Source organism: Microcoleus sp. S13_C5, assembly GCF_036700845.1.
GTDB lineage: Bacteria > Cyanobacteriota > Cyanobacteriia > Cyanobacteriales > Microcoleaceae > Microcoleus.
This window is the reverse complement of sequence record NZ_JAUBPR010000008.1, coordinates 40,186-97,856: the sequence shown is the minus strand read 5'-3', so window position 1 is coordinate 97,856 and position 57,671 is coordinate 40,186. Positions and strand designations below refer to the sequence as shown.

Annotated in this window: 46 protein-coding genes (1 of these 46 running past the window's edge); 26 read left to right on the top strand and 20 right to left on the bottom strand. The window is 45.5% G+C overall.

Translation table 11 applies throughout. The features are described from left to right. Positions 1 to 1,822: the 5' portion of a PAS domain S-box protein gene (locus QUA04_RS04295; protein ID WP_333254085.1), read on the bottom strand. Its footprint begins 2,135 nt before the window's first position; 1,822 of the gene's 3,957 nt are visible here — the first part of the coding sequence; it begins with the start codon at positions 1,820 to 1,822; the stop codon falls past the left edge of the window. 296 nt (positions 1,823 to 2,118) lie between these two features. On the opposite strand from QUA04_RS04295, the gene QUA04_RS04290 reads away from it, so the two are divergent. Continuing rightward, positions 2,119 to 3,309: an anion transporter gene (locus QUA04_RS04290; protein WP_333254083.1), complete on the top strand. Its 1,191-nt coding sequence runs from the start codon at positions 2,119 to 2,121 to the stop codon at positions 3,307 to 3,309. 180 nt (positions 3,310 to 3,489) lie between these two features. On the opposite strand, the gene QUA04_RS04285 is transcribed toward QUA04_RS04290, so the two are convergent. Further along, positions 3,490 to 7,182: an alpha-mannosidase gene (locus QUA04_RS04285; protein WP_333254081.1), complete on the bottom strand. Its 3,693-nt coding sequence runs from the start codon at positions 7,180 to 7,182 to the stop codon at positions 3,490 to 3,492. 182 nt (positions 7,183 to 7,364) lie between these two features. On the opposite strand from QUA04_RS04285, the gene QUA04_RS04280 reads away from it, so the two are divergent. The 4 genes from QUA04_RS04280 to QUA04_RS04265 all read left to right on the top strand — a co-directional run bounded on the left by QUA04_RS04280 (position 7,365) and on the right by QUA04_RS04265 (position 13,149). Beyond that, positions 7,365 to 9,350 carry a hypothetical protein gene (locus tag QUA04_RS04280; RefSeq protein ID WP_333254079.1) on the top strand — a complete coding sequence of 662 codons (1,986 nt, stop codon included), beginning with the start codon at positions 7,365 to 7,367 and terminating at the stop codon, positions 9,348 to 9,350. A 78-nt stretch (positions 9,351 to 9,428) separates the two neighbouring features. Further along, positions 9,429 to 9,545, top strand: a complete 117-nt coding sequence (locus tag QUA04_RS04275; protein ID WP_039887172.1) for a photosystem II reaction center protein I — start codon at positions 9,429 to 9,431, stop codon at positions 9,543 to 9,545. A gap of 300 nt (positions 9,546 to 9,845) precedes the next feature. Further along, positions 9,846 to 12,374 (top strand): DUF3769 domain-containing protein, encoded by a 2,529-nt coding sequence (locus tag QUA04_RS04270; RefSeq protein WP_333254077.1) that lies wholly within the window; start codon positions 9,846 to 9,848, stop codon positions 12,372 to 12,374. A 103-nt stretch (positions 12,375 to 12,477) separates the two neighbouring features. Further along, positions 12,478 to 13,149 carry a hypothetical protein gene (locus QUA04_RS04265; RefSeq protein ID WP_333254074.1) on the top strand — a complete coding sequence of 224 codons (672 nt, stop codon included), beginning with the start codon at positions 12,478 to 12,480 and terminating at the stop codon, positions 13,147 to 13,149. 128 nt (positions 13,150 to 13,277) lie between these two features. On the opposite strand, the gene QUA04_RS04260 is transcribed toward QUA04_RS04265, so the two are convergent. Then, positions 13,278 to 13,787, bottom strand: coding sequence for a phycobiliprotein lyase (locus QUA04_RS04260; RefSeq protein WP_333254097.1), 510 nt, complete (start codon positions 13,785 to 13,787; stop codon positions 13,278 to 13,280). 690 nt (positions 13,788 to 14,477) lie between these two features. Between QUA04_RS04260 and QUA04_RS04255 the strand changes: the two genes are divergently transcribed. Beyond that, complete coding sequence (locus QUA04_RS04255) at positions 14,478 to 16,721, top strand: WD40 domain-containing protein (RefSeq protein ID WP_333254095.1); 2,244 nt, start codon at positions 14,478 to 14,480, stop codon at positions 16,719 to 16,721. A 77-nt stretch (positions 16,722 to 16,798) separates the two neighbouring features. Here the strand turns inward: QUA04_RS04255 and QUA04_RS04250 are convergent, their stop codons facing one another. The 3 genes from QUA04_RS04250 to QUA04_RS04240 all read right to left on the bottom strand — a co-directional run bounded on the left by QUA04_RS04250 (position 16,799) and on the right by QUA04_RS04240 (position 20,066). Next, positions 16,799 to 17,017, bottom strand: a complete 219-nt coding sequence (locus QUA04_RS04250; RefSeq protein WP_333254072.1) for a hypothetical protein — start codon at positions 17,015 to 17,017, stop codon at positions 16,799 to 16,801. 65 nt (positions 17,018 to 17,082) lie between these two features. Next, the gene (locus QUA04_RS04245) at positions 17,083 to 18,492 is read right to left on the bottom strand and encodes a heterodisulfide reductase-related iron-sulfur binding cluster (protein WP_333254070.1); all 1,410 of its coding nucleotides are present in this window, start codon (positions 18,490 to 18,492) and stop codon (positions 17,083 to 17,085) included. Positions 18,493 to 18,650: 158 nt separating this feature from the next. Then, entirely contained in the window at positions 18,651 to 20,066 is a 1,416-nt protein-coding gene (locus QUA04_RS04240) for an FAD-binding oxidoreductase (RefSeq protein WP_333254068.1), read from the bottom strand. 97 nt (positions 20,067 to 20,163) lie between these two features. Here QUA04_RS04240 and QUA04_RS04235 point away from each other — a divergent pair, with 97 nt between their 5' ends. The 4 genes from QUA04_RS04235 to QUA04_RS04220 all read left to right on the top strand — a co-directional run bounded on the left by QUA04_RS04235 (position 20,164) and on the right by QUA04_RS04220 (position 23,869). Further along, positions 20,164 to 21,627: an ATPase domain-containing protein gene (locus QUA04_RS04235; RefSeq protein WP_333254066.1), complete on the top strand. Its 1,464-nt coding sequence runs from the start codon at positions 20,164 to 20,166 to the stop codon at positions 21,625 to 21,627. A 448-nt stretch (positions 21,628 to 22,075) separates the two neighbouring features. Next, on the top strand, positions 22,076 to 22,447 hold the full coding sequence (locus QUA04_RS04230) for a response regulator (protein ID WP_333254064.1): 372 nt from the start codon (positions 22,076 to 22,078) through the stop codon (positions 22,445 to 22,447). Then, on the top strand, positions 22,444 to 23,601 hold the full coding sequence (locus QUA04_RS04225; protein WP_333254062.1) for an ATP-binding protein: 1,158 nt from the start codon (positions 22,444 to 22,446) through the stop codon (positions 23,599 to 23,601). Before QUA04_RS04230 ends, QUA04_RS04225 begins: the two co-directional genes overlap by 4 nt. Positions 23,602 to 23,614: 13 nt before the next feature. Continuing rightward, a complete protein-coding gene (locus tag QUA04_RS04220) occupies positions 23,615 to 23,869 on the top strand; it encodes a DUF4079 domain-containing protein (protein ID WP_333254060.1) in 255 nt (84 codons plus the stop codon). A 107-nt stretch (positions 23,870 to 23,976) separates the two neighbouring features. Here the strand turns inward: QUA04_RS04220 and QUA04_RS04215 are convergent, their stop codons facing one another. After that, positions 23,977 to 24,828: a DALR anticodon-binding domain-containing protein gene (locus tag QUA04_RS04215; RefSeq protein ID WP_333254058.1), complete on the bottom strand. Its 852-nt coding sequence runs from the start codon at positions 24,826 to 24,828 to the stop codon at positions 23,977 to 23,979. A gap of 356 nt (positions 24,829 to 25,184) precedes the next feature. On the opposite strand from QUA04_RS04215, the gene QUA04_RS04210 reads away from it, so the two are divergent. The 5 genes from QUA04_RS04210 (at position 25,185) to QUA04_RS04190 (ending at position 29,792) form a co-directional block, all read left to right on the top strand. Beyond that, entirely contained in the window at positions 25,185 to 26,024 is an 840-nt protein-coding gene (locus QUA04_RS04210) for a Crp/Fnr family transcriptional regulator (RefSeq protein WP_445242285.1), read from the top strand. Further along, positions 25,993 to 26,817: an HAD-IB family phosphatase gene (locus tag QUA04_RS04205; protein ID WP_333254056.1), complete on the top strand. Its 825-nt coding sequence runs from the start codon at positions 25,993 to 25,995 to the stop codon at positions 26,815 to 26,817. Before QUA04_RS04210 ends, QUA04_RS04205 begins: the two co-directional genes overlap by 32 nt. A 188-nt stretch (positions 26,818 to 27,005) precedes the next feature. Next, positions 27,006 to 27,635 carry a methylthioribulose 1-phosphate dehydratase gene (gene mtnB / locus QUA04_RS04200; protein ID WP_333254054.1) on the top strand — a complete coding sequence of 210 codons (630 nt, stop codon included), beginning with the start codon at positions 27,006 to 27,008 and terminating at the stop codon, positions 27,633 to 27,635. Between the two features lie 84 nt (positions 27,636 to 27,719). Then, a complete protein-coding gene (locus QUA04_RS04195; protein WP_333254052.1) occupies positions 27,720 to 28,754 on the top strand; it encodes a patatin-like phospholipase family protein in 1,035 nt (344 codons plus the stop codon). Positions 28,755 to 28,979: 225 nt separating this feature from the next. Next, positions 28,980 to 29,792 carry an MlaE family lipid ABC transporter permease subunit gene (locus QUA04_RS04190; RefSeq protein ID WP_333254050.1) on the top strand — a complete coding sequence of 271 codons (813 nt, stop codon included), beginning with the start codon at positions 28,980 to 28,982 and terminating at the stop codon, positions 29,790 to 29,792. A gap of 167 nt (positions 29,793 to 29,959) precedes the next feature. Here QUA04_RS04190 and QUA04_RS04185 read toward each other — a convergent pair whose 3' ends face one another. Next, a complete protein-coding gene (locus tag QUA04_RS04185) occupies positions 29,960 to 31,468 on the bottom strand; it encodes an SGNH/GDSL hydrolase family protein (protein ID WP_333254048.1) in 1,509 nt (502 codons plus the stop codon). Between the two features lie 207 nt (positions 31,469 to 31,675). On the opposite strand from QUA04_RS04185, the gene QUA04_RS04180 reads away from it, so the two are divergent. Then, the gene (locus tag QUA04_RS04180; RefSeq protein WP_333170930.1) at positions 31,676 to 32,020 is read left to right on the top strand and encodes a Dethiobiotin synthetase; all 345 of its coding nucleotides are present in this window, start codon (positions 31,676 to 31,678) and stop codon (positions 32,018 to 32,020) included. Further along, positions 32,020 to 32,328 carry a hypothetical protein gene (locus QUA04_RS04175; RefSeq protein ID WP_333254046.1) on the top strand — a complete coding sequence of 103 codons (309 nt, stop codon included), beginning with the start codon at positions 32,020 to 32,022 and terminating at the stop codon, positions 32,326 to 32,328. The genes QUA04_RS04180 and QUA04_RS04175 overlap by 1 nt, the downstream gene beginning before the upstream one ends. Before the next feature lie 8 nt (positions 32,329 to 32,336). On the opposite strand, the gene QUA04_RS04170 is transcribed toward QUA04_RS04175, so the two are convergent. The 3 genes from QUA04_RS04170 to QUA04_RS04160 all read right to left on the bottom strand — a co-directional run bounded on the left by QUA04_RS04170 (position 32,337) and on the right by QUA04_RS04160 (position 35,671). Continuing rightward, positions 32,337 to 33,025 (bottom strand): IS1 family transposase gene (locus QUA04_RS04170; protein WP_333254043.1). Its coding sequence is split into 2 segments (ribosomal slippage): positions 32,337 to 32,710 and positions 32,710 to 33,025, totalling 690 coding nucleotides; the frame shifts between segments, so codons are not numbered across the junction. A gap of 302 nt (positions 33,026 to 33,327) precedes the next feature. After that, positions 33,328 to 35,193 (bottom strand): ABC transporter ATP-binding protein, encoded by a 1,866-nt coding sequence (locus QUA04_RS04165; RefSeq protein ID WP_333254041.1) that lies wholly within the window; start codon positions 35,191 to 35,193, stop codon positions 33,328 to 33,330. A gap of 55 nt (positions 35,194 to 35,248) precedes the next feature. Then, the gene (locus QUA04_RS04160; protein ID WP_333254039.1) at positions 35,249 to 35,671 is read right to left on the bottom strand and encodes a hypothetical protein; all 423 of its coding nucleotides are present in this window, start codon (positions 35,669 to 35,671) and stop codon (positions 35,249 to 35,251) included. Between the two features lie 561 nt (positions 35,672 to 36,232). Here QUA04_RS04160 and QUA04_RS04155 point away from each other — a divergent pair. Next, complete coding sequence (locus QUA04_RS04155) at positions 36,233 to 36,667, top strand: hypothetical protein (RefSeq protein ID WP_445242284.1); 435 nt, start codon at positions 36,233 to 36,235, stop codon at positions 36,665 to 36,667. A 99-nt stretch (positions 36,668 to 36,766) separates the two neighbouring features. Here QUA04_RS04155 and QUA04_RS04150 read toward each other — a convergent pair whose 3' ends face one another. Next, complete coding sequence (locus tag QUA04_RS04150) at positions 36,767 to 37,807, bottom strand: nucleotidyltransferase domain-containing protein (protein ID WP_333254037.1); 1,041 nt, start codon at positions 37,805 to 37,807, stop codon at positions 36,767 to 36,769. Positions 37,808 to 37,920: 113 nt separating this feature from the next. Then, complete coding sequence (locus tag QUA04_RS04145) at positions 37,921 to 38,130, bottom strand: colicin immunity domain-containing protein (RefSeq protein WP_333254091.1); 210 nt, start codon at positions 38,128 to 38,130, stop codon at positions 37,921 to 37,923. 390 nt (positions 38,131 to 38,520) lie between these two features. Here QUA04_RS04145 and QUA04_RS04140 point away from each other — a divergent pair, with 390 nt between their 5' ends. From QUA04_RS04140 to galT, 4 genes are all read left to right on the top strand, one after another. Continuing rightward, the gene (locus QUA04_RS04140) at positions 38,521 to 38,907 is read left to right on the top strand and encodes a hypothetical protein (protein ID WP_333254035.1); all 387 of its coding nucleotides are present in this window, start codon (positions 38,521 to 38,523) and stop codon (positions 38,905 to 38,907) included. Positions 38,908 to 39,254: 347 nt separating this feature from the next. Continuing rightward, positions 39,255 to 40,574 (top strand): AAA-like domain-containing protein, encoded by a 1,320-nt coding sequence (locus QUA04_RS04135; protein ID WP_333254033.1) that lies wholly within the window; start codon positions 39,255 to 39,257, stop codon positions 40,572 to 40,574. Between the two features lie 21 nt (positions 40,575 to 40,595). Then, positions 40,596 to 43,931 (top strand): WD40 domain-containing protein, encoded by a 3,336-nt coding sequence (locus QUA04_RS04130; RefSeq protein WP_333254031.1) that lies wholly within the window; start codon positions 40,596 to 40,598, stop codon positions 43,929 to 43,931. A gap of 246 nt (positions 43,932 to 44,177) precedes the next feature. Continuing rightward, entirely contained in the window at positions 44,178 to 45,200 is a 1,023-nt protein-coding gene (galT, locus tag QUA04_RS04125; RefSeq protein WP_333254028.1) for a galactose-1-phosphate uridylyltransferase, read from the top strand. 254 nt (positions 45,201 to 45,454) lie between these two features. On the opposite strand, the gene QUA04_RS04120 is transcribed toward galT, so the two are convergent. Then, on the bottom strand, positions 45,455 to 45,739 hold the full coding sequence (locus QUA04_RS04120) for a hypothetical protein (protein ID WP_333254026.1): 285 nt from the start codon (positions 45,737 to 45,739) through the stop codon (positions 45,455 to 45,457). A 156-nt stretch (positions 45,740 to 45,895) separates the two neighbouring features. Further along, positions 45,896 to 46,873 carry an acetamidase/formamidase family protein gene (locus tag QUA04_RS04115; protein ID WP_333254024.1) on the bottom strand — a complete coding sequence of 326 codons (978 nt, stop codon included), beginning with the start codon at positions 46,871 to 46,873 and terminating at the stop codon, positions 45,896 to 45,898. 1,134 nt (positions 46,874 to 48,007) lie between these two features. On the opposite strand from QUA04_RS04115, the gene QUA04_RS29890 reads away from it, so the two are divergent. Continuing rightward, the gene (locus tag QUA04_RS29890) at positions 48,008 to 48,211 is read left to right on the top strand and encodes a transposase (RefSeq protein WP_445242287.1); all 204 of its coding nucleotides are present in this window, start codon (positions 48,008 to 48,010) and stop codon (positions 48,209 to 48,211) included. Between the two features lie 555 nt (positions 48,212 to 48,766). Here QUA04_RS29890 and QUA04_RS04110 read toward each other — a convergent pair. The 3 genes from QUA04_RS04110 to QUA04_RS04100 all read right to left on the bottom strand — a co-directional run bounded on the left by QUA04_RS04110 (position 48,767) and on the right by QUA04_RS04100 (position 51,654). Continuing rightward, positions 48,767 to 49,051, bottom strand: a complete 285-nt coding sequence (locus QUA04_RS04110; RefSeq protein ID WP_333238358.1) for a hypothetical protein — start codon at positions 49,049 to 49,051, stop codon at positions 48,767 to 48,769. 288 nt (positions 49,052 to 49,339) lie between these two features. After that, positions 49,340 to 51,082: a sulfatase-like hydrolase/transferase gene (locus QUA04_RS04105; protein WP_333254022.1), complete on the bottom strand. Its 1,743-nt coding sequence runs from the start codon at positions 51,080 to 51,082 to the stop codon at positions 49,340 to 49,342. A gap of 95 nt (positions 51,083 to 51,177) precedes the next feature. After that, the gene (locus tag QUA04_RS04100) at positions 51,178 to 51,654 is read right to left on the bottom strand and encodes a peptidoglycan-binding protein (protein ID WP_333254020.1); all 477 of its coding nucleotides are present in this window, start codon (positions 51,652 to 51,654) and stop codon (positions 51,178 to 51,180) included. A gap of 230 nt (positions 51,655 to 51,884) precedes the next feature. Here QUA04_RS04100 and QUA04_RS04095 point away from each other — a divergent pair, with 230 nt between their 5' ends. Both QUA04_RS04095 and QUA04_RS04090 read left to right on the top strand, forming a co-directional pair. After that, complete coding sequence (locus tag QUA04_RS04095) at positions 51,885 to 52,553, top strand: response regulator transcription factor (protein ID WP_333254018.1); 669 nt, start codon at positions 51,885 to 51,887, stop codon at positions 52,551 to 52,553. A 7-nt stretch (positions 52,554 to 52,560) separates the two neighbouring features. After that, complete coding sequence (locus QUA04_RS04090; RefSeq protein WP_333254016.1) at positions 52,561 to 53,877, top strand: hypothetical protein; 1,317 nt, start codon at positions 52,561 to 52,563, stop codon at positions 53,875 to 53,877. Between the two features lie 84 nt (positions 53,878 to 53,961). Here the strand turns inward: QUA04_RS04090 and QUA04_RS04085 are convergent, their stop codons facing one another. Beyond that, a complete protein-coding gene (locus QUA04_RS04085; RefSeq protein WP_333254013.1) occupies positions 53,962 to 55,167 on the bottom strand; it encodes a DUF4336 domain-containing protein in 1,206 nt (401 codons plus the stop codon). Positions 55,168 to 55,293: 126 nt separating this feature from the next. Beyond that, complete coding sequence (locus QUA04_RS04080) at positions 55,294 to 56,136, bottom strand: Uma2 family endonuclease (RefSeq protein WP_333254011.1); 843 nt, start codon at positions 56,134 to 56,136, stop codon at positions 55,294 to 55,296. A 119-nt stretch (positions 56,137 to 56,255) separates the two neighbouring features. Here QUA04_RS04080 and leuB point away from each other — a divergent pair, with 119 nt between their 5' ends. After that, positions 56,256 to 57,341 carry a 3-isopropylmalate dehydrogenase gene (leuB, locus tag QUA04_RS04075; RefSeq protein WP_333043089.1) on the top strand — a complete coding sequence of 362 codons (1,086 nt, stop codon included), beginning with the start codon at positions 56,256 to 56,258 and terminating at the stop codon, positions 57,339 to 57,341. Positions 57,342 to 57,671 lie beyond the last annotated feature (330 nt).

Here is a 57,671-nt window from a genome sequence, read left to right as displayed (position 1 = left end):
TCAAAATTGTGTCCCGGTCAGCCACGGCCACTGCTTCAAAATAAGCTTCGCATTCGAGCAAGCGCGCTGCTGAGTGGCTGCTGCCATTTTCGCCCGCAGAATAGCTGTTGTTAATTAACTGTTGCAATTGCGTATTTGCGGAGTACAAAGCGGTCATGGCTTGCCTGTACATAGCAGTACGTTTCTCGACTTTTTCTGCGAGGCGATCGCGATATTCTCGCAGTTCTTTTTCGACTTTAATTAAATCAGTTATATCTACTGCAAACACGATTACGCCAGCGACTTTACCTGTTTCATCGCGGTAAGGTATTTTATCTGTCCGCACCCAGCATTTTTGACCCGAAACTGTTGGTAGCAGTTCTACTTGCCCCTGTTTGGGGACGCCGGAATTGATTACTTCCAAATCTTCTAAATAATATTGCTCTGCTTCGTCTGGATAGATTTCATAAAAAGATTTACCTTCTAATTGAGCGGCAGGCAAACCTCTTGATGCAGCGGCGGCTTGATTAATTCGCAGCAGGCGACTTTCGGTATCTTTGAGCCAAATCATCGCCGGCACGGAATCAAAAATAATTTGCTGTTCTTGTTGCTGCAGGCGTAGTTCGGCTTCTGCTTGTTTTCTTTTAATTATTTCTTTTTGCAGTTTATGGTTAGCTTTTTTGAGCTCAGCCGTGCGTCTTTCTACTCTTTCTTCTAGTTGATCGTAGTATTGGGTCAGCAAGTTTTGCTGCTGTTCGTGCCGCATTGCTTCTAATTTTAACTTTTCGCTAGCTGACAAACTTGAGGATACAAAATCAGCTAATATTTGGGTAAATTCGTGTTCTTCTTCCGTCCAATCACCGTCGGAACCCTGGCGTTCGGCGCTGACTATTCCCGCCATTTGACCTGCTGCTAGCACAATCGGTACGTTTAACAAGGAAGTCGTGCCCTGATCGAGCAAATAAAGGCCCACAAGTTCTCGCGTTCTGGGGTCATTTTCTGCTGCCACAGTAGCGATCACACTTGCAGATTTTAAAGCTTGAAAATATGCCGGACAGTCGGCGGCTGTGATGATTATTTGTACGGAATGGAGTTTAGTATTTTGTTCGTAAAGGTCGATGCAGTGAAGCTGCGTTTTGTCTTCGCCGTATAGCCAAATACTCGCTCGATCGCAGTTGACAATACTGACAGCGGTTTCTGTTACTTCGCGGATGAAGTCTTCTATATTGTTGCGTTCTTTAAGTTGACTTTTGGCTAATTTGGCGATCGCTAAAGTTGGACTGCGCCAATTTCCTCTCTGCTTGGGCGAGGTGGGTGACTGCGAAGCAGCCTTAATTTCTTCACACACTAACAGTACAGCCGGCCGTTGGAAATTCGCAATTGAGCTACCATTAGTATTTTCCTCTATTTTCCAATCAACCGCCGGCATTGGACGGGCGGTTGCTTTTACCCTAATAATCCTGCCGTCTTTGCAAGTCAAGCAGCCTTCCCAACAGGCAATTTTTGGAGTTGGCGTACCGTTTTCCGGCTGGGCCAATCCGGCAAATTCTGCCTGCATTTTGCCTTGCTCTTGGCAGTAAAATATGTTAAAAATTGAATGACAAATTAATTCCTGCGATTTGTAAGCCAGGCGAGACGCGCCGAACTGATTGAGCGAAAAAACTCTTCCCAAAGCGTCTAGAACGAAGTAAATGCCCGGAAAATTCTCGTAGAGAGTTCCATACCAATCTTGTTCGACTTGTTGGCTGCACGAAAGTTTTGCTGCCGCGAACTCGCCGTTGGTGTCGATCAACTGAGAATAGTTGGTTTCTGGGTTGCTTGAATGACTTTTTTTAGCAAACACTTTTAGCTTAACTCGACTGTAATTAATTTTACTTTCTGGAATTTAACTTTTTTGTGAAACTAAATTAAACCTGTTGTTTGAAAAAAGTTACAAGTTGTAACAAAAATACGACTTGTCCAGCGTGCTGGTTTTCGCTTCCCCATGCAACCACTGTGTTTGTTTGTAGTTGGTACACGCTCTGTCGGCGATATTTCCCGCTAGTTACAATGCCAGCAGGTTTAGCTGCAATTACCCAGTCTGTAGTTTTAGCATCCTAGACAATAAAAAAAACCGACAATCAATAGTTTTAAGTATATATGATAACACTCAAATACCTAGTATTGGGCCTAACCTACTTCGGATTCGGTTTGGGATATTTGCCGGGGCTGCGGATGAACCGGGCGGCGGTTGCAATTATCGGGTCAGCTTTTGCGGTGGCTTTGGGGATACTCGACCTGAAAACTGCTTGGGAGGCGATCGACCCCAATACGATCGTTTTTTTGCTCGGAATGATGATCGTTAATTCCGCTTTGGGAGCATCGGGGTTTTTTCAACTCGCTTTGGAGTTTTTAACTCGCTTTACTCGTTCTCCTTTCGGCATTATGGTAGCCATTACTTTTGGCAGCGGCATTCTATCGGCATTTTTTCTCAACGACACTACTGCTATTTTGCTCGCCCCTTTAACACTGAGTCTGACTCGCTCTTTGTCTCTCAATCCTATCCCTTATCTCTTGGCTTTAGCTGGAGGTACTAATTTAGGTTCAGTGGCGACGGTGAGTGGGAATCCGCAAAATATTCTCGTCGGTTCTTTTTCGGGAATTAGTTATTTGGAATTTGCCGGCTCTCTCGCCCCAGTAGCTTTAATTTGTTTGCTGGTTCAAGTAGCTTGGCTGTGGTTGCTTTATCCAGAAGTGCGTTCTTGCAAATCTTTGCCGGAGGTTCCCCAAGCCCGCTATCGATTGTTCAAACCTTTACTAGCAAAAAGTTTGTGGGTGACAGCAGGACTTTTAGTAGCTTTTTTGGCGGGAGCACCTTTAGCAGAATCTGCATGGATAGCTGCCAGTATATTATTAATTAGTAGGCGCGTCAAGTCCGATCGCATTTTGCAAGGCGTTGACTGGAATTTGCTAGTAATGTTTGCGGGATTGTTTGTGGTGACTAAAGCCACTCAACAACTGGGTTTGTTGGACAATTTAACTAATTTGACTAATACACCGCTGAGTTTGTTGGGAGTAACGGTAATTCTTTCTAACTTAATTTCTAACGTACCAGCGGTGTTAGTTCTGCAATCGGTTATTGTCAAAACAGATACGTCTGCTTGGCTGTTGTTGGCGGCGGGTTCTACTCTGGCGGGTAATTTAACTTTGTTGGGTTCTGTGGCTAATTTGATTGTAGCTGAAATTGCTGCACGGAAATCAGGCGATCGGCTGACTTTTAAAGAACATTTGCGGTTCGGGCTGCCCCTGACTTTCGTTACTTTGGGAATAGCTTATTTTTGGCTGTACTAAAAGGCTATAATCATTGCCCTATCATGCTCGTACAATTAAATTTTAGCTTTGGGCTTTTACCTGTGCGAACTGGATTTGTTTTCCAGGAACCGCAGAGGGCGCAGAGGGGAGATGAGAAGAGAATAGATGAGGGGGAAAGAGGTAGGTTTACAGCCGATCGCAGATTGCGGTATAAAGTCTTTAGGTCTCTGTTTTGGGGACAATTGTAAAAGTCGCGATTTTCCAAGGCTTTATCTTAAATCCTCCTTCTTCGGGCAGCTTTTCAGACAAATTCGGAGGTCGTTCTAACAAATCTACTGGCTCTACAATTTTTAATCCCAAATCACTATTGAGTTCTAGCACAGCTTCTTTACCTTCGGATTCGCAACAGCGCAAAATCCACACGTTAGAATCTTCTTCCGATTGTTTAAACGCCATCAACACTAAATTTTCGGCGGACAAATCCAAGAACTTGCCAACTGCCGGCAGAGTCTTGTGGTCATTTTTCTCTAACTTGGGTAACACCTTTACTAGCAGCGGCAAATTCAACTCGTAGCCGCGCCGAACTGTGCTGGCCTCTTGCCAATTTCCAGCATGGGGATAGACTGCACAAGTAAATTCCGAAACTCCTACATCTGCTTGTTCATCCGGCCAAGTCGAACCCCGAAGCAAAGTCAGCCGAATTCGATTCGGTTGAAGGTCGCAACCGTATTTGCAATCGTTGAGCAAACTCACTCCAAAACCGTCATTGCTGATATCAGTCCAGCGCAAAATCGGGACTTCCCATTTGGCTTTTTCGGCGGGTGTTTGCGGCTTGGTTGTGCGATCGATCGCACCGCCGGGAATTTCGCAAGTTGCAAAATCTGCTTCTACATTTAACCCAAAGGCTGCTTTTACTAAAACGTGACTTTCTTGCCAATCTGCCACTGTCTTGATTTTCAGCAGCGGCGAACCTATTTCTACTATATAATCTTGGCAAAACTCCGATTTGCCAATTTGTCGGACTACACGCAAACTCTGCCGTATTTCTCCCTGCTCTACCCAAGCAATCTCTTTGAGTGTCGGCGCGGGTAATGGATGTTTTTGATAACTTGGATCGATGTTCCAAGCATCCCAATATTGACCGCTGTCTTGAAATGCTTGCAGTTGATTGCCGCCTGCTGCATTCAAGACTTCTCGGTTATTTACTTTATCCCAAATGCTGGATAAATCCCCGGTTTGTCCGTCTATTGTTGCCCGAATAAATTCATTTTCTAAAACCATTTGTGCGACGGCAAAAGGCGTTTCTTGACTAACTGTGTTTTTTTGTGCTATACCGTATGTAAGTTTTGATAACTCTGTCTTTTTTTCGGTTTCTCGACTCTCGGACGCATTATCCACAGTTTGAGCGTCTTCGCGACACAGCCAAAACACCTGGTAGCCAACGGCGGGGATATTATTTGCCCAAAATAACAGTGTAGAGTGCGATTGCGGTCGATCGCCCGTTTCCATCTGCGACACCAATCGCTGTCCTGAAACATCGTAAATTTGCCAAGCTGAATCAGCGGAATCGGGAAGCGGTACGGCGACAACCTCAGACCGCGACCAATTGAGAGTATTGAAAATCAAAATCGGTTGAGCGTCGGGCTGCGGAGGCGAAGGGAGAGAAATTTGAGCCGAGATTGCATCCAAAGATTTTGACAGGATTTCGCGACAAGTGCGATCGACCTCGGCAAAGGCTAGATTAGCATCTGCATAAACTTGGGCGATCGCAGAACCGGGCAAAATATCGTGAAACTGGTTAAACAAAATTTGTTTCCAAGCTGATTCTAATTCTGATTTGGGATAAACCGCACCAGTACAAATCGTGGCCAGCGAAGACAGCAACTCCGCTTGGTAGAGCAATTCTTCGCAGCGGCGGTTTTGGCGTTTTTGATCCGCGCGAGTCGTGTAGCAACCCCGGTGGAATTCTAAATAAAGTTCGTCTTTCCAAACGGGAAGAGTTTTGAGTTGTGAGATGGGAGGATTTGCATCCTTCATTGCCGACAAGTTTGAAAATTCTAGCGCCCCCAAATTCTCCTGATTGTCCGATTCGGGAACATCGCTTTCTGGCCTAGTTGTCGCAACTTCAGGCAAAAACTGACTCTCAATCAAAGACAAAAAATCAACGGCTTTCGCAAACTCCAATTTCGGGAAAAAAGGCGACATTTTCCAGCGTTTCGCCACCTCCAACATATCACGAGTCGGGCCACCGCCGTGGTCGCCCACCCCAGGCAACCAAAGAGCATCTTGCAAACCAGTTTTAACTTGCCAGTCAAAAGCATAACTTGCCATTTTCACAGATTCTATGCCTTCACCAATGGGAGGAGACATCATGCTAAATATTTTAGTACCGTCCAACCCTTCCCACCAAAACGCACCGTGGGGAAATTCCGTTGTATCGTTCCAACGCAACTTTTGCGTCACAAAATAATCAACTCCACCTTGCCGCAAAATCTGAGGTAATTGCCAACCAAAACCGAAAGTATCCGGTAGCCAAGCCACCCGCATCAATTCTCCAAATTTTTCTTTTGCGTAACGCTGTCCGTAAAAAACTTGCCGCACCATTGATTCAGCGGAAATCAAGTTTAAATCCGGTTCTACCCACATCCCCCCGACAACTTCCCAGCAACCCGCCGCCACCTGTTTTTTAATCGCAGCAAATAAATCGGGCCGATGTTCTTCCATCCAAGCATAAAGGGCCGGAGTTGAATGACAGAAAATCAAATCGGGAAACTCCGATTGCAATTTCAATACCGACTCAAAAGTTCGCTGTGCCGCTTGCCAAGTTTCCGGGACAGGCCACAGCCAAGCTAAGTCTAAATGAGCGTGACCCACCAAATAGATTTTACCTGTATATATAGATGTCTGTTCACCACTTTCTCCTATATATATAGATGTAGCATTGCTATTTTCTCCCACCTCAACAACCTCATCCCTTCTTCCTCCATCTGCGCCCTCTGTGTCCTCTGCGGTTCCCTCATCTAAATCCCCCGAAAAAGATGTCAGATCACCACTTTCTCCTATATATATAGATGTAGCGTTGCCACTTTCTCCAACCTCAACAACCTCATCTTTTCTTTCTCCCTCTGCGGTCTCTGCGTTTCCCTCATCTAAATCCCCAGAAAAAGCCCACAGATATCCCAGTAAATTGTGCCGCAAAACAGACAACAAACGATCGAACTTTTCGCGATCGGACACCGCCGACCAATCAATCAAACCCATCGCCAAATCAATCTCAGATTTCAGCGTTTCCCCCTTGACAAACATGGGGCGATTTGGTATTGTTTCAGTGGAGAGGTATTGGGAATTTACATTTTCTAAATTTTGAGTTAGCGAATTTTGCAAAATCTCTAATTCGGCAGCCACAAAACCCGGATCGAAACAAGAAGAGTCAGCAGCTTCATACAAACAAATCGATCGCACTAAAGCACCGTTATCGTGACCCGGACTTACCAACCGCAAAATTACTAAAAATTCATCTCCGGGATTTGCCGACGAACTCAACAAAACTCGATCGGCAAAATCAAATAAATCTCCCTGTCCGACTAACTCGCCGTTGACAAAAATTTGAGCATCTTCAGCCCACCAAGTCAAACCCAGCAGCAACCGCAAACCAACCACCGGATAGCCGTGCAAATTGTCAGGAATTACAAATTGCTGGCCCAAATACAAAACTTGCTTCCCCGACGGCCAAGCAATATGTCCTTTGCCGTTAAGTTCAGCAACAGGACTGTTACAAATATTTACTGAAGAGACAGCAGAGTCAGAATCGCAGTACCTCCAGCCAGACTGAACCTCCACTTGGCTGAGGCGGCGCAACTTCTCGACAGTGGCAGAAATATTGTTGCTAGCAGGTGACACAGAAGCGCTCATATTTCGCTAAAATAGGAATTGTGTATTAATCAAAAATCGGATTGAACCGCCCCGACGCAAAGGACGCGAAGAAATAAAGGTTTCAGAGGGTTTGAAGCTGCGATTAAGATCTCGCTTTGATTTTACAGCAATATTCAGCAATTCCGGCGCGAATCAAAAATCTGAATTCAATAATTAAACTTATGTCCAACGGTTACTACGGCCCATACCAAAGCCGACTATTAAATTTTATATCGAAACAGTCCCGCCAAGTCGCTGACAATTGCGATCGAACTTGGCGTCAAATTAAAGAAGCAACTCTCACCGCTACCCAAATTCTGCTTTATCCAGCTTATTTGCTGGTGCAAAGTTCCCGACTGCTAGGCCGACAGTTGCGGGAATCAAGTCAAAAAGTAGATTTACCTGAACTGCAAGAATTTGTCGGGGACGAAAATCCCGATGGGCAACAAAATTGGTATCAGGGGAAAACTTCCGACGAAACTTCGATCGCCGAAATTTTGCACCTCGCCGAAAATTTACTAAACTCGTCGCAAACCGCGAAAACTTTAGCCAGCTTCCCGCTGTTAATAAATCAGGGAAATGCTGCTAACAATTTACATCCGACAATCAATTTTAGCGGACAAACCGCAACGAATCAAACAATTGCCGTCTTAGAAAACCCGCTTGCTAAAACTCAATTAAAACCGCAAGCGAAAGTTGAGGGAATTGCCAGTTTTATCCCAGCCCGCACTTTAGTATTGGTCGGAAAAGAAAATCAGATATTAGATATTTTGACACCCGAACAGCAGGAACTGCTCGAAGGTCGCATAACTTGGGAAGTAGCAAACTGCGGGCCCGAACGACGGGAAATTACCCAAAAAGAATTAAAATTTAATCTCGGTTTGGAGTCAGCAGCCAAAAAAGCGCAGTTGCCGCCGGTACGTCGTTTTTGGGAATTGATGGCATGGCTTCAGACGAGCTCGGTTGCTCTGAAAAGAAATCAGTTTGGAGAATCAATCCTCGCAGTTAAAAAATCGATCGACCGCAATGCCATCCTAGTCCAAACAGCCCGCGCGCAGATTGAAGCAAAAACCGCACAGCAGTCGATTGCGGCATCAAATTCGATCGACCACAATACCCCAAAACTAGAAACTAATTTTAACAGCAAGTTTGATCGACCCCCTACTCCTCTCTCCTTTGTTACATTACTCGATCGCGCCGCCGTCAACATCGAGGAATTAACCCTACCGCCAGCGGCAAAAACAATCGCCGCACCCACCGCAGCCCCGGGAGTAAAAATTAATACATCCGGCACAGACGCCAATGTAGATTTGTCCGCCCGCGACATCCTGGAAAAATACGCGCGAAACATCGAAGGAATTATTTGGTCGTCAGTAGACCACCTCCTCGGCAAAGAAACAGCAGCAAGTGATAATACGGAAAAAGCAGTTGCTATTCAGTATTCTTTGAAACAACGACAAGAACAAGAAAACACGCAAAAAAGCCCAGAGGTCGATCGACCGTGGCTGAACTGGCAAGACTTATTCGGAGAAGCAGCACCGCAGCATTTAATCGACGGCAGTTCCGAACCAGAGGCAGCAGATTCCAGAGCGGTATCACAAACTAGCCCCCAAGTCAAGCAGGAAATTGCAGAATTAGGAGAATTGGCAGAAGGTCGATCGACCGCAGTCTCCATATCCCCTTACCCCGAAGCACTTCACCGCCTGCTCGGGCAGCTAAAACAGAGCTTGCTGACAAAAAGCACAAAAAGTCAACCCCAAACAGCATCTGATTTAGCAGTTACTCAAAAAAATAGCTCTGCACTCGCAGCAGAATCAACCCCAGGGCGCGCGCCGGAAACCCAAGTGCCAAAAAACACAAACCCGAACACCCGACCAAACAACCAATCCCCAGCAGCAATCACCGCGCAAACCCGCAGATACACCCCTGCAACCCCCGCAACCTCCACCGCAGCCGAACCAAAAAATCAGCACGCAGGCGTCCAACCCGAGGCCGAATACTTAGAAACAAAAGCAGAATCGATGGGATACATTAAGCACCCCCTAGAACAAGTGCTCGAATGGCTCGATCGAGTTATGCTGCGGCTAGAAAACATCGCCGAGCAACTCTGGAATTGGGCAAAAATCAACTTGCCAAAAATCCTCAAAAGCAAAGATAAATTTGACTAATCTTTAGCTTATGATAAAAAAGTTGCCGCAACAGCAGCAAATCAGCTCAGTATTATGCCATCTTTGGAGACTCCCACAGTGCTAACCCTCAAAATCGTAGTTAATGTAGTTGTTTTATTTTTTGTTTCCCTGTTCATATTTGGATTTTTGTCCAATGACCCAGCCCGGAACCCCAACCGCAGAGACATGGAATAAACAAGTTATCTCGCCTGCAGAGTAGGGGCGCGCCACCGCAGCCCCTGCAACAGCCGACAAACCCGCAAAAATTAGTCGAACAAAACTTGACCTCGCACTAGCAGCGAGGTTATCTTGTGGCGAAAGCAACTTCTGAAAGCAGCCCTATTCCGGCGCGCCAAACCCACTGCAAATTTTAGATGTCAGATTAATGTCTAAACACTTGCCTTTTAGATGCAAAAATTTTCAATAATTTGCACCCTATAAAATCTAAAATCTAAAATCTAAAATCTAAAATCGGATGACTTACCTGTTGTAACTATGCCCTATCCGGTACCGCCGCCAGAACCCTCTGCCATCATCTACATCGCAAAGCCAAAAAAAGTCGCTCTCACTGTGGCGGCCGGCGATGGAGACACCCGCAGCAACCCCGCAGAAATACCGGAACCAAGCCCAGAGATCGTTCAGCCAGAACCCACACCGGCCCCAGCAGAACCTGCCGCCACACTCCTCGGCACCACCCCAGCCACCGATCGGCCTCCAGAAATCGCCGACCCCCTAGCTGCAGTCGAAAGCGGCGAGGCAGTGGTGGGATTTCAGCGTCGGCCTCCTGTGGGAGAACCCAAAACTGCGGAAACTCCGAAAGATTCCTCGTTTACTGCTTACCAGTTGGGTTCAGTAGAAAATGCCATTGCCATTCGGAATCGGGAACGAACCGCACAGGCGCAGAGAAAACAGGAGAGAAATCAGGTCGGAAAGCAGGAAAGTTGGTATCAGGCCCAAGGCCGGCAGTTAGAAGATAACTCTCCCCAACCTGCTGAAATTCCCGTTCCCGAACCCGCGCTAGAACCAGCACCCAGCGGGCAACAGGAGTTCGACATTCCCGCACCAGCAACCACCCCTGCACCTAGAAGACCCGCTGCGCCGACACCGAAACCTAAACCAGCCGCGCCGGGAGTCCGCACCGCCCCTTCTCAGCGGACGGTGCCTTTTCCGGTGACTCCAGCCGATACTATTGAAGTTAAGGCTGACAGCCAAGAATTCGACGATAAGCAGCAAATTGTGACGGCGGTGGGTAATGTCGTTGTGCGGTTCCGGCAAACTGTGATAGATGCCGATCGGGCGATCGTCAACTTAGTCACCCGCCAAGTGGTAGCATCCGGCAATGTCGCCTATACCCGCGGCCAACAAGTAGTACGCGGCCAGCAGATGGAGTTCAATCTCGGCCTCAACAGCGGCGCAGTCGAACAAGCCAGCGGCGAAATATTCCTGCCCGCAGCAGGTAGCGAATTGACCCCCACACTGCCGACAGATATTAGTGCTGGGACGATTCTCGAACAGCCCCTGAGTGATCGAATTACCAGCCAGCAACCCCTGCGCGGAGTCAAATCCCCCGGCGCTGCTACAGTTACTATCGGTGGCGGCGGACAGCTAGCAGCCCCCCAAGTTACTGGTGCCGTCAACCGCGTCCGCTTTGAAGCAGAACGCATCGAACTGCTGCCAGACGGCGCGAGGGTAGCAACCAACATTCGGATTACTAACGACCCGTTTTCCCCCCCGGAATTTGAATACAGGGCCCGGAGGGCGACGATTAGAAGGATTTCGCCCACGGCTGAGGAATTGGTCACAACTAAACCCCGCTTGGTGTTCGACAACCGGGTGAAAATACCCGTGTATCCCCGCAGGCAAGTGTTTGACAGCAGGCAGCAAAACGGCCCGTGTTTGACGCTTGGTTACGACGCGGGCGACCGCGGCGGTTTGTATGCCGAGTGCGGTTTTGAGGTGTTGCAAAACGGGCCGGTGCGGCTGACCCTGACGCCGCAAATTTACCTGCAGCGGGTTGTGGAAAAGCACGGTGGCAATCCGTTTTCTCCCGATAGTTACGGGCTGAAAGCGAGGTTGGGCGCTAGTCTGGGCCCGCGCACCAGGCTGGACGGATCGGCAATATTTCTGAGTTTGGAAGATTTCCCGAATTTGCCGGAAAACAGCTTTCGTGGCAATTTGCGCCTCCGACAGTTGATCGGCACTCACTCTCTGGCAGCAGAATATAGTTATCGCGATCGACTGTTTAACGGTTCTCTGGGTTATCAAACCGTGCAGAGCAGTCTCGGGGCAGTCCTCACTTCTCCAGTCATCCCACTCGGACGCACTGGCATCAATCTCAGCTACCAAGCCGGGTATCAATTTATCAATGCTGACACCGATCGAGCAGACTTGCTCGAACCAGTGCGGGAAAACAACCGCGTCGATCTGAGCCGTTCCCAAGTCAGCTTCGCCTTAAGCCGCGGCTTCAACCTGTGGGAGGGCGAACCGCTGCCCCGCACTCCCACCCAGGGTTTGAGGTATACGCGGACGCCGGTGGTTCCTTTCTTGCAACTGGCTTTGGGACTCCGGGGAGTTGGCACTTATTACAGCAGCGGCGATCGACAAAATTCGCTCGCTGGCAGCGTCGGCATTCAAGGGCAGTTCGGTCATTTCTCCCGCCCTTTCCTCGATTACACTGGGTTTAACGTGACTTATACCCAGGTGGGGCGCGACGGTATCTCGCCGTTTTTATTCGATCGCTTAGTAGATTTGAGAGTCCTGTCTTTTGGGCTTGTCCAGCAAGTTTACGGAGGTTTTCGAGTTGGATTTCAAAGTGCTATTAATTTAGAAAGCGGGGAAACAATAAGTACGAATTACACTTTAGAATATAGCCGCCGTAGCTACGCAATCATTTTGCGTTTTAATCCTGAGCGTCAAGTCGGCAGCCTAACTTTTAGAATTAGCGACTTCAACTGGAATGGGACTCCCCAACCTTTTTCCGGGGACGCGCGAACTGTAGAAGGAGGAGTGCGTTTATCCGATTGATTCAATTGGTCATTGGGAATTTGGAACCAACAGTCAACAGTCAACAGAAAACAGTCAACAGAAAACAGTCAACAGTCAACAGTCAACAGTCAACAGGCAACAAATGACAGAAGTGACCGCAATATCTGCACAAGCAGCGGCTCTGCTGGTTCACTACGGTTTTGACCTAGGTGGCAAAAAAGCAGAGAAATTGGCGGGTGAATGGCTGACCAAGTATCCCGGCTATTGGCTGCGTTTAGCAGTGGTTGAAGCGCTTTATCAAGGGCGCTACAAGGCTGTTTCTGTGGGACAGCTATTGAGTATGTGGCATCGAATAGGTGAACCTCTCTATCATTTCAATCGCGAGTTTGAACGCTTGGTATGCAATAATTTTCCTCAAAATTTAACCGGGGAAAGTGCTGTTCAACTCTCACCGGAAGATATACTTTTATCGAACCAAGAATCGCAAGTCAGTGCCACAGAGTTAGATTTTCGTGGATCGTCAGAGGCGCAACTTGATGTGGCGCTTCATGCAGAAGTCTCGAACACAGAGGCAGAGGAAACAGGAAAATTGCCTGCAGCCGACGATCGCACAAAAGAAAATACAGAATTTGTAGTATATGAAGATGTGGCTGTTACCGCCCTCGCCGATCGAGCCGAAGCTGAGCACAAATTAGCGGACACACCTGTGGCAAAAACATTCCCAGTTGTCAAACACACTGATTTTCATACCAAGTTAAAAGCGATTGCCCGAGAAGGCAGAAGAAAGAAGGGAGAAAGCAGAAATAGGGTGTAATACCCTTTTCGATTTTCGATTAAAGAATTAGGAATTACTGATGAAGATCGTGATTTGGATCTGCCTACAGTTGCATTTTTTTAGGGAACTGGGGTAATGTTTGGGAATGACATAGTTGTTTGTGAGAGTTAAGTTTTCGGAGTTCCTCCCATCCGAATTTCCGAACAAAAAGATGCTTGTTCTGTACCGTTAGCTTGCTTAACAACGCTAGTCCGCAACCGCAGGTTGGGCATGAGATACCACAGCCTTTCTTCTGCATGGAGGGTGTCTGATTCTGTAATCAATGTCAGTACGTCGTCGCCCATCACATAGCGACTGTTACCCTTGTCTTGCAACACTTTGCCTTCGCTGGGATTGTCGGGATTTGGTACGATCGCTAGTATGGTAGAACCGATTTGTTTAGCTTTGTCGCGATCGGGAATACCGTCCCAACTAATCCGAACGCTAGTTAGCCCAGTTGAATCCGGGTTAATCGAGTGTTGTTGGCAAAGTTTGACGACTGCTGCATCGCTAGCTGTCAGTATTTCTATTTTGAGGTCGGATTTACCTGCCTGCAATTCGCCAGAATTGAGATTGTGTACGGTACGCTGAGAAAACCATTTGCCTGCACTTAACTCGAAAAACTCGATAACATCCATGAAATTTGTCTCTAAAGTCAATACTGCTTTATTTGCGATCGCCACTTGCGCGCTATGGAGTCAGAAACCCAGTTTCTTCCTACGTACCTAGCGGTCAAACCAATGATTTTGTGTAGAAACCCGGTTTAAGAGTGCAAGTCCTTTTCTATATTTTAGAGGAAGGGGGCGCACCTGCAAAGCTTTCTGAGAGCTTTGGGTGAAACAGATTGCAGATGCCGTTGAGGTACCAAACCCAACCAGGGGGAGATCTGCCTCGCTGATGCAGCCGACTTGACAGAAAATTAGAGCATCCGCCATCATATTTCGTTATAAAAAGTCTTTTTCGCACATTAAATAGGATTGCGATACCTGAAATTTTTTAGCTTTGACAGTGTTGATAGATCGACCATCATCGCCCAAATACCAGCTATGTTAAGAAAAATAACGATATATGTGAGCTTTTGTCGATCGGTAAATTGGGCGTTGCGGAGTCGAATGATATTGGCGGCGATTTATGGTAATCGCACTGCTTGAAAATTCTCAAAGCAGACTCAGACTAAAAAACCAGCAATTCATCGAACCATCACCAAACCGAGGAAAGCAAGCCCGTAGCACATAGCATTCAAATATGTCATGCTAAGTCAAGAGAAAAGATTCTCGATCGGCTTTTCGGTAGGGTACAGCTAGCGATCGCATACATTAAAAAAACACATCCGTAAATTTATGACCGAGTTTACACAAGGGCTGGATAAAATGCAGCCCGCAGAACAGACGCACTACCTGGGAATCCTGCCAAGTCAGCTAGCAGCGACTTCAGACTCCGAAAAATTATACAGCTTACTAACAGATTACAATTTTATTAAAGCCAAGCTGTCAGCATCGGGAGTACAGGCGCTAATAGAAGATTACGATTTAGCAAGAAGTCCCGATATTATTATCTCAGACCAAAAAGCCGACCAACTCAAATTAATCCAAGAAGCAATTCGGCTGTCTGCCCACATTCTAGCCACAGATAAAAGCCAACTAGCCACCCAACTAATAGCCCGCTTGATGTGCTTTGAAAGTCCAGAAATTCAAGCACTGCTAGCACAGGCACAAAACCAAACACCCCCCTGGCTGCGACCGCTAACGCCCAGCTTTACTCCTCCCGGCGGGAGATTGCTGCGTACCCTCACCGGACATACAGACTGGGTACAAGCTGTAGCAATCACCCCCGACGGCAAGCGGGCAATTTCTGCGTCCTCCGACCACAATCTCAAAATTTGGCACTTAGAAACAGGAGAAGAACTTTTCACCCTCAAAGGTCATCTTACCTACGTCAATGCTGTAGCTGTCACCCCGGACGGCACTAAAGTAATTTCCGGTTCTTGGGACAATACGATTAAAATTTGGGATTTAGAAACTGGACAAGAAATATTTACTTTTGCCAGCGATACTTTTGCCGTAGAAGCAGTAGCAGTAACTCCCGACGGCAAGCGAATAATTTCAGGTTCTTGGGATGGCAGTATTAAAGTTTGGGATTTGACAAGCAAGGAAGTAATTTTTAACTTCAAAGGTCACAGCAGTTTTGTCCAGTCAGTAGCAGTAACTCCTGATAGCAAACGGTTGATTTCCGGGTCGGGAGACAACAGCATGAAAGTCTGGAACTTAGAAACTGGAAAAGAACTTTTTACTCTCACGGGTCATGAAGACTGGGTAAAAAGTGTAGCAGTTAGTCCCGACGGCGAACAAATAATTTCCGGCAGTTACGACGGAACTGTTAAAGTCTGGAGTTTGTCAGAAAGAAAGCAACTTTTCACTTTAGGAAAACATAGCAGTTTCGTTCAAGCTGTGGCAGTCAGTCCCGACGGCAAACGGGTAATTTCGTCTTCCGGCGACAAAACGGTGAAAGTTTGGAATCTGGAAACAAAAGAAGAACTTTTCACTTTTACCAATCACATCGCCCCAGTAAATGCTGTGGCTGTTACCCCCGACGGCAAGCGGATAGTTTCTGGTTCCTCTGACAAAACTCTCAAAGTTTGGCACTTAGAAAGAGGCAAAGAAAATTTATCATTTGCAGGTCACGATGACTGGGTAAATGCTGTAGCAGTGACGGCGGACGGTACGAAAGCGATTTCCGGTTCAGGAGACAACAGCATTAAAGTATGGAATCTCAAAAACGGACAGGAAATTTTTACTATTTCGGGACATCAAGATTGGGTAAAAGCGATCGCAATAACACCAGATAGTAAGCGAATAGTTTCGGGTTCCGGCGACAAAACTGTGAAAGTTTGGGATCTAGAAACCGGAAAAGAAATCTTTACTTTCACTGGTCATACAGACTGGGTAAATTCTGTGGCCGTGACGGCAGACGGAACGATGGCGATTTCCGGTTCGGCAGACAAAACTATTAAAGTTTGGAATCTAGAAACAGGAGAGGAACTTTTTACTTTTTCAGGTCATGAGGACGGCATAAAAGCTGTGGCAGTTACTCCCGACAGCAATCGGGTTATTTCGGCTTCCGGCGACCAAACTCTGAAAGTTTGGAGTTTGGGGAAAGAAAAGAATATTTTGGCAAATTTCTGGAACTTAGCCGTCAAAAATCTACTTTTCACTCTCAAAGGTCATGAGAGTTTTGTGAATGCTGTGGCAGTTACGGCGGATGGCAAATGGGCGATTTCAGGAGGGCGGGAACACAATTTGAAAGTTTGGGATTTGTCAAGTAGAAAAGAAGTTTTTACTTGGGCAGGTCATGCTGATGCGGTAACATCTGTGGCAACTATAGGAACAAAGACAATTTCTGTTTCGGACGATAATACTCTCAAAGTTTGGGATTTGTTAAGTCGAGAAGTAATTGCTAGTTTCAGCGGAGATAGTGCTTTGAAAGCTTGCGCTATTGCACCTGATGGGGTGACAATCGTAGTGGCGGAAGCTTCGGGACAGGTGCATTTTTTGAGGTTAGAAGAGGGGAAATAGTCATTAGTCATTAGTCATTATGCCGATCGCACTTTTGCTAAAATTTAAAAGTGCGATCGCTCTTTTCCCCGTCTAGTTTACAATTGTTCCGGGTCAATTCCCATCGATCGCAGTCTTTCTGCCAGTACAGCAGCCCGCTGTTCGGCTTGTTCTGCCCGCTTTTGGGATTGTTCCAAGCTACGAGAAACCTCCTCATAACTTGTAAACTGTTCGCCATCAAGGCGATAAATTTGCAACTCTTCATCCGACGCTCCTCTGTGGAACAGGCGCCCCGCCTGTGAATTCCTGCAATTCATTAAAAAAAATCTCATTCACAAAAGAGCGCATCGAAAATAGGGCAGACACCGCCCGCCCTACCAAACTACTTCCTCAGCAACTTCACCCCGCGAATCGAATAATCCAAAAGCTCGATCGGGTGCATTAAAGTAACTTCCTTTCCCTGCAACTCCAAATGCTTCTTAATTTGCAAAGAACAACCCGGATTAGAAGAAGCAATCAACTCCGCCCCCGTATTCAGCAAATTCTCCACCTTTTGCACTCCCAATTCATCAGCAATCTCCGGCTGAAGCATATTGTAAACCCCCGCACTCCCGCAGCACAAAGCCGCATCCACAGGTTCTTTTAACTTCACCCCAGGGATTTGTTGCAGCAACTGACGCGGCTGCAAACTAATCTTTTGCCCGTGCAACAAATGACAAGCATCCTGATAAACAATGGTCAAATCTCCGTCAATCAAAGGATTAAGTTTTGCCGTAATTCCCGCACTTGCCAAAAACTCTTGTACGTCCTTCACATTAGCAGCAAATTTCTCAGCTTTCTCCCGATAATCCGGGTCATCTGCTAAAATATGACCGTATTCTTTCAGAGTATGGCCGCACCCAGCAGCGTTGATAATCACAAAATCAACACCCGTATTTTCAAAGCTATCAATCATTTGCCTCGCCAAAGCTTTCGCCTGTTCCGCTTGGCCTTGGTGTTCCGGCAAAGCAGCACAGCATCCCTGACTTTTAGGAACCACAACCTCGCAACCGTTAGCCGTCAAAACTCGCACCGTAGCCTCATTAACTGGCGAAAATAACAGCCGCTGCACGCAGCCTAAAATCACGCCGACTCGATAGCGTTTCTCCCCTTGTGCCGGAATTACCTCTGGTAAATTATCTCGGAAAGAATCGACAGTAACTTTCGGCAAAATTGATTCCATCGCCGCCAAGCGGGGAAATACTTTTTTCAGCAAACCTGTTTTGCGGACCAGTTTTGGCAGTCCTAATTTTTGATAAATAAACAGGGGTACAAGCAAAGGCCGCAATCTGTGAGGATAAGGGAAGAGATTAAAAATCAGAGTGCGAATTACATTGTCGGAAAAAGTGCGTTCCTGATTTCTAGTAACTTGGTGGCGTGTTGCGGAAATTAACTTGTCGTATTGAACTCCAGAAGGGCAAGTTGTAACGCAGGCCAAACAGCCCAAACAAGTATCGAAATGCTGTGAGGTTGCTTCGTTTAAAGGTGCGTCGCCTTCGTTAATTGCGTCCATTAAATAAATGCGGCCTCTGGGCGAATCCATTTCTTTGCCAAGTACGCGATAACTCGGACAAGTTGACAAACAAAAGCCGCAGTGTACGCAAGTATCGATTAATTTCGGGTCGGGCGGATTGTTGGCGTCGAAACCGGGGATTTCGAGGGTTTGTAAGTGGGGATTTTGTGCTAAAAAATTACTTTCTTTGGCTGGTTTTAAATCGTCGCTGGGAACTGGAGATTTTTCTGAAGTTTGCATATATATATTACCTAATTGTTTTTCTTCGTAGCCAGGACTTTAGTCAGTTTAATGGAATTTATGCAGAAGCTTTATATGTAGGTTTGCTGCGCGAAATTTGCCGCTATAAGTAGCGTGTAAAACCACTTTTTACAGAAGTCCTGACTACAAACTTTAAACTAAATACCGCTTATAAAACGATGGGGACTCAAAAGATTTTCCGGGTCAAACTGCTGTTTGATCCGGCGCATTAAATCGATCGCACTTCCATTATAGCCCCAAACATCTAACTGTTGCTTGATGTCGGTCGGCGCCGCTAAAACAGTCAGAAAACCGCCTTTCGCTTCGCACCCTCTGCGTACCTGCAACAACGTGTCTGCAGTCGCATTCTCAAACCGCAAAACCCCCAAACCGCTACCTGCATGAATCAAAGCGTCCTGTACCGGCAATTCGTTAATGGCCGTTACAGCTTCCGACGGTCTGATTCCTATTTTGCAAATAATTGCCGACTTTGTGCCAGAATCCCACATTGTTTCTGGCAATCTTTGCCATAACTGATGCTCATCATTTGCGCCGTAGCTAGTGCCTTGCAAACCCAACTTTTCGGCAACTTCCAGTAAGCGAGCTGATTGTTGTTTAACACTTGGGGCGATACTTTGAAATCTGACGATTAATCCCGTGCCCTTTCCTAAGCCTAATTTTGCGACTAATTCAGGTGACAGCAAATCGATCGCACTTGGTGTCAAAGCAGAGGATAATAAGATTTGAGCCGTTTTGGACAAAGCATTAATTTCCCCTGCCAGCACTACGGTTCCCGATGATTCAGGCAGCGGATAAACTCGAAAAGTTACTTGAGAAATGACCCCCAATGTGCCGTAAGCACCAGTAAACAGTTTCATCAAGTCGTAACCGGCGACATTTTTAACAACTCGACCTCCGGCTACCGCAATTTTACCGTCCGATCGCACAAAGGTAATTCCCAATAGCAAATCGCGCACCCCGCGATAGCGATGCCGCAAGGAACCCGCATCAGCAGTAGCGACAATGCCGCCCAAAGTTGCCTGTTGCGGATATGCTGGATCGATCGGCAAAAATTGACCTGCTGCCGCTAAAATTTGCTGCAAATCCGCAAACTTCATTCCGGCTTCGGCAGTCACGGTTAAATCGCCTACAGCGTGTTGTACAACTCGATTGAGGCGCGAAGTGCTGACAGCCACAAGCCCCGCTGCATCAGGAGATACCATTAAATCCCCCTTAAAAAGACCCACTTTGACAACATTTTGCTCCCCCCTTGTTAAGGGGGGCTGGGGGGGATCGGAGTCAAATTTAACTAAACCGCCCCAATCAAGTTTGCTGCCGCTGCCACAAGGCAAGACTGCACAGCGATTTTGCTGTGCCCAAGCAATGACAGCCGCCAGTTCTTCCTGAGTATTCGGGTAAACGGTACAATCTATTTTCGTGTCGGGGGCAACTGCTTTTCCTACCCGTTCTTGCCAAAATGGCTCTGTATCTTGCCAGCGACAGATGCCAGCAGCCCCGACAATACTTTCTAATTCTTGTATGCTTACGTAATTTTCGGTAGAAAAAGATTTCATGAAGGTTATCAGACGCCCGGTAAAAAAAAATATCAAAACACTGCCTAAAACCATTAAATATTAATACGGGCCCGATATTCAAAACATGAAAAAACAAATGTCTCAAAACCGAATTTCTCTGGGAATTACCGGTCTCAACGAAGTGATTGGCGGTGGCCTAATTCCTCAACGCTCTTATTTGGTGCGTGGTGGCCCGGGTACTGGCAAGACTACACTCGGCTTTCACTTTTTGGCAGCAGGTGTGGCTCTGGGAGAAACGCCCCTGTTTATTACTTTAGGAGAACCCGAAGCGCAATTGCGGGCCAATGCCGCAAGTCTCGGTTTTGATATTGAAGCGATGCCCTTCCTGGATTTGAGCCCATCGTCAGAATTCTTTACAGAAGTTCAGACTTATGACATTTTCTCGCCCTCCGAGGTTGAGCGAGAACCGACTACACAAAAGATTATTGAGCGAGTCCAAGCTGTCAAGCCACAACGGGTGTTTTTGGACGCAATCACTCAATTTCGCTACTTAGCTGCGGATGAGTTTCAGTTTCGCAAGCAAGTTCTGTCTTTTCTACGGTTTTTGGTAGAAGGGGGGGCGACGGTGGTGTTTACCTCCGAAGGCACATCAAGTGCTCCCGACGACGATTTGCAGTTCATCAGCGACGGAGTAATTTATTTAGAACTATTGAAAGAAGGACGCGCCCTGTCTGTCACCAAGCTGCGAGGCTCCAACTTCCGCAGCGGCCGCCATTCGCTGCGCCTGACTCAGGCTGGTATGGAGGTATATCCGCGACTGCTGCCGGACAACTATCAACAGGATTTTGTTGCTGAAGCAATTTCTTCTGGGGTTCCAGAAATTGACGAACTCCTGCACGGGGGACTGGAACGGGGGACTGTGACGGTGATTAGCGGCCCTAGCGGCGTTGGTAAAACGACGGTGGGCATTCAGTTTATGAAGGAAGCTGCAGGAAGGGGGGAGCGATCGGTAGTTTACATTTTTGAGGAGTCAACTTCTACTCTGCTGCAGCGCTGCGAATCAGTTAACATCCCGGTTGGGGCGATGATGGGGCAAGGAAGTCTTTCGGTGATACCCGTAGAACCTTTGCTGTACTCGCCGGATCAGTTTGCCTGTATGGTTCGCCAGGAGGTGGAGCAGGAAAAGACGCGGATTGTGATGCTTGACAGTATTTCTGGCTATCAGCTTTCGATGCAGGGGCAAGATTTGGTGCACAATTTGCACGCTTTGTGTAAGTATCTGAAGAATATGGGAGTCACCGTTATCTTGATTAATGAGGTAGAAGCCATTAGCGGAGATTTTCGGCTGACCGAGATCGGGATTAGCTATTTGGCGGATAATCTTCTGTTTATACGCTATCTGGAACGCCAACTGCATAATAGGACAGAAATCCGCAAGGGGATCGGAGTAATTAAAAAACGAGTCAGCAATTTTGAGAGAACTCTGCGAGAACTCGATATTACTCGCTACGGCATCAAAGTCAGCAAACCGATAGGGGGGCTGCGCGGCATTTTGAGTTCGGCGCCGGTGTGGATTGAGGGGGGAGCGGATGAAGATTGAATCAGGATTGGTCCTGCTGTTTCTGGGCAAGTGCAGCTAATTTTGCAGTCGTGAATCTACTAATAAGTAGGGGGCGCACCGCGCACCTCACCACTAGCTGTAGGGGGCGCACCGCGCACCTTACCACTAGCCTAAGTCCTGGAAAACTTAAATATATTGGTAAATTTGTGTATTTTTCGACTTTTATCGTACTGTAGTTTTCAATTCTATGAAATACAGTAGGGACACAGGGCACGCGGCCGTGTCCTGTGTCAGATCATCTGTACTTCACTTAAGTGGAAACCGATGTAATCCCTCGCCCAAAATTAAGCTAATACCAGATAAAAAAAGAAGCCAACTTTAGGCCACATCCCAACCCATATATAATCACTCACTCCCCATTCTAAAATCTAAAATCTACAATCTAAAATCTAAAATGGTATAACCCGTATTCACAGGAAGCTGATAAATGACTGGCCACTCAATAATTTTAGCCGTAGACCGCAATCAGCGAAACTTGGAACTATTAGCACAATTTCTCAATAAAGAAGGATACCAGATGATCGCGGCTTATAACTTTGAAGATGTTGCACAAGCTATCAGTCAGCCTGCTAGGATCGGGATGGCTTTAGTAGATATTTCTGGTTTCGATCGCCGGATCTGGGAGTGCTGCGAACAACTGCGAAATAACCAAATCCCTTTTCTGATACTCTCGCCCAAACAAAGCGCTGCTATTCAGCACGAAAGCCTCTGCCACGGGGCTAGGAATATGTTGGTAAAACCTTTGATCGTTAGAGATTTGCTGGGAATTGTTCACAGCTTGCTAGGAGAACCTGCGTGAGTCAAATTTTATTGCTTGTCGAACAGAAAGAAAATCGTCGCTTGTTATTAGAATGGCTAGCAGTTTATTATGAGGTATTGCTGCCAAACTCAACAGATAGTGAGGATTTTTTACCATTTAATCAATCTTTTGACCTGGCGATAATTGACGGTCTTGCCCTGAAACGCCACTGGCAATGGGTGGCCGCCCAAAAACAGGCAGAACACCCGGTATGCTTGCCTTTTCTTTTGATTACATCCCGCTCGGATGTAGGGATGGCAACGCAATTTATTTGGCAAAGTATTGACGATTTGATTATCGCTCCGATCGAGAAGATAGAATTGCAAGCGCGGGTGGAGATTTTGCTGCGATCGCGCCAGTTGTCTTTAACTCTCAAATTGTCTCACGACCAACTCGATCGCACTCTGCAAACAGCCCAAGAACTCAACGAGATGAAAACATCTTTACTGTACATGATTGCCCATGACGTTCGCAACCCTTTGAATTTCATCATCGGCACTACACAACTTCTTAGCAAGTACAAGTTGACATTAACAGAGGAGAAAACACAAGAACTTCTAGATAAAACTCAAGCAGCCGCAAAAGGCATAGATTTGTTATTAGATGATGTTCTCCTGCTGGGGCGTGTTGAATCGGGGAAAACAGGTTTTTCCTTGCTACCGATAGACTTAGCAAAGTTGTGTAATGAGTTGGTGGAGGAATTTCAGAGCAGCTTGAAGTTGAAACCTGAAAATGATCGGGTAACGCTGATTTTTGTCAATCCCTATCAATCCGCTATGGCGTGTTTGGAGGTAAGCTTGCTCCGGCGAATTCTGGGTAATTTGCTGTCCAATGCTATTAAGTATTCTCCCCCAAATACCGAAGTAATTTTTGAATTAAAACTTGCTGAAAACGAGGCTATTTTTTCGGTACATGATTCAGGAATTGGCATACCTGTCGCCGACCAAGAACGGTTGTTTGATTCATTTTACCGGGCTAAAAATGTAGGTCGAATTCCCGGTACGGGATTGGGGCTGAGCATTGTTAAAAAATGCGTGGACTTGCACGGTGGCGAAATTACTTTGATCAGTGAAGAAGGCGTCGGCAGTACATTTATAGTAACGCTGCCGATCGCCAAACCTGGAAAAAAGCAAATCTCGCCTGCAACGCTTTAAACTAGATGCAGGCATGATCTTGGGATTTCAAGACGGGATTTTTCGCAGGGATGATGAATGGCTGGTTGCTCATTTTTATTACAACATCGATGGGACGCTTTTGACGGTTTTTTCGTGGGCAATTGCAGCGGAAATTTATCAGGATCGATCGCACGGCTGGCGGAAAATTCACACTGTTTTAAACTGCAGGGCGCTGCTGCTATTTCTCCGTCAAAGAGTAACGGCTTCTCGCGATTTGTTAGAAATTCGTTTAAGCGGGCAAAAATAACTCAGTTATCACTGCAATTTCAAAAATCAAACCTGTCCAAAACCAGCGCTAACATACAGTAAAATACTTTATTTGATGTTCGTTTTTACTTTTTTATAGTGACTAATTCAAAGTTCTAAAGGAGCAAGAGCGTTAAAGAAATTTTCTATAATAAATCGCAGCAAAGATTGAGTTGCTAATATTAAACCTAATCGAGCTTGGGCGAGTTTTGGCTGTTCTATTTTAATTTTCCCCCAAATTCGGCACTGGCTGTAAAAAATCTGAAATGCTTCGCTCAAACTATTGGATAATTTGAAATAATTGACAGGTTGTTCGCGATTTTTCACCTCAAAAGTAGGATATAAATTGTCTAGCACAGTTAACAGTTGCGATATTAAACTGCGTTCTGCTGGATGCACTAACCGCAGTCGATCGCCCTCGTCAGTCCAAGGGATAGGATTTGGACTCGCCAGCGACCAAATTTGCGGCGCTGTAGCCACATCGGGCTGCGCGATCGAAATTATGCGATCACGGTGGGCCATTCGCAGCAGGGAACAGCAGCGCGCGTGGCTGTACTGAATCGGAAATAGTTGATCGGCTGACACAACAGGAGATAATATTCGAGATTCTGAAACTGGGAGGTTCGTTTGAGCTAAACGCTGCAACCAGACGGCTAAACCTGCATCAGTCAACTCCAGCTCAATAATTCCCGCCGGCGCGACTTTAACGGCGAAATCTGGGTAGCACAGCGGTTCGAGAGTTTCGGCAAGCTGTGCCGCGATTGTCTGCGGTGTCTGCTGCCAAGTTTTAGCGAATTTCAGGGCGATCGCAGACACGTACAGCAGCCGCGCGCTATCTTTACTGCGATTTAACGGAATTTCCCCTAGTGTCTCTTGCTGGCCGATCGCCCTTTGGAACCTTGAAAGCAAGAAACACTTCACTGTAACTTCCGGGCACTGCTCCATATTTGCTGTATCCATATCGGCTCATCTTACCGTAATAGCGATGATCGACTGTTACCACTTGCACTGTTCTTGTACGTTAAACTGCTGATGTCAGAGATAGTCGATCGGCTCCCCCGAGCGGGGCTACATCGAATTAATCGGCTTTATAGCGATTTTTGGGCTAAATATACAATAATTTACGACAAATTTTTTGCTTAACTCTACCATTTTGATGTATTTTTTGCTACATTTAATTTTTCGGTAAAACTCAGAAAAGTCAGCACAGTTAAGAAGCGTGCAAGCTCGATCGGGGGTTGGTTGTCTCACTTTGTATCGCACTGCTGGCAGAAGCTGTTTTTCTCACTGATTCAATATATCCCAGAGCCTCACTTATGCAATCAACTTCCACACCTGTAGAGACTATCGATCGACCGTTTATCACTTGGCAGCGAATTATCGACTGGGCCCAGGAACACTACCGCTGCCGGACTTTTAGCAAAGATGAGCGGATTCCCGCAAGACCCGGACTGCTGTATTTGGTCCAGAAAGGTTCTGTGCGACTCGTAGGTAGCGCTCAAGTTAGCGCTGCGGCGGGGAAGTCGAAATCCGTTGACAAAACTACAGAAGAAGCTTTTTTGGGCTTCGTCGGCGCCGGTCAGCCCTTTGAACTCGTTGCTCAGTCTCCGTTTACTCTCCAAGCTTACGCCCACGCCGATCAAACTCACGTAGTGTGGATGTACTGGCACGACTTAGATAATTGGCCTCACTTCCGCAGGGAAATTTTGGATGCGTTTCGTTACCAGCACCAGCGGAAACTTCTCTGGCTGAGCACTTTGGGACAGCGCCGGACGATCGACCGACTGTTGGGATTTCTCACTTTGTTGATCGAGGAGTTCGGCGAACCTTACGTAGGTGACGACGAACCGGATGTGGTTCGGGGCTACCGGCTGCCTTGGGCCTTGACTCACGCTCAAATTGGCAGCGCAATTGGCTCAACGCGGGTGACTGTGACGCGCTTGATGGGTAAGTTGCGATCGAAAGGTTTGATTAATACTGAGGATGATAATTTAATCTGTTTGCCGGCTAAGTCTAACCCCCAAAAGACAAAAAACCAAAAGCAGGACTTAGAAGATTCCTTGGATGATTCCTTGGATGATTCCTTGGATGATTCTCTGGAAGATTCCCTGGATGATTCCCTGGATGATGAAGATTCTCTCGAAGAATCTGCATAAAATCCTGCGGGAAATTGCCAACAAACAGCGGGTGACTATTAGTTTTGGGCAGCCGCGATCGATCGCTCGACAGTGTACGATGAATTGTGTAAACTTTTCCCGTTCTCGAAAGGTGCGACTGACAATGACCGATGACAAGCAAAAATCTTCAATCCCGAATAATCAGCAACGGGTGGTATTCTGCGACTTTGACGGCACGATAACTGTTGAAGAAACTTTTGTGGCAATGCTCAAGCATTTCGCACCGGAACTGTCGTCTCAACTGATGCCTGAAATATACGCTAGAAGGCTGAGTTTGCGATCGGGAGTGCGGCAGTTACTAGAGTCTATCCCCTCGGAACGTTACGGGGAAATTGTGGAATTTTCCAGGGGAAGGCTGATGCGGCCGGGATTGTTAGAATTGCTGGACTTTTTAGACGAGAAAAAGGTAGATTTTGCGATCGTTTCCGGCGGTCTTCGGGTCATGGTAGAGACGGTAATGGGCGATTTGGTACACCGGGCGAGCGTTATTTACGCTGTGGATGTGGACGCTAGTGGCCCTCGCTTGCAAGTCAATTCTGAGTTTGAAGGAGATGAGGAATTGGTGTCTAAGGTGCGGGTGATGGGCCAGCACCCGGCCGAGGAACAGGTGGCAATCGGAGATTCGCTGACGGATTTTAATATGGCTTTGCAGGCTTCGTCGGTGTTTGCGCGCGATCGGCTTGCCGAGTATCTAGACGAACAACAAAAGCCTTATACTAAATGGGATAATTTTTTTGATGTCTTGGAAAATTTGTCCCAAAAATGGAATTGAAACTCAAGTAGGAATTGCGACCAAAAACTGCACTATGCGGTATGTTTATTGAGTAAGATGGTGATGGCTCACCCTACGTTTAGAGCTATATGTATTGTAAGCTTTGCACGGATTACCCTACGTTTAGATTGGCCACCGCAATTCCTATTAACGTAAAAAGTAGATTAAAAACTGAGGATTTGTAAATAATGAGTGGCGATTTGAGATCGGATTTAATTGCAGCAGCAAAACATTTTTACGATCGCGGTTGGATGGTTGGGACTGCTGGCAATCTTTCAGCCCGCTTACCAGATGGCAGTTTCTGGATTACTGCTAGCGGCCGCGCGAAAGGGCAGTTAACAGAACAAGATTTTATCAGAATGAACTCAGAAGGCGCAATTGTCGAGCAACCTGTTGCCGACAGCCGCCCTTCGGCCGAAACCAGCATTCATTTAGCCGTTTACAATTGTTTTCCAGACGCTAAAGCTTGCTATCACGTTCACTCGATCGAGGCAAATTTAGTTTCTCGGCTAACAGCAGGAGATGCAGTGCCTTTACCCGCGATCGAAATGCTCAAAGGTTTGGGGGTGTGGGAGGAAAACCCGCAGGTGGCGATACCCCTATTTGCAAATTATTTGGAAGTGCCTAAAATAGCCAAGGAAATTTGCGAATTTTTTGCCGTTTGTGCGCCCTCTGTACCTGCTTTGTTAATTCGCGATCACGGCATCACAGTATGGGCAGACTCGCCAGCCGCTGCCTACAATTACGTCGAAATTGTAGAATACATTTTTCGCTATACGATCGCAGCCCGCCAATTAAATTTAGAGGTTAGATTTTAGAGTAGGGATTGAGCGGTGCATGAATTCCGAGGCTTGGGAATTTGAAATTAGGAAACGAGCAAACATCGAAAAAATACAACAATTATGGCTAAATATACGAGAATTTTATCTCTAGATGGAGGCGGAATTAGAGGAATTATCCCCGCGCAAGTTGTAGTTAGCATTGAGTCAAAGCTGCAACAGAAAAGCGGCAACCCAGAGGCGAGAATAGCTGACTATTTTGATTTAATCGCGGGAACAAGTGCGGGAGGAATTTTAACTTGCATCTATTTGTGTCCCGATGCCAAAAATCCCACCAGGCCTCGGTGGTCGGCCGAAGATGCTGTTAATTTTTCGATTAAGAGCGGCCGCGACGTTTTTAAGAGTTCATTATGGCAAAAACTCAAATCTATAGACGGTTTGATAGATGAGAAATATCCCGGCGAGCGCTTAGAACAATTCTTTTTGGAAAACTTTAGAGATTGTCGCCTCAGCGAACTGCTGAAACCTTGTTTAATTTCCAGTTACGACATCGAAAGGAGAAAAGCTCACTTTTTTGATCAAATAGATGCTAAACAATATCCAGCAGAAGACTATTTTATTAGAGATATCGCCAGAGCCACATCTGCTGCTCCCTCTTACTTTGAACTTCCGAAAATCCGATCTTTGACCAACGAATCCTACGCTTTAATTGACGGGGGAGTTTTCGCAAACAATCCCGCACTTTGTGCCTATGCAGAAGTTAGAAATAAATTCAGGATTCCTGACGATCGCCCCGACAAAGGCCCGACAGCACAAGATATGGTAATTTTATCGCTGGGGACAGGACAAGCTCAGAAAAAATTCCCCTATGAAGAAGCGAAAGATTGGGGTAAAGTTGAGTGGGTTGAGCCTTTGATTAATATCATGATGACGGGAGTTGCTGAAACTGTAAATTATCAGCTAATCCAAATTTATGATGCGATTGAAAGAGCCAATCAATATTTGAGAATTAATCCCGATTTGAGGCACGAACAACCGCTGCCGATTGATGATGCCTCGGAAGAGAAGATATCGGCACTGCTGAGGATTGGCAAGGAGCAAGCGGAAAAATATAATGAACAGTTGGATAAGTTTATCGACTTATTACTTGCGGAGTAGTCCTAGGATTTTAGGTTTGAGATTTTAGATTGGGAAATGAGTGATGATTACCACAGAATCAATCAGTGCCAATCTAAAGTCTAAAAAGGTAGAGCACACCAACCGCAGCTCAAGCGGATTGAAAATATATGTTGACAAATCGTGCAATAATTGCTGTAGGATTGCCGAAAATCTCTATGTGGCAGTGCTTCGCCCTGTTTGCAATTAATCGCGAGCCCTCAGTCATTGGTTAAAAAATACCAAGAAAAGCACGATCGACATTTAGATGAAACCTTCAATAACAGGTGGTTTCAGCGGTTTTTTGTGACGTTGTTCCTGGGTGGCCAAGTGCTGCTACGCATAGTCCAAGGCAAAATTGACCGTCGCAAAATCATGGAACATTTAGTAACGGTAGGCCTGGATTCTTTGCGATCCGTGCTGCTAATAGCCTTTTTTGGCGGCATGATTTTTACCTTTCAATCCGCCCGAGAATTGGTCCGCTTTGGGGCGGTTGAGGCGGTGGGAGGTCCTTTTGCTGTGGCATTTTGTGGGGAATTAGCACCGCTTTTAACGGGGGGCGTGGTGGCGGGACAAGTAGGTTCGGCCTTTGCGGCGGAGATAGGAGAAATGCAGGTGACGGAACAAATAGACGCCCTGTATATGTTAAGAACAAATCCGGTTGATTATTTAGTAGTGCCGAGGGTGATAGCTTGCTGCATCATGCTGCCGATTTTAACAATTTTTGCGGTAGCGGTGGGGATTTTGGGCGGGCTATTTGTAGCGGTTAATTTTTATAATTTGGAACCGTCGGTATTTTTGGAATCGGTGCGGATTTTTTTGGCGCCTTGGGATTTAGTAACTGTGGCGATTAAAAGTTTTATTTTTGGGTTGATAATTGCCCTTGTCGGTTGCGGTTGGGGATTGACGACGGTGGGCGGAGGGAAAGGAGTAGGCCAAGCTGCCACGGCGGCGGTGGTAACTTCTTGGGTGTTGATTTTTATGGCGGATTTATGTTTATCGCTGTTGATGTCTCAGGAGTTGGGGATTCCTAGAACTTGATAATCTTGGCGATTATAGCAGGAGTCAGGGGTCAAGATGCTTAAATATTAAGGGTTTGAACAATCATCAACGCCCTACGTGGCCAAGGCGATTGCTATAAAATCAACATGAAGATTTTTTTAACCGCAGATGAACGCAAATAAACGCTGATAAAATGGCATCAGCGTTCATCCCTGTTCATCCGCTGATATCTGCGGTTTCAAACTCTCAACTTGAGATTTTAGATTGGAGAAAGGAGGGCGATACACTCGAATTGCCTGGATTGGAACTTGTCCATCTGTTTCGGGGACAATTTCGAGGGTGTGTTTGGAGTTGCTCAAATTCTGAGCCAATGTTGTAGAATACTCGCGGCTTGAATCTGCAATTTGTGGAGGAACGTATGAATCAACAAACATTGGTCGCACCTGCCAGGAAATCTCAAAGCCTTTAGGCGTCGGTTTTTTAGAGTATTCATAAGAATTTTTCAGCCACCAGTTTCTCGGTTCGATGACGATACGGCCGGAGTTTGAGACAAACATTTCGTCGTTTGTACCGCTGCCGTCGTAACCTGTTTTAGAACCTACAACGTCAAATTTAAATTTGCTGGCGTCGCTGTTAATCTCAGTAATTACGGCTTTCCAATCTTCGACGATTAGCGGTTTTTGGCTGGATACTTGGAGAATAGCGGGCCAACCGACGCCAAGGCTAAGGCTAGGTCTGGTGATGCTGTAAAGTTCAGGAAATTCTGAGGGTTTTTTGCCGTCGATCGCAATTCTAGCAGAAATTGCCTTGCCGTTGAAGGTTTTATCGGCGATCGCATCTATTCTATTTCCTTCAAATTCTAAAACCAACTTGCCATTTTGCCACTTAACATCCCTGCCAACTGTATAGGTTTTCACTAAATCCTGCTGCGGTTGAGGAGAATTTGGTTTGTATCGCAGATGCGGTTTTATGAGAGCAGCTAGGAGAAAATTTCCCCAATCATTGAGGTGAATTTCATCCCTCAATAGCTGTTTGGGCTGCAAGCGATTATCTTTCAAATACCTGCGCCAAGGTTCCCGAATTTCCGCGATTTCACAGCCGTATTTATCGGCCAACTCCGGCAGCCATTTAGTAGAATGAGTGTTGTGCCATTCGTATCTGCTGACTGAATTTGGATCGTCGCTTTTGCCTGTCGGCATCCAGTCGATGTGGTCTGAATGCAAGAGTATTTCGCTAGCAGTGCGGCTGCGGACATTGGCAATTATGGCTTCGTAATCTTGGTCGCCTCCGTAGACGTGAAAAATGAGCAAGTCTGGATAAAAAGGATACAAATCATGTTCGCTGGGACGGATTAAAATCGCGGCGGGGAATCCTCCGATTGCCCGATTTTCCACTATCAAATCTGCATTGGGAAATCGCTGTCTCAAATCCTTCACTACATCTTTCCACCAATCTTGTTCTGTGATGGATTGACCGTAGAATAGGATACGCACTTGGCGGCGGTCTGTTGGAGTGCTAGCCGCAAGTAGCCCCATCGTCCTTTGAATCCTCGCTCCAAAAGTAGCACTATTTTCAATAGGAGCGGGTGGGGGGAATGGCGTATCGGCCGCTATTTTTTTGATTGGCGGAACTAACAGAAAGCTCAGACACAAAAAAAGCAGCCACAAGTAGCGATAAATCTTGGATTTTCTGCTATTTCCTTGGTGTTTTGCCATTGTTTTATTTTTCCCTGTCCGTTTCACTTCGCTCAAGGCGACTGTGGGATGAATGCTACGCCTCTAATCATTAGCTGTAGCGTGCTTGTGGGCGCACCTCACCAGTAGCTGTAGTGTAGGCTGTATGGAAATATATTACCAAATTGAGCGCGACAAAAAGTGATATAATGCCAGCTAATTAATTGTAGGAAATCGATCGCACGTCAAATGGATTACAAAACAGCCCGCAGTTTTCTGATCGACCAAGGAACCGCCCTGGAAACAAAGAAAAATCCCGACGCCTTCCTGATGCGTCTCAAACAAGGTCAACCGCCCGTACCCGGACAGGTGACATCGATTTTATTAGCTTTAAAAATATTGTTTGAAAGCCTGCAAGAATCTCCAATGCTCGATCGACAATTAATCTCGGCACTGCATTTACTCTCAGTAGAAGGTTTGCAACAATTTGAAGCTGGACTCCGCAGAGGAGTTTCTTGGCCACCGCTGCTGAAGGAAGACTTAAATCGAATTGCGATCGCGGTCAAAAATATCTTTTCCGGTGTCTGGCAATAATGAGATCAGCAACCATCGCTCCCTATACCCACCGCCAGCATACTCAACTATTTATCATACAAATTTTTGTAAAAAATTATGTAAATCTTGCTACATTTACCCTCGAATTGTGGCATCTTAATATAAGAATCAGTTCTCACAAACAATTGGAGAAACTACTCATGAACGCCGAAGAAAAAGCTAGACAACTAATTGCACGAGAAAGGCAGCATAGCGAACACTTGCACGAATCAATGCTCAACCGTTCCTCCCACGAGCTAGAAACACATGGCGAGGGAATAGCTGAAGAAAAGGCGTTGCACAATTAAGAGATGATTTATGCTACCATAGGAACAGCCCCATATTTTAGATAATACAACAGCAAGCGAATTGATAGTTTGAGCATTTCTTCAGACTTAGAATAGCAAAGAGTTCGTCGATGAAGTCGGGCTAAATAATGTCGGAGTCGAGTATTCTCTCCTTCAACTCGTGTCATATACGTTTTCGAGATAATCCGGTCGCAATCGTTAATAAATTTGTCATAAACACAGTAGCCATCCGTCACATAAAAAAAACATTCCCATCCCCTAACTATTTTCCACAAATGCTTAAAGGTCTCGGCACTTCTGTCTCCTAAAACGAACGCTAAAATACCTGGGACTCGCTGGTTGACAGCCGTCCATAACCAAACCTTATTTTTTTTTGAGCCACAAAAGTTTGAAGTTCATCTAATTGAGCTACTTCGGGAATTTCTTCATAATCTGGAGCATCAGGTAAAGAAAAGCCCACTTGTTTAACCCAGTTAATAACTGTATTATGATTAACTCCAGTTATTCTTTCAATAGCCCGAAATCCCTGACCATTGACGTACATTGTCAAGCATTGCTTCTTAATTGAGTCGGGGTATCCTTTGGGAGAATAAAATTCAACGAATTGCTTTCCACAGTCACGGCACAAGTAGTTTTGTTTGCCGCGACGGTGACCATTTTTACAGACTTTGTTGGATTGACAGTTAATGCAGATCATCTCTCTATTATGCAACGCCCTTTTTTAAGGGGGGCTAGGGGGGATCGAGACTTTGCCACAAAACAAATGAGATTAATCTCTCATAAATCTATCTCGCACAATCATCCCAGGAACCGGGTTTCTTCCGATATTTCTCGTACTCAACTGAAAATTGTCGCAGAAACTCGGTTTATCGCCACCTAACGAGAGAAATTAGATCGCAAATCCGCGATAATTGATCGCAATCACCCGCGCCAAAGTCCCCACGCTAACCCACAAGTCCGCCGGGGGTTGAAAACCCCTGGCGGACTGTTTATTTAACTCTAAATATAGCTACTAGCTTGACGGGTGAACATTGAGCAGTAAATTCCGTTTGATGCTATCAATTCGTCGTGAGTTCCTATTTCTGCTATTTTACCGTTTTCCATCACGGCGATGCGATCGGCTATTTTTGCTAATCCCAATCTGTGACTGATGACTATGGTTGTTTTCCCGGCGGCTATTTGGCGGAAGATGCTGTAAATTTCGTGTTCTGTCTTGGGGTCTAGGGCGGCGGTTGGTTCGTCAAAAATTAGCACTTCGGCTGTAGAAAGCCGCATTAAGGCACGGGCGATCGCAATTCTTTGCCACTGTCCCCCCGATAAGTCTATGCCGTCTTCTAATTGTTTCCCCAACGGAGTCTCTAAACCTGCAGAAAGACTATTGACTTTGGCGCTAATTCCTGCTTCGGAAATAGCTTCGTTAATTGCGGTGTCATCTGAGAGTGAAAGCAAGTCGCCGAAACCGACGTTTTCGCGGACTGTCGATGGGAAACGGGCGTAATCTTGCATAACGACGGCGATGCGCGATCGCACGTATGCTAGAGAGTACGATCGCAAATCTTTGCCGTTCCAGTCGATCGTACCACTTGTCGGGTCGTACAGGCGGCCGAGGAGTTTGCCAAGGGTTGTTTTACCCGCGCCATTTTCACCAACAAGCACTAGCATTTCGCCCGGTTGAATACTTAAATTGATATCTTCAACCGTGCTTTTATTGCTACCTGGATAGCAGAAAGATAGATGCTTAATCTCGATGCCAATTTTATCTTTCGTCACGTCAGAATCTTTGCTGCTATCAGGTAAACTAGGCAGGCGAGCTGCCACATCCACAAGCGGAGACTGCAATTCTGGTTTGAGTTCCAAAAGTTGAAAAATCGGACTAACGCCGAGGGAAATATCGTACAAATTAGTATAATTGCCTATAAGTAATTCCAAACTTTGCTCCACCTGAACAATCAAACCCGAATACAGCGCCAAATCTCCCAAAGTATAGCGACCACCCAAAGCTCCCATTACGACATAAACAAATGGCAAAGCTACTCCTACTCTACTAAACACTGACCAGAAAAGTACAACAATTGCTCCTTTTTTTCGGATTTGCTGCATCTCGCTAAAAAACTGCAAAAACTGACCCTGCCAGCGTTTGAGCCAAAGTTCCTGCAAGCCAAACAAACGCAATTCTTTAGCATATTCTTCGCCCGTCAATACTCTAGCGGATAAGTTCATTTCGCGGCTGATTTTAGCTTGCTTTCTTTGAACTCTCCAGATGATTCTGCTGTATTTTCTTTGAATGTAAATTGAGGGAGATGCTGAAATCAGCATCAGCACTGGGACCCACCAAGCTATGGTAGCAGCAAGGCTAATAGAGGGAATAAATATAAAAATTCCCGTGATGGTCATGCTGAGGGTAAATGCTAGTTGCTGTATTTTGGAGACTCCGGTTTTTGCGAGTTCTACAATATTTAATAGTTCGGGGTTTTCAAACAGGGCAATATCGTCGAAATTGGCGACTTTTTCGAGGACTTTTCCTTCGACAAAGCCTTGAACGCGATCGCGCAAAGATGTCGCTGCAAAAGAGCTCATTGTTTCGAGGGAGTCGCCGATTAACTTGAGACTTAAGACTCCGGCAATACTCCACAGCAATATTGGCCGGGAAAGCATCAAAGCAAAGGGCTGTGCTGTTTGAGTTTGCGACAGCAATCGAGATACTTCATCAATGATTAATTTATCTAAAAATAGCACGGAAGAGGGGGCAGCACCGCGAATAATGTTGAGTAATATTAAATTGCGGAGTTCTATTGGTGCGGCTTTGATTATCAGGCCCAAGCTGCGCCACAAAGCTTGGAATGTGGTAATTTGGATCGGTTGCATAGTTTGTGGGTAGGTGTCGGGTCTACTCATCCCCTCCCGTTATATTATAGTAACTTTATCTCAATTGAAATGCAGATTCCTCCAAGATTAGCCTAACGTCAGATGGATGTGTTGAGACTGCACGTTGCCAATGACCAAAACCACTATGCGGGTTAACAGCTTTAATCCACTGATCGATAAATATCCATTTAGCCTCATCTTGACGAGTTGGTTTCCCTTTAGTTTCCAGAATCAAAAAATTGTCATTTTTCAGACAAACTATAAAGTCGGGGCGATATTTCCGAACAACTCCGCCAAAAATATAGAGAATCTCAAATCCAAGGTGATCGTTTTTCGCCCAAGCATCTACAATATGAGCCTTTCTTTCTCGCTCCAGTTCGTAGGCTTCGCTGGCTTCCCCTGTACTGTCAAAGATGCAGTAGTTAATGTGAGATTTACGAGTGTACTCGCAAGGTTTACCTGTGTACCAGGAACGCATATCACCTGTAGAGCGGATTGGATGAACTGGATCAAAAACAGGTTCAATTCTTTCTGTATTTTCTAAATAAATAGCGTTCCAGATGTGTTCAACAACTTTTCTCCGATTAAGAGTGATCAGGATACGCCGTCGAGTTTCGTCTCGATTGAAAAATGGCGGAGTAATTTGGATAAAATCTGAGTGTATAAATTATTCTCCTAATCGAATTAGTTTGGCTAGTAAGTATTCTCTATTACCTTTTTAACCTGGTTTAATCTGGTCAAGGATATCTCTAGCAACCTCAAAAGTGATTTTTTGCATCCGCTGTTTTACACCTAAATCTTCTAGGTCGATCACCTTAATTTTAATTTAGAATCAAGCTAACTTTCGCTAAATGACGTTCGCCACCTTCTCAAACTGGAAGAGCAAGAAGGAGACGCATTCACCGATTTTTTCTCTCTGGAACCGCTGTCAGAATTAGAACAGCAGGAAATATTAAAAATTAGAACTGACTTTCGACGCTACTTATCCGCAGGAAAAGTTTCAGGAGAACTTGTTAAATTTTTAGTGCTTTCACCGTTAATGAGATTAGCAGGATTTTTTGATATTCCGATCGTGCTGACAATGGAAGATAGCATCCTGATCGAGGTTGAGGATGGGGATACTTTAATTAAAGGGCGCTTGGATGTCTTAGCCGTAAATCAGCCGGATGCAGAGCTCGCGGCTGTACAGTTTTGGATTTTGGTAGTGGAGGCGAAAAATAGTGCGATCGATCCTTGGGCCGGTTTGCCGCAATTGCTGACTTATGCTTATAAAAGTTTGCAGCAGCAATCGTCTGTTTGGGGATTGACGACGAATGGACGTAACTATCAGTTTGTGTATCTGACGCGGGGCAATCCTTGCACTTATCAGATTTTACCAGACTTGAGTTTGACTGACAGGGAGCGATCGCTCTTGTTGGCGCAAGTGTTGAAAGCTATTTGCAAGTTGCAGAATGTGCAGTTGCAGTTGGCTTAAACAGGATCGATAAGAGTGCGATCGTGAATTCCATTTTTAGTCCTTGTACGATCGCACGGACGGGCAAAAGAAAGCTGCCTTTTGAATATTTTATACAACTTAGTAATGTTGTAACGCTTCAGTTGCAGCCTTGCGAATGTCAGCATTGTCGCTGTGCTCAAATGTTTTGAGCAGATCGGTGATTGCCCGATCGGCATAGATGAGTTGCCCTAGGCGCTGCACATATCGAAGTTGAAAAAAGGGTTCGGCTTGGGGCATCTGTGCCATCAAGTAAAATTTGTATTCGTCCAGGAAATGATTTTCAAATCCCAACGTTTGTTCGCAAAGCATACTTAACTGCTGTTGTTGTTCCATATCTGAGGGAATCAAATATGCCCATTGCTGGCGGCACAGCAGATCCACTTTCTCCACCAAAGGTGTCCAGTCATCGCCAATCCAATCGCGGTACTGGCGGGCAATCTCGCTCTTTCTGCCCGTTCCCGTATACTCACCTGCTTTGAGCAGCGTCAAGGCCGATGCTGCGCCAAACACAATCAATGCCAGATCCTTGATTCCTGGATGGCTAACTCCATCAATTGTTCGCAAAAAGCGCCTATTGTATCCATAAAACTGTCCTTGAGGATCGGGATAAGTCAGCGGAACCGTTAACACCTGGAGGTGAGGACGGACTCGCGCAAATAAATCGTATTGGGCATACAAACTATCTCGAATATGCTCGGCCACAGGTTTCGGAGGCACCTGTGCACGAATATCTTCCCCAGACAGCAGCAAACTATCCGTATGAAACCGCACGCTGCCGGTTGAAAATAAATGGGTTTCACCGAGCAGTTTCACATCAAAATCGAGTGAGTTCAGCCTTTGGCCCTCGGCGGCTATAATTGATGTCAATTGCTGTTTCTCGGCAGCACTGGGGCTGCCTTTGCAAACCGCTATTATATCTAGGTCGCTCGTTGCAATTGCCTCGCCCACCGCATAACTGCCCACTAGATAGCAGCCCCTAATCCGATCGGGTAGCGCCAGTTTCACTTGCTGCACAATGTCGCGCAAAATTGAGTCTATTTCAGTAATTCCTGTTGCTTGAATCAAATCAATTGAGGAAGTGCGATCGAACATCATAATAGCAGCTATTTCACTATCCATTGACCCTAGCACAAAGTTGTGGAACTTGCAGGGTAAGTGCTTGGTGACTTTCGAGGGACCTAATGACTGGGTAAATAGTGTCAGTTTTAGCCCCACGGGAGATGCTATCGCCCTTATTTTTCACTTATTAAAACTGGTGTTAACTTTAAAAACTTATCCAGCGTCTCCCGGGCAGATACTTGCAATTGAGCCTCACCAATATCAAATCGAGGGTCTTCTATCAAATCAGGAGCGTTACAATAAGCATCAACATCGGCAAACAACTTGTCTAAAATCTGAAATTTTCTTCCCGTCGGCTGGAGATTATTGTCACTCTTAAACAGTTGTATAAACCGCTATTCAAATTCATCAGCGCTGATTTTACTGCCTGCAAAATGTTGTGATAACTTGATGTACTTATCCATATTTATCCACCTCCGATATCTCCAGTCGTATTTCAATGTATAATGTATGCGATTTACGAATCAAAATTCAAGAAACCGGGTTTTTTTTTGTTTCTGCGACTGTAATGCAGTATTATCGTAAAAACCCGGTTTCTGACCACCCGTGCGTAAGTCAGATCGTGTTTATTTTGAATTTGCCGATCGCATACAGTCAGATTTACAGACATATTGAAGTCAAGATTTGTTAAATATTTATAGTTTGTCGTGACACCAGGCAGACCCTTATTTTAAGATAAAAAACGACTCAACCCTGCAACTGAAGGTAAGAAAATGTCTGAACTTAGACAAAATCTAATTACCAGAGATTGGGTAATCATCGCCACCGAACGGGCGACAAGACCGGATCAATTCGCCAACACAAAAATGTTGCCAGCAGTAGTGCCACCCCACCGTGCCGATTGCCGGTTTTGCGTGGGAAATGAAGAAGACGGAACCTTAGAAACTTGCCGTTTGGGCGATCGCGCCGGCTGGAAAATCAGGGCAACAAGGGCGATCGCATCCGATGTTATGGTGACGGTGGAGTCCTGTGCTCGATCGGTGGAACCTTTTGTAAAGGAGTTGGCGGTTGTTCAGTCCGCAAAAGTTCGATCGCACTTGGTGTTAAAGGAATCGTCACTAGGAGGATGGGTAGAAAAAATTTCTCTAACAACCATTTGATATCTGAGTTAGACTGCTTCTTCAAAAAGTTCCGTCTATTATTCGGTTTTTCTGGTTTCATTTTTTTAATCTCTATCTACATTTCCTACGATATCTGGATTTTTTGTGTTCGCGGGCGATCGTCAATTTAGCCTCCCAAATTAGTTGTTAAGTAAAATTTTGAAGAGATTGTGAGTTGCGATTGAATGATTTGTGAAAGAGTTTGTGAGAAAAAACTCACAAATGACTTTTGGCTTAGAAATTTGTGAAAATTAACTAGGGATTGAATGAACAGCTATCCTAAAGCTCTAAGTTATGCTAATTTAAGAGAAATTAGGCAGGTTTGAGGCTGAGGTGGAATGGAGAAGATGACTAAACAGGAGTTTGAGGCTATCTATACAGACAAGCTTACAAAAAAACTGCGTCCAGTGCTAAGGGAGTTATTGCAAGGTAAGCAATACAAAACAATCGCTAAATCTCTAGAGATAAAGCCAAACACTGTCTGTAGTCATATTTCAACTATTTGCCACTCATTTAACATCAAAAATGAAGCGGGTGGAGGAAATACGCAACGCGATGAGTTGATTCTATTATTTGTAAAATATAAACCTGAATTAGTTTGTGAAAAATTATTAGAAGAATATGGGAAAGGAACCCCTGAACCTCGAAAAATATTAGAAGTTCCAGAAGGGCCAGTGCGATTAAATTCTGAGTTTTATATAGAGCGTTCCCGAATGGAAGCTGACTGTTATCAGCAGATTTTAGGACGGGGGTCAATGATTCGCATTACAGCTCCCAAGTTAATGGGAAAAACTTCTCTATTAAATCGCATTATGGAACACGCAAAAACGAATAATTATCGATTAGTGCGTTTAGATTTTAGAGATGCTGAAACAGAAATTTTTAGTAACCTCAATAAATTTTACCAATGGTTTTGCTTGAATATCAGCCAACAGCTCAAACTAGAATCTAATATCGATAAATATTTACAGGGGCGCGGCGGAATTCTCGTAAATTGCAAAAACTACTTTCAAGCTGAAGTTTTAGAAGCTATAGATTGTCCTTTAGTCTTGGCTTTAGAAGAAATAGACTGTATTTTTTATTATGAGGAAATTGCCCGAAACTTTCTGAGTATGTTACGAAGCTGGTTTGACGAAACTAAGAAAACAGACATTTGGGAAAACTTGCGAATGGTGCTGCTCCATTCTACAAATGTTTACGTGCAATTACCTGTTAATCAATCACCATTTAATGTAGGGTTTCCAGTAGAGTTGACCGAATTTAGCCAGCCAAATATTCTAGATTTAGCCAGCCGCCATCAATTATCTTGGGGAACTGATGAAGTTGTTGCATTGATGGGAAGGGTTGGGGGTTATCCTTATCTGGTACGCAAGGCGCTTTATCATTTGAATGATTCCAATATATCTTTAGCAGAAATTTTGCAAAATGCAGCTACAGATGTGGGAATTTACCGCCAGTATTTGCAGGATCACTGGGCAAACTTGCAAAATTCTTCTGAACTCAAAGCGGCTCTCAAACAAGTTATTTTTGCAGACAGTGCGGTCAAATTAGAACAGGTGCTAGAATTTAAGTTACTGAGTACGGGTTTAGTCAAGCAAAATCTGCAGGGTATCACTCCTAGCTGTCGGTTATATCGGGATTATTTTGCAGAAAAATTTCGAGATTAGAGTCGGGAGCAAAACCATATTATGGCGGTTTATCCATATCAAGTTGGTGGCACTTTAGAGTACGAACATCCTACCTATGTTAAGCGTGAGGCCGACAGCGAACTTTATGACAGTTTGATAGCCGGAGAATTTTGTTATGTGTTGAACTCCCGACAAATGGGTAAATCTAGCTTGCTAGTACAAACGATGAAACGCTTGCGCGAAAAAGCCGATTTTAAATGTATTGCGATAGATTTAACAGATATCGGTAGAGAAACTTCAGACAACTGGTATTTTGATATTATTTCTCAGTTGGTTCGGGGTGGCGCACTCTCAAGAAAGATAGATGCTGACAGTTGGTGGCAGCAGCGACAATTCCTGTCGCCATCTCAGCGATTGAGTCAGTTTATTGAAGATGTTTTACTAACAGAGATTTCGCAAAATATTGTTATTTTTATTGATGAAATTGATTCGATTTTAAATCTGAGCTGGAAAGACGACTTTTTTCTTTTAATTCGGGCTTCTTATAACAAAAGAGCAATGAATTCTGAATATAAGCGCCTTGCCTTTTGTCTTTTGGGAGTTGCCACGCCAGCAGATTTGATTCGCGATAAAGACCGAACACCCTTTAATATTGGCAAAGCTATTGATTTAACAGGGTTTACTTTTGATGAAGCTCGACCTGCTTTAATCCGTGGCTTAATGCTAGAGCGCTCGGAGGAAATATCAGAGAAGATATTAGCTGAGGTTTTTAAGTGGACAAACGGGCAACCTTTTTTGATGCAAAGACTGTGCCGACTGATGGTCTATCAATCGGCGCGTGGGACTTCTGATGTGAAACCTTTAGTGCAAAAGTACGTCATTGATAATTGGGAAGCGAATGACGAACTAGAACATTTAAAGACAATTAGAGATCGCTTGCTGCTTGACTATCAAGACCGCACGGCGCTACTGCTCGGTATTTATCAGCAAATACTGACGGATACGGAGCAGAAAATCTGTGCTGATAATAGTCTCGATCAAAGAAGGTTACAACTCTCTGGATTGGTCGTCAAACGCAACGGATATCTACAAGTTTATAACCCGATATACGCCGCTATTTTTAACCTCGATTGGGTACAGCAAGAATTAGCAAAACTCCGGCCCTACCAGGAAAACTTCGCCGCTTGGATCGCCTCAAGTCGTCAAGATACTTCCCGACTGTTGCGCGGCAAAGCGTTGGATGATGCGTTGCAGTGGAAAGTGGGGAAACGTTTAAGCGATGAGGATAATGATTTTTTAGATGCCAGTCAAGCTGATGAACGGCAAGAACTGAAGAAAAGTAATGAATCATTAAGAGAATTCCGTAAACAATTCAGGGAAGTTTTCAAAATAGAAGAAGCGGGACGAAATGCCTTAGAGCTTTTTCAGTCGAATAGAAATCAAATAGAAGCCTTGCAGGTAGTTATCAAAGCAGGAGAAGATTTAAAGAAGTGGATACCAGATAATGCCCCGCTTTCCGAATATCCCGTTATGAATACTCTGTTAGTTTTGCAGATGATTCTTGCTAAAATCCGTCAACGGCGCCAGTTTTTCGACGACAGATTTAAGGAATCGGTAAATAGTGTCTGTTTGGGACCCACAGGAGATACACTTGCCACTACCTCACGCCACAATGCCAAATTGTGGGACTTGCAAGGCAACTGCTTGGTAACATTCACCGGACATAATGACTCGGTAAAGAGTGTGAGTTTTAGCCCGAATGGAGATGCTATAGCTACTGGTTCAGATGACAAAACCGCAAAATTGTGGGACTTGCAAGGCAATTGCTTGGTAACATTCACCGGACATAATTACCGGGTAAGGAGTGTCAGTTTTAGCCCGAATGGAGATGCGATCGCTACTGCTTCATCGGATCGCACCGCAAAATTGTGGGATTTACAGGGCAACTGCTTGGTAACATTCACCGGACATAATAAATTGATAACAAGTGTCAGTTTTAGCCCCACAGGAGATGCGATCGCTACTGGTTCAGATGACAAAACCGCCAAATTGTGGAACTTGCAGGGCCACTGCTTGGCGACTTTCACCGGACATAATAAATCGGTAACAAGTGTCAGTTTTAGCCCGACTGGAGATGCAATCGCTACTACCTCAGTTGACAAAACCGCCAAATTGTGGGACTTGCAGGGCCACTGCTTGGCGACTTTCACCGGACATAATAAATCGGTAACAAGTGTCAGTTTTAGCCCCACAGCAGATGTAATCGCTACTGCCTCAAATGACAACACCGCCAAATTGTGGGATTTGCAGGGTAACTGTTTGCCGACTTTCATCGGACATAATTATTCGGTAAGGAGTGTCAGTTTTAGCCCCACAGCAGATGTGATCGCTACTACCTTAGGCTCACATTTCAAAACCGCCCAACTGTGGGAGTTGCAAGGCAACTGCTTGGTAACATTCACCGGACATAATAACTCGGTAAGAAGTGTCAGTTTTAGCCCCACAGGAGATACGATCGCTACTGCCTCATCTGACAACACTGCGAAATTGTTGGACTTGCAAGGCAACTGCTTGGTAACATTCACCGGACATAATGACTGGGTAACAAGTGTCATTTTTAGCCCGACAGGAGATAGGATCGCTACTGCCTCACCTGACAACACTGCGAAATTGTGGGACTTGCAAGGCAACTGCTTGGTAACATTCACCGGACATAATAACTCGGTATGGAGTGTCTGTTTTAGCCCGAATGGAAATGCGATCACCACTGCCTCAAATGACAAAACCGCCAAATTGTGGGACTTGCTGGGTAACTGCTTGGTAACATTCACCGGACATAATAACTCGGTAAATAGTGTCAGTTTTAGCCCCACAGGGGATGCGATCGCCACTGCCTCATCTGACAAAACTGCCAAATTGTGGGACTTGCAAGGCAACAGCTTGGTGACATTCACCGGACATAATAAAGTGATAACAAGTGTCTGTTTTAGCCCCACAGAAGAAGCAATCGCTACTGCCTCAGAGGACAAAACTGCCAAATTGTGGGACTTGCAGGGCAACTGCTTGGTAACATTCACCGGACATAATAACTCGGTAAGAAGTGTCAGTTTTAGCCCCACAGGAGATACGATCGCCACCGCCTCAATTGACGGGACAGCCAAATTGTGGGACTTGCAGGGGAGTTTACTGGCGGATTTTAGCGGATATAAAGGGAATTTACTCAAAGGTGAGACAGATTTTGTGGAGTTGAGAACTCCGATTTATAGTATTTGTTTTAGTCGGGACGGGAAGTCTTTAATAACGGGTTCGCAGGATGGAAAGGTGCGGTTTTGGCCGATCGAAAGTTTGGACGAGTTGTTGGCGAGGGGGAGGGAATGGCTTGGTGAGAAAATTTAACCGCTGATGCACGCGGATGATTGGGATTTAGCAACGATTTTACGATTCTTTTTCACTTGTTCAAACTGCTATTAGCTTTACCCACTTTAGACACCAGAATTATTGAATAATTCGGGTATCTAGCAGACTACAAGCCGGAAATTTAAAAGTCAAGATTTATTAAGATTTTACAAAAAAGCAATGACAAATCACAAATCCTGTATCTAAAATAAGAGACAATTTGACCCGGAAACTGAAGGTAAGAAAATGTCTGAACTTAGACAAAATCTAATTACCAGAGATTGGGTAATCATCGCCACCGAACGGGCGACAAGACCGGATCAATTCGCTAACAAAAAAAAGTGGGCATCAGTAGTGCCACCGCACCGTGCCGATTGCCCGTTTTGCGTGGGAAATGAGGAAGACGGAACCTTAGAAACTTGCCGTTTGGGCGATCGCACTGGGTGGAAAGTCAGGGCAATTTGCAACAAATATCCCGCCCTCTCCCCGACAGCAAAATGGATGAGGATATCATCGGGAATTCACCGCACGATGGCGGGAATCGGCGTGCACGAAGTAATTGTCGAACATCCGCGACACGATTTGACGACAGCTTTGTTGAGTGTTGAAGAAGTTGAAAACATACTTTTAGTATACCGCCAGCGCTATGTAGAAATTAGAAAAAATCCCCACATTGAAACAATTATTATCTTCAAAAATCACGGGGAAACTGCCGGAACTTCTCTCGAACACCCCCACTCGCAGATAGCAGCGACGCCCGTTGTACCCAGCCAATTTCGCAGCCGCATCGACGAAGCTATTAGATATTTTGACGACACGGGAGAATGTCTGTTTTGCCGGACTTTGGAAGATGAATTAGCGGCGAAGGAAAGAGTGATTTGTGAGAGTGAACATTTTGTGGCTTTTATCCCTTACGCTGCACTTTCACCGTTTCACACTTGGATTTTTCCGCGCCGCCATTCCTCTTCGTTTGATGAAATTACTGATGCGGAAATTACGGATCTTGCTGATACTTTGAAAACTGTACTGGCTAAGTTTTATTACGGATTGAACAATCCCGATTACAACTATAATATTCGATCGGTGCCGATCGCCCAACGGGCAACAAAATACTTTCACTGGTATATCGCAATTATTCCCAGAGTCACCAAGCAAGCTGGGTTTGAGTTGGGCAGCGGGATGTTTATCAATACTGCTTTGCCCGAAGAAAGTGCGGCGTTTTTGCGATCGATCGAAATTCTTAGCGACAGTAATTTCTCCCCCATCTAAAGTATCCTACATCACAATACGTCAAATTTACTTCAAATGGGGGTGGAAATGCACGCAGCTACTCTGAGTTGCGAGTTTGTGTTGGGGGAGGAAACTGATATTATTGGAGATTTGATATTTGAGATTAAAAAATTGGGGATAACGAATGATCTAAGGGTTTAGATCACCCGGCTACAGTTGCATTCTTTTGTGAAAGTGGTATCATTTACGAGCTCAACTTATGAAGGTACAAATACTTAAGCCTTGTACCAAACTCACAATAAACTTTCGACATACTGCCAGCCGTCGTCGCTAAAAGTAGCTTTCAACATATCTCTAATTTTGGCATCGATCGATAATATTCCCTCGCCCGACTCACCATTCTCGCCGATTTCGCAACTGTCTTCAGACATATGTTCTTGGATATGGGCCAGAGTATGGGCGAAATTAGCCAGAAAATAATGTTCGTGCACCCACGCTGTCGGATCGGGTATTTCTGCACTCCCAAAAGCTCGATCGACTAAATCTTTTTTTGCAACATCGTCTGTCTGATTTTTCATGTTGAGTTCGATTTAGGTAGATTTTGTAACTTATCCCATTTTAACCTTAATTGTCAACAGAATCGTAATCCTGATCGACCACAGCAGTGACAAATTAGTTTATTGTGTGCGATCGCGATCCTAATTTTTTGGTCGATCGCGTGTTATCATTTTACCTCACACTCGGTGGTCAATAATGTTCACATCGAGCAGAATACACTTGGGAATCATTCCGTGAACTCCTTTTTGAGGATTATTGACAGCCTGCGTAATCCGAAAATTTACCGCGAGGGAACACAAAACATAAGCATCTTCTTCTTTGAAACCCGCAAACTTTTGCAGCCAATAAACCGTCTGTTTTACCGCCATCTCAAACGCTTCATCTAATGTTCTACCAAATCCCATAATCACAATATGAGTGGGCGTTTCAGCAAACGGAAATATCAGAAATAAATCCTTGCGTAAGATGATTTGAATAGTCCCGTTCATCGAAGTTTCAATGGCAGTACCGTCAACTTCACCGTCTCCTTGTGCCGAATGTCCGTCGCCGATTGACAGTAAACCGCCGCGCAGAAAAATAGGTAAAAATAACCGCGTTCCTGGTTGGAGTTCCTGATTGTCCATATTGCCGCCGTAGCGCTCTGGAGGAATAGAAGAACGGTTAATTTCTGCATTGGCAACGCCGATAATGCCAAAAAAAGGATGCAGGGGAATCCGAATGCCGCTAGCTGGGGGAAATTCAGCAATTTTTTGCTCTAAATCTAGCGGAATAAACCGCAATTTAGGTTCGGAGAAATACTCCGGTAAAGCTCCCCATCCGGCGCGAATTGCATTAAATCCTACTGGTAAACTCGGGTAAACATCCTCAATGTGAATTTCTAAAACGTCTCCCGGTTCGGCATTGTTAACATAAATCGGGCCTGTCAGCAAGTGGGGCCCAGGGCCAACTTTGCGGTTGGGAGGCAAATTCTGACAAATATCTAAAAATTCAGGGGTGAGAAATTCCGGCGGGGCCTTGTCAGCAACATAATATCCTGAATAGGTTTCGATATCGATGCGATCGCCCGAATCCACCCTTAAAGCAGGTTCGATATTCGGAGAGAAACCGCCCAAGTGTACGGTTTTGCAATTAGCCTTGAGAAGGTGGCGAGTCATGGGATTTTAGATTTTAGATTTTAGATTTTAGATTGAAGTAAGGGTGTTAAGAATGTTATATCGCAAGTCTCAAGCATTTTTGAGAAAGATTTTTTTTAATGAACCGCAGAGGGCGCAGAGGGCGCACAGAAAGAGAACTCAGATATAAGAAGAGGTCAATCGATTTTAGATTTTAGATTTTAGATTTTAGATTAAAGAATTGAAGCCTTGACCCCACGGATAAATTCGGGGGGCAAGTTTCATCGGATACAGGTTTTTTATTTCTGGACGGATGAATCTGGGGGCTTGTATCCTGGATGCTTTGGGTCAAAAAATGGTTGAGGTTTATTATATCTGAGATAGTCTACTAATTTTTTAACTTTTTGATAACTTTGGTAGTTAAAAATTTAAAGTCTAGCATCTCTAATCGCTCGCTGTTTTTTATTCAGACTAATGACTGTTTAGTAATTCAGTTGGCAGGGGCGGCTTTGTACAGCACTTCCGGATGTTATGAGGTACAGTTTAATCAACTAAAAAATAATATTACCCTGAAAGTATACTCAGTAGATTTGCGAAAAAAAATAGTAGCAGCACATAAGCGAGCAAAAGTTGTCTAGCCGAACAACAGCAGCAATATTTGCTGTGAGTAAAAGCTTAGTTCAAAAGCTTGTCAAACAACAAAAAATAGAGGGAAATGTACAGCCCAAACCCACAGACCAACCGAGGTATAGCCATGTGAATAATGCCGAAACAGAGAGCGCGAGAAATAGTGACTGCACATCCCGATGCAACCAAGCGTAGAGTTGTGTGAGCTATTTGCCCACAGAACAGGAAATTGGTTGGGTAAAACAGCAATGTGTAGCGCGTTACAGAAGTCGGGATTAAATCGAAAAAAAAACTCTCAGGAGTAGCCAAGCAGGGACAAGAAGAGTGATGAAGTTAAAGTTAGAGTATTGGGAAAAAGTCAAGGATATCGAGCCAAAAAGCAAGCGTATTTCTAGATGAGACTGGAGTCTTGCTAAGTTGAAGACGAACTGATGCACGTTCGGAACGTGGAACTAGAGCCGAGGTAGTCAAACCTTTTTTTTGAGGGGAAAAAGTCACAGTAATTGGTGCAATTAGTATTTCTTAGAGTAGTGGTCTTACTGACAATAGATAACTCGATGGCGCCGCCCAACATTTGAAGTATTTATCGAGAAATGTTTGATCCCACCATTGTGGTCGGGAGCCGTAGTATTTATGGATAATTTACCCGCTCATAAACTAGCTTCTATTAAGCCTATGATTGTCGTGGTGGCTGCTTCCATCTTGTGTTTTTCCCCCTACTCTCCTGATTTTAATCCGGTTGAATTATGGTAGTCTCAGCTTAAATCTTTGTTGCAACAGTTTTCACCCACCATTACTAAAATGGTTGACACCATAATTGCTGTGGCTCTTGAATTAATGAATCCCAACCCTCTCAAAAACTGGTTTACTAATTGCTGCTACTGTACCTCATAACATCCAGAAGTGCTGTATCTGCTATCTTCCACAAGTGCTGTTTTTGTGGAAAATTTTTCCTGAGGCAAGTTTTGAGTTCCCTTGTTATCATTAGCCATTTTTTACGCATCCCAATTAATCATTAGTGACAGATGACTTATGTATTGATGATTCCAGTATGGAAAACTTAGGCCACAACAATTATTGGTAGTTTCAGACAAGTTGAGTTGGTATTTTCGGTCATCAGCATTGCACTTTTCGGTAATCAATTTGATAGGGTCTTGCCTTTGCAGGTTAATCGCCCAAACCCTTGATTGCTATCAGGTTGGCTGTGGCTTGAGAAGCTCCAGTCGTGACCGGTTAAGAAAGTGGAGCGAATGTCTATGAGCCAATCTACGCAATTCACCAGAGAATGGCTGTTAAAGCCATCTTAAATTAGTGGGATTTGTCAGCAGAAAGAGCAGCCTGAACATCTTGATAAACAGAGCGTAAATGCTGGAGTAACTCTTGTTGGGACAACTCATGAATCTGAAGCTCTCTGATCAAGAACGCCAGCCTTTGTAAGGCACCATTGTGAATTTCTGCCTCAAGCAGCTCTATTAACTGTTGCTGTGTTAGCAGTTGTTGTTCCAAACAACGCATTCGTCGCCACCAACAAAGTCCATGATAGACAACGCACGCAATTAATCCCGCTGTACCAAACATAATTAGGCTGGACACAAGAGTTATCTTATCCATTAGTCTTCATCCTTCCCTGCTTCATAAAAAAAAAGGTGAAGTCTAACCAGACTTCACCTGGCTTAAATTAGGAATTTCTAAGTCAGCCTTATTAACTTTTCCGGAGTGCTTATTCTAGAACTGACTGGGTATTATTCCTAACAATTCCATCAGCGCTTAAAGCCAAAATTGATGGGGGTTTAACAGTGGCTTCAGAATCAGGCTTGGGGTTTTTATACCGCACCGCCGATTTCAGGTTTCCCAAAATTTTTCGCTCTATGTGGCGCGAAGCTACAAATTAGCAATTGCAGCATTTAACGCCAGGAGTTGTTCATCTGTTTTATCCAGCCTGCTTTTTGTCCGGGTTGTCTGGTCGGCGAAGGACAAATAGTCTTTTAAGGCTTGTTGTTGCACGGCTTGCAGTTCGGGTGTAGGTAGAGGTTTACGCAACTCATTGGGAATAGCGTCGTTAAAGAGATGGCTCACCAGTTGAGAGTACAATCCAAGTTGAGAGTTCCTGACGTTATCTAATTCCTGCTTTCCTCTAGCTGTACTGTAGTTGTAAAGTTCTGCTTCCATACCTTTGGTTTGAATATCGATGGTGCCAGAACGCCAGAAGTTATAAGCTCCTAGTTTCGCTTTGTCTGTGCGATATCCAATCACATGATTTGGAGCATCGCCGGCGAGTAGCAAAGCGCCCAACAAATCTAAGATCAGTTCATCTGTCGTATGAAGAATGTAAGGGCGACCTGACGCATTTGGTTGGCGCAGGATTTGGGCAATATCCAAGCGTGTCTTTAAATGTGAAAATGCCCGTTGGGTACGCCATCTATTATCTCCACTAGCGAGGGTAAGTAACAAGGGAACAATATCTACGCTAGAGCAAAGTTGTGTCCGTTCTGTTCCTGGGGTGGAAACCCACTGTTTAGTTGGGTCTTTGATGTAAAGAGGAACGTTAATTGATTCTTCATAAACACCACCACTTTTACCGCGCAACCCGTGAGAACCGCCATACTCGCCGTGGTCTGAGGTAAATACGACGATCGTATTTTGGGCAAATGGGGATTTTTCTAAAATATCAAGTGCTTTCCCGATTTGAGCGTCCACAAATTGTTGGAATAGTAGGTATGAATCCAACAGTTTCAGCCAGGGTTCTCCGAATTTTGGCGGTAAGTAGCCAGCCCCTAAGTTTGCTGCTCGGCGGAATGCTTCTTGCAAGCGGGGCTTTTTCGCTAACCCGATGGGGTTTTCAAAGTTGGGAATTTTATCTTTGAAGACACTTGGCGGGTTGCTTTCTGCGGGTATGTCCTTCGTTCCTTGGGGGTACCAAGAAATGTCATGGGGGTTGATTAAGCTGAGGGTCGTACACCAAGGAGTATTTCTGGCTTCGTTGGAATTGAGCCACTCGGTAAACTGTTCGGTGGATTTAATTCCTTGAGGAGGCGTACCGCCTTTGACAATATAAGGGTCTACTTCTAAACCTTCTCCGGGATTACCATTGGGGGAAGGATAAGTTCCGCCACTAAATCCATAAGGTTCCAGGGAATCTCCGGTGGATAAATGCCATTTACCAAACCACCATGTACTGTAACCAAAGTTCTCTCGCAACAGTTTTCCCCAGGTAGGGAAGCCAGGGTTAAGGCTTGGCGCTGGCGCTTTAATGAGTACACTATTCCTACCACCCTCACCATCATTCAAATGTGTATCCATCACAAACGTTTGGTGGGAGTATAAACCTGTCACTAATGTGCCACGAGCCGCAGTACAGGCTGTTGCTGCTGTATAGTATCTTGTGAAGTTGACTGAACTCTTCCGCAATTTTGCGATCGCGGGTAGATATTTGTCGAGAGTGGCTTGTGCTGGAAACCATTGGGGAGTGCGTAGTTGGTCTACGACAATCACAAGGATATTGGGCTTTTTATATCCCGATGTTTGTGCAATTGCCGGAGTGTCGGATTTATTCAGAAGCTGAGATCCAAGTAGCGCAGCTCCTGTCAAACCTGTTGCTGATAGAAATGTTCGTCTTTTCATCATCTTGATTTAATTTTACAAAACATAAGAATTTTGTCCGGTGAAGTCTAATCAGACTTTACCCTGGCTAGGCATTAGTAATTGCTTTGTCAACCGTGTTAGCTTTTTAAGAGCGCGTCTTCTAGAATTGTCCAGGTCTTATTGCCAACAATGCCATCAGCACTTAAATGGAAATCGGATTGAAATTGTTTCACTCGCGTCACGGTTGTATTGCCAAAGTTGCCATCTACAGCAATCGTCGTTGTCCCTGATTTCCCTTGTCTTTTGGCTTGATTGAGCCGCGCCTGTAGATATTTCACTTCCGAAGGATTGTTGCTAGAGCTTTGGCTCAAGGTGGAGTGCTGCTTCTGGGAATAAGGGACAATGGCGTCGAGGTAACTCCAAGTTGGTGACCCAACTATGCCATCAACTTTTAGGCAGCAATCGGCTTGAAATTTCTTGACGTATTCTTCAGTAATATCGCCGAAGTAGCCATCAACACTAATAGAGCTGTGGTAGAAAAGATTGAGTTGTTCTTGTAGGTATTTAACGTCACTATTGTTGCTACCTTTGCTTAAGGTGGTGTAAGCTTTCATCGTTTTATTTCCTGAAATCGATGTGTGTTTTCTTTGATGATTCCAGTATCGAAAAACTAGGCAGGCAAAAGCATTGGTAGTTTCAGACAAGTTGAGTTGGTATTTTCGGTCATCAGCATTGCACTTTTCGGTAATGAGCTGATAGGGCCTCGCCTTTCCAGGATTAATTGCTAGCGGCTGTAAGCGTCTCTCGCGGGCGTAAGATCGAATTGTTGCGTCAGGTATAGGTAATGTCCCATAACTCCACCCAAGAACAGCAAGTAGAGATTCTGATTGTTGATGACCATCGCCTGCTTCTCAATGGAACGATTAGTCTGGTTGGCGATCGCTTTCCTAGGGCACAAATCCGCTCTTGCCAAACCGTCCAGGACGCTCTAACCGAAGTGAGAAAGCATTTGCCTGACCTGGCGATTGTGGATTTGTCCCTTCCAGAGATATCAGGAACGGCTGCCAATGTTGAGCAGGGATTGGGGTTGCTCAAGGTCTTGATGCAGGATTATCCCCAGCTAAACCTGATGGTGCAAAGCAGTAACGTCAAGGCATTGATTCGCATCATACCGGAAATTGACAATCATCAGGGAGGATTTACGATCGCAGACAAAAGCGTGCCAATAGATACCTTCCTGACCCGGATGGAGTGGGCTATGCAAGGGTTAACCCATACCAAAGACCTGCAAACCGACTTGGAAGTGAAACCCGAATGGTTGGAGGTAATGCGACTCGCTTTTGAGGAGGGACTTCAGGATAAAGCGATCGCCCAAACTATGCACAAGTCCGAACGGATGATTCGCCACTATTGGTCTAAGATTCAGGATGCACTCTCAATCTACCCGGAAGAGGGTAAAAATATGCGGGCACAAACCCAAATTCGTGCCCGTAAAATTGGATTAATTGATTAAACGAGCAATGTCTACGGTTAATGAGCCATACAATATTTTAATTTTAAAGCGCCGAGTCGTGCTGGCAATGTTGAGTTTGGCCACGGTTGGCGCAACTATTGCTACATTTCTGCACCGACTGCAACCACACCCTCGTACCATTTATCTAATTACACCTCCGTTGTTGGCGATCGCCTGCCTGCTTTTACTGATTCGTCTCTACAAAAAACCAGAGAGCTTGCAACAAGTTATAAATCTGGCTTTATTAGCAGGGGTACTGTTCGTAGTGGTTCCCAGTTGGTTATATACCCTACAAGCGATCGTCTCATCGGACACCACCCTCGTAGGTAGTCTGCCCCCCGTAACACCAGCGTTGTTCGTGTTGACACTGGTGATGCTGATCGCGCTGCGTCGCCGCCAGCAATTGGTTATTGCAACTCTCATCGCTTGGATTGCGATCGCTGCCCCAATTCTCACCTATTTGCTGCTGCACCCGTCAGAACTTCACACTTCGCGAGGCTTAGATTTATTCATCTCCCTCGGCCCAACCATGGGGATACAAATTCTCCTGATTCTGTTTTATAACCGCGTCCAAGATATCGTCCAGGGCTTATATACCGAGCGTCTCCAATACTATGCTCAAATTGTCGAGCGACAGGCGATTCGTCAGCAGGCAATGGAACAAGCCTTCACGCAAATCCACAATGGCCCTTTGCAAACCTTAGCTCTCCTCCTGCGGGATATGCAGCAAGAACAGATGCCATCTCAACAATTGTTCCAACGCTTGCATGACCTGAATGCAGAGATCCGGGCAGTGGGGCGTAGTCTCACCGATGAAGCGGATTCAGAGCAATACTCAGCAGCCGTTTTAACCAGCCTAGAACCCCCTAATTCCGAACAAACTCTCCGTCTGGGGGAAGGCACTTGTATCGATCTCAACCGCCCCCTGCATAATTTATTGTATGAAGTTTATGCCATTACTTTGAAGCGCAATTTGCCCTATTTCCAGACCATTCAAGTCAAAGTGCGGAATTTCGCCCCCATTGAGCAAACTAACCTCACCTTGGAGAGAAAGCGGGATTTCTGTTTGTGGTTAGAGGAAGCTTTATGTAACGTGGGGAAACACGCTCTTGGAACAACTCGAATTGTCGTGACGGGAGAACATCAGCAGGGGCAATATGTTCTCAAGGTGCAAGACAATGGCGCTGGACTTAAACCCGAACAAGGACAACAGGGAACAAAGCACTCTCACATTTTGGCTCAACGATTGGGGGGACAGTTTCGACGAGAATCTTTGCCCAAGGGAGGGGTGATTTGCGAACTTTCTTGGTTAGTGAAGCCATAGCTATTGTTGAATTGGACTGGGTTTTACTTCTGGCCCAAGTTAGGGCAGACTGTCCTGTTCTTAACTATGGTGCAAGATGTAAGATTAAACCTTCTCTTTCGCAGGCGGAACCAAACCGGTTTTATTCAAACCCGCATCAATCTGCCTGAGCAATTTAAAATCGTCTTCGGGTAAGGAATTAACAGGCGAGTGTTTTTCCAGAAACGAGAATGCTTGCCGAAATTCACGCGGCCGGGAGTCGATCGCACTATCGAAGTGACAAGGTACAATTTTTTCAAAGTCCCAACTCGCCACTTTATCCACCCAATCGAGAGTTTCCCTCGGGGCGCGGTTGAGAATCAAAGTCTGCAAAATCGGCGCCACAAACAACCGCCCCCCTCCCCGCAAAGCCTCAAACGATCGCTCCCAATGTTTTTTCCACTTGAACGGATATAATCCGAAATAAGCTTTCCTAGAGCGTTCTGGCGCTTCTCGTGCGCTGGCAAATACCTCCGACCACGGCGGCACTTCCAGCACGCTAGGCGTAAAATACATGGCAAATAAAGCGATTCTCTGCCACCCTTTGCGCCGATTTTCGTGGGTGTCTGCCACCGTGTCCAAGGCGCTGTCTTTGGCGTGAAACAGCAGCGGGTACGAGTCGAGTTGGACGATCGCGGGCGGATTTTCGGGAATGGAAACTATGGAATCTGTTAACATCAGCGTGCGCGATCGCCTGTGAAATAACGCAACTTCGGCAAATCTGCCCAAACCGAGGTCGAGGGGGCCGAGAATTGCCCAGTCAAATTGATCGGCTAAGGGGGTGTTGCTGCTGTCAAAGGGCAGTACAGAGGTGCGTTTTGCGGGCAAACCCAGCCAACTCAGCGGCAAATTCACCGGGAAACTCCACTGCTGCGGGGCGACAAATACCTGCGCTTGGGGAAAACACCTCGCAAAAGGGCCGACAAAAACTTTGTGCTCGATCCCCGAAACCGTTGTCAGCAGGATGTACTTCACCTCGCCGTGCTCCGCTACTAACTCTTTTACCAAGCGGATGCACTCAGGAGTCGGTGCAACGGGGGCGTAGACGAGAAGGCCTTCGGGTTCTAGTTTAATTACTGTCATCCGAATCGGGACGACTACGTAGAAAATGCCTTGTAGCTGGTCAAAAGTCCAGATTGTGTCCTTGACGATTTCCTTGCGGATGGTGCGCCGCTTGCTGTAGGGATAGAGGGGGACGACTGGCCAAAAGGCCCAAGAATAGTCCCGAGAATCAATCTGTGCTGGTGTTGGTATGCCTTCGCCCTCTGCCACTGGTGCGACTCCTTGCCGATTTTTTTGTACGTGCGTGCGATCGAACTGTTTTTATCTTATTTCACTCATGTTGCGCGGATTCGAGGAGTTGAAACCGGGTTTCACGAGGCCTGGGTGCGAGAACTATTAAGCCAACTGTTCAGGATCGATGCCTAACTCCCGCAACCGCGCCGCTAGTCTTTCCTCTCGCTGTTGAGATTCTGTCAGTTGCTGTTGAGATTCTGTCAGTTGCTGTTGAGATTCTAGAACTTGCTGTTGAGCTTCTATCAGTTGCCGTTCCGCCGCCGTCGCCCTTTCACCCGGACTCAAAATCAACCCTCCTTGGGCCGTAAACCATCGCAACCACAACCGATTCATACTCTTATAAGTGCCTTGCCACCAACCTAAACTCAACTCCAACTCAGGAATAAATAACCGCCCATCAATTAATTCTGCAGGTTCATAGTGGCCTCCTACAAGATGAAAAGCTCGCAATTCATCCGTGTAGCGACTGAACACAAAATAGTAAGGAATCCGCAAAATTTGTTCATAAACTTGCCACTTAGTCGGCGGTTCCCCAGCTTGCTGAACAGTCCGCCCTAAATCTTCATCTTCAGTGCCCGGCGATAGCAATTCCACCACCACAAACGGATTTACCCGTTCTTGCCAAACTACATAACTCAAACGCATATCGCGCCCTTGATAAAGCCTTGGCACACCCACCGCAGCAAACCAATCCGGGCGTTTATGCCAGCGCGGTTGTGTTGCATCGTAATACAAATTTAGGTCACTGGCTGTAAAGACTTGTTCGGCATCCCATCCCGGCGGCAAAAACGTGAATTCCAAGAGTTGCGGCTGATCTAAATGAAATGTATCTGGCAAACCGGGCTCCTTTGGGTCTTCGCTAGGTAAATCATACATTGTTGGTAAACTCTGCCGGGGGTCTAAAGGCGGTTCAGCTTGAGCAGGCGGGTAAGTGGGGAATGTCATAATCAATTCTGAGGTTGCTTATCCTGATATGATTATAACCTTGTGAGAATGTCTTGCATTTCCAAAGAATTCCCATTAACTCTCAATCTCAAATCTCAAATCAAAACTCCAAAATCGATATGACTCAAAACTACCGCATCACTCTTTTACCAGGAGACGGCATCGGCCCTGAAATTATCGCTGTGGCGGTAGATGTCCTGAAACTTGTCGGTCAACAATTGGACATCGGCTTTGAATTTCAAGAAGCTTTAATGGGCGGCGCTGCTATTGATGCAACAGGCAATCCGCTGCCCGAAGAAACACTGGAAAAATGCCGCAACTGCGATGCAGTATTGTTAGCAGCCATTGGCGGTTACAAGTGGGATAATTTGCCCCGCGAACAGCGCCCGGAAACTGGATTATTAGGACTGCGCGCCGGATTGGGATTGTTTGCAAATTTGCGTCCTGCGACTATTTTACCGCAATTGGTTGATGCTTCTAGTTTGAAACGGGAAGTTGTCGAAGGCGTGGATATTATGGTCATCCGCGAACTCACAGGCGGCATTTATTTCGGCAAACCGAAAGGTATTTTTGAGACGGAAACAGGCGAAAAACGCGGTGTCAATACGATGGCTTACACCGAGTCAGAAATTGACAGAATCGGGCGAGTCGCTTTTGAGACGGCCAGGAAGCGGGGCAAAAGGCTGTGTTCCGTTGATAAAGCGAATGTTTTGGATGTTTCGCAACTGTGGCGCGATCGTATTATTGCCCTTTCTTCAGAATACCCTGATGTCGAACTTTCTCACCTCTATGTTGACAACGCAGCCATGCAGTTAATTCGCTGGCCGAAACAGTTCGATACAATTGTCACGGGCAATTTATTCGGCGACATTCTTTCCGATGCGGCGGCGATGCTAACTGGTAGCATTGGGATGCTGCCTTCTGCTAGTTTGGGAGCAAGCGGGCCGGGGGTTTTTGAACCCGTGCACGGTTCCGCACCGGACATCGCGGGACAAGATAAAGCCAATCCCATCGCCCAAGTTTTGAGTGCGGCAATGATGCTGCGCTACGCCTTAAATCAGCCGGAAGCTGCTAATAAAATCGAGCAAGCAGTTGTCGAAGTTTTGGATCGAGGTTATCGCACTGGTGATATCATGTCGGAAGGCATGAAACTCGTCGGCTGTCGAGCGATGGGCAATGCTTTAATTGAAGTTCTGCAAGGTTGATTTATTTACCTTTACTCGTTTTACTCGTTCCCAGGCTCTGCCTGGTAACGCCTTTCAGGAGGCTCTGCCTCCATTAAAACAAGCCAAATGAGACATAAATAAAGGAGGCAGAGCCTCCGGGTATTAATTACCAGGCAGAGCCTGGTAACTAGAAAACGAGACAATTAATTCTTACTCGTTCCCAGGCTCTGCCTGGTAACGCCTTTCAGGAGGCTCTGCCTCCATTAAAACAAGGCAAACGAGACACAAACTTGGAGGCAGAGCCTCCGGGTATTAATTACCAGGCAGAGCCTGGTAACTAGAAAACGAGACAATTAATTCTTACTCGTT

Bases quoted from the DNA above. Each gene is read 5' to 3' on its own strand.
- QUA04_RS04290 (WP_333254083.1), top strand. From the start codon at position 2,119: ATGATAACACTCAAATACCTAGTATTGGGCCTAACCTACTTCGGATTC.
- QUA04_RS04285 (WP_333254081.1), bottom strand. From the start codon at position 7,182: ATGAGCGCTTCTGTGTCACCTGCTAGCAACAATATTTCTGCCACTGTC.
- QUA04_RS04280 (WP_333254079.1), top strand. From the start codon at position 7,365: ATGTCCAACGGTTACTACGGCCCATACCAAAGCCGACTATTAAATTTT.
- QUA04_RS04270 (WP_333254077.1), top strand. From the start codon at position 9,846: ATGCCCTATCCGGTACCGCCGCCAGAACCCTCTGCCATCATCTACATC.
- QUA04_RS04265 (WP_333254074.1), top strand. From the start codon at position 12,478: ATGACAGAAGTGACCGCAATATCTGCACAAGCAGCGGCTCTGCTGGTT.
- QUA04_RS04260 (WP_333254097.1), bottom strand. From the start codon at position 13,787: ATGGATGTTATCGAGTTTTTCGAGTTAAGTGCAGGCAAATGGTTTTCT.
- QUA04_RS04250 (WP_333254072.1), bottom strand. From the start codon at position 17,017: ATGAATTGCAGGAATTCACAGGCGGGGCGCCTGTTCCACAGAGGAGCG.
- QUA04_RS04245 (WP_333254070.1), bottom strand. From the start codon at position 18,492: ATGCAAACTTCAGAAAAATCTCCAGTTCCCAGCGACGATTTAAAACCA.
- QUA04_RS04240 (WP_333254068.1), bottom strand. From the start codon at position 20,066: ATGAAATCTTTTTCTACCGAAAATTACGTAAGCATACAAGAATTAGAA.
- QUA04_RS04235 (WP_333254066.1), top strand. From the start codon at position 20,164: ATGTCTCAAAACCGAATTTCTCTGGGAATTACCGGTCTCAACGAAGTG.
- QUA04_RS04230 (WP_333254064.1), top strand. From the start codon at position 22,076: ATGACTGGCCACTCAATAATTTTAGCCGTAGACCGCAATCAGCGAAAC.
- QUA04_RS04220 (WP_333254060.1), top strand. From the start codon at position 23,615: ATGATCTTGGGATTTCAAGACGGGATTTTTCGCAGGGATGATGAATGG.
- QUA04_RS04215 (WP_333254058.1), bottom strand. From the start codon at position 24,828: ATGGATACAGCAAATATGGAGCAGTGCCCGGAAGTTACAGTGAAGTGT.
- QUA04_RS04210 (WP_445242285.1), top strand. From the start codon at position 25,185: ATGCAATCAACTTCCACACCTGTAGAGACTATCGATCGACCGTTTATC.
- QUA04_RS04205 (WP_333254056.1), top strand. From the start codon at position 25,993: ATGATGAAGATTCTCTCGAAGAATCTGCATAAAATCCTGCGGGAAATT.
- mtnB (WP_333254054.1), top strand. From the start codon at position 27,006: ATGAGTGGCGATTTGAGATCGGATTTAATTGCAGCAGCAAAACATTTT.
- QUA04_RS04195 (WP_333254052.1), top strand. From the start codon at position 27,720: ATGGCTAAATATACGAGAATTTTATCTCTAGATGGAGGCGGAATTAGA.
- QUA04_RS04185 (WP_333254048.1), bottom strand. From the start codon at position 31,468: ATGGCAAAACACCAAGGAAATAGCAGAAAATCCAAGATTTATCGCTAC.
- QUA04_RS04180 (WP_333170930.1), top strand. From the start codon at position 31,676: ATGGATTACAAAACAGCCCGCAGTTTTCTGATCGACCAAGGAACCGCC.
- QUA04_RS04175 (WP_333254046.1), top strand. From the start codon at position 32,020: ATGAGATCAGCAACCATCGCTCCCTATACCCACCGCCAGCATACTCAA.
- QUA04_RS04165 (WP_333254041.1), bottom strand. From the start codon at position 35,193: ATGCAACCGATCCAAATTACCACATTCCAAGCTTTGTGGCGCAGCTTG.
- QUA04_RS04160 (WP_333254039.1), bottom strand. From the start codon at position 35,671: ATGCGTTCCTGGTACACAGGTAAACCTTGCGAGTACACTCGTAAATCT.
- QUA04_RS04155 (WP_445242284.1), top strand. From the start codon at position 36,233: ATGAGATTAGCAGGATTTTTTGATATTCCGATCGTGCTGACAATGGAA.
- QUA04_RS04150 (WP_333254037.1), bottom strand. From the start codon at position 37,807: ATGGATAGTGAAATAGCTGCTATTATGATGTTCGATCGCACTTCCTCA.
- QUA04_RS04140 (WP_333254035.1), top strand. From the start codon at position 38,521: ATGTCTGAACTTAGACAAAATCTAATTACCAGAGATTGGGTAATCATC.
- QUA04_RS04135 (WP_333254033.1), top strand. From the start codon at position 39,255: ATGACTAAACAGGAGTTTGAGGCTATCTATACAGACAAGCTTACAAAA.
- QUA04_RS04130 (WP_333254031.1), top strand. From the start codon at position 40,596: ATGGCGGTTTATCCATATCAAGTTGGTGGCACTTTAGAGTACGAACAT.
- galT (WP_333254028.1), top strand. From the start codon at position 44,178: ATGTCTGAACTTAGACAAAATCTAATTACCAGAGATTGGGTAATCATC.
- QUA04_RS04120 (WP_333254026.1), bottom strand. From the start codon at position 45,739: ATGAAAAATCAGACAGACGATGTTGCAAAAAAAGATTTAGTCGATCGA.
- QUA04_RS04115 (WP_333254024.1), bottom strand. From the start codon at position 46,873: ATGACTCGCCACCTTCTCAAGGCTAATTGCAAAACCGTACACTTGGGC.
- QUA04_RS04105 (WP_333254022.1), bottom strand. From the start codon at position 51,082: ATGATGAAAAGACGAACATTTCTATCAGCAACAGGTTTGACAGGAGCT.
- QUA04_RS04100 (WP_333254020.1), bottom strand. From the start codon at position 51,654: ATGAAAGCTTACACCACCTTAAGCAAAGGTAGCAACAATAGTGACGTT.
- QUA04_RS04095 (WP_333254018.1), top strand. From the start codon at position 51,885: ATGTCCCATAACTCCACCCAAGAACAGCAAGTAGAGATTCTGATTGTT.
- QUA04_RS04090 (WP_333254016.1), top strand. From the start codon at position 52,561: ATGTCTACGGTTAATGAGCCATACAATATTTTAATTTTAAAGCGCCGA.
- QUA04_RS04080 (WP_333254011.1), bottom strand. From the start codon at position 56,136: ATGACATTCCCCACTTACCCGCCTGCTCAAGCTGAACCGCCTTTAGAC.
- leuB (WP_333043089.1), top strand. From the start codon at position 56,256: ATGACTCAAAACTACCGCATCACTCTTTTACCAGGAGACGGCATCGGC.